Genomic DNA, 53,169 nt, shown 5'->3' with positions numbered 1-53,169 from the left:
TTTGCTTGGATCAATCTTTGCTGGATGATGATCATCATGGGAATTTTTCTCGCTAAAAGTTTTATTGAAGAAGACTTTCTTCGCAGTGATCCAGAGTATGCGGAATATCTTGCGAAGGTGCGCTGGCGTTGGCTGCCGGGTGTCTTTTAGTTTTTGCCCAGTCCCACTGTGTTAAAATGTGAGGATGGCAGGCGGTGGAAAGGCAGGGCTGATTCAAAGTGTGTCACAGGCGCCCTGGCCGGGGCTGCCAGCATGGGGTGAGGTCGGCGGGATCGCCTCCTCCCAGTGCCTGAAACCGCTTTTGCCCCAACCGATCTCGACCTGATCAGCTTTCTGCAGGCGATCCCCGATGCCCGTATGCGGCGCGGGGTTCGTATCCCGGCCTGGTACCTGCTCCTGGTGGCCGTGCTGGGAATCCTGAGCCGTTGCCAGAGCCTGCGGGATCTGGAGCGGTTCGCCATCCGCCACCACAGCGTGCTCACCGAGGCACTTGGTCTTGAGTTGCGGCGGCCGCCTTCCGATTCAGCCTTCCGCTACTTCTTCCGCCAGGTGGATGTGGCAGCTCTCTGCGCTGCCATCCGCGACTGGACGATTGCCCAGATCCCAGGCGGTGCAACCGATCTTGACCAATTGGTGTGTGACGGCAAGACACTGCGCGGCTCGATCGAGCCCACGCCCGGCGGTGGCTCAGCGTTCATTGCCCAAGTCACGCTCTACTCAGCTGCCTTGGGTGTGGCGATCAGCCAGGCCTGCTACGCCACCGGTGAGAACCACGAGCGGGCGGTGCTCCGCCAGCTGCTCGGGGAGCTGGAACTCGAGGGTGTGCTGATCCAGGCGGATGCCCTGCACACGCAGCGCCCGTTTTTCAACTCCTCCAGGAGCAGGGGGCCGACTTCCTCCTGACCGTCAAAGCCAACCAACAGACCCTGTACCGCCAGATCCGCAGCCAGTTCCAGGGAAAGCGCAAGATCCCTTTTGTGGCAACGGATCACGAGATCAGCCACGGCCGCGACATCACCTGGACGCTGCGGGCCAAACAGGCCCCGGAGCACATCAGCGAGACCTGGATCGGCACCAGCTGGATCGTCGAGTTGGTCGCCATCGGGACCCGCGACGCCAGACCCTTCCAGGCCACCCACCTGTTTCTCACCAGCCTGCGCACCACCCCAGAAGGCATGCTGCAACTTGTGCGAGACCGCTGGAGCATCGAGGTCTGGCACTGGATCCGCGATACCCAGCTCCAGGAGGACGCCCACCGCTACCGGGGCAACGGTGCTGGCACGATGGCGACGCTGCGGACGGCTGCTCTCAACCTGCTGCGCCTGGCGGGGTTTCAGTCGATCCGGGCAGGCATGCAGGCGGTGATGCACGACATCACGGCGCTGCTGGCGATGGCGATGAGACAACCGGAACCAAGCCCGGACTGAGACTTTGAATCAACCCTGGGTGGAAAGGCCAAATTCTGGATCATTTCCCTGCTTCAGGTAGCAGATAAAGGGCCTTTGGCTTCTGGAAGAGTTACTGCTTAGGGTTTAGCCATTCGCGCAGAAACGACCAGTTACAGATCCAGACCATGGCTAAGCGAAGCGATTCAAGCATGGCCCTATGGTGTTGCAGTTTGCGCCAGGTTGAAGCGGCGTCATCTCATTCTGCAATGGCGTGATTGCATGATTGTTCCAGGCGAAAGCTTGAAACCACATGCACTGGACCAGCACAATGAATCGTTCCGATTGAAGTCATAGGCATCACCTTCGCGACCTGCAGGTGAATGATGCCAGCTGCTTTTCCCGAAGGCAGAGAGTCACCCATGCGTTCCAGAGCAGGCCTGACCACAAGCATCAAGACAACATCGGAGCCCAGGCTTGCTGACAGCAGCGTTAGCACGCCAATGAAGGCGATCGCCTCCTGGATCATCCTGAACAGCCTCACTGATTGACTGGCGGTTGATAGGCTCAGGGTGATCGAGGGTGGCGCAGGCGTATGGGCGTTGCATGGCCAGCGATGTCAGCTCTTTTTGGCGATCAGCACCGTGTGTTCCTCGGGCCATTGATCACGCTCCAGCAGAATGCATCTGCATCCGGCAGCTTTCATCACTTCAAGGTAGTCGTGATCGTTCAGGGAGCTGTGATAGAAGCTTACGTCCTGCATTTTGCCCATCACCACTCCATCCGTTCCGCCAACCGTGATCAGGATCACCCCTTGGCGGGCCAGTGCATGACAAAGTTTCTCAACCACGATCCTCTGCTGCCCATGGGGCACGTGGATGAGGCTGTCCCAGGCCGTGATGATATCGAAGCATCCAGGTGGCTCCCATTCGCATGCATCAGCCCACAGGAATGCAACATTGGAATGATTGTTCTTGGCGATGCGCAACATCTCCTGTGACACATCAATGCCAGTAACGTCAAACCCTCCGTTCACCAGCGCAGCTACGATTCGTCCGCCAGTTCCGCACCCCACGTCCAGAGCTCTTTGCCTCTCGGTGCAAAGGCCAATGGCCCGTTCCACATACGCAAGCCCTCTGCTCGAGCTTTGTAGCTCGGCATGCCACCAGGAGGCGATCATGTTGTAGGCGGCGCCGATTTCAGTTGGCTTCATCCGCTGCTACCGAACCATCGGGGGCACATACAGCTGCCAGGAGGCAGGGGCAGCTTCGGGGAAGGGAGTGTCTGAGACGCCTCCAGCCAGCGCAGGCCAGAGCCAAGCGTCATGAACGAGGTAGGCATGGTTAAGTTCGCTTGGCTGCAATGCCAGAGGATATGGCAATGGCCACAGTATACTCCGTAGAGTTCGAGAAAAGATCAGTACTTCGGACTCGTTTGTTGACCTTGAACTGCCACTGTCTCCCCCAAGTGCCTTCGGCCAGCAAAACCGCGTGAATAACACATATCTGATCCGGATCCTCCAGCAGGCTTAGTTTGATCAGATCTGCAACATCGTTGCCCAGAGCCCGATGGCGGTGAGCTTCGACGCCACCGAGACTCCGCCAAGAGCGATGTCCTGGGCACCTAGCAAATCCTGGAGGCGGGGAGCGGATGCTGGGGATGGTGGCCCCCGCCTGTCCGGTTCCAGCATCCTTCACGACGTGAACTGGTGGTGACATGGTGATCTGGATGAAGGCGCAGGCGGCGGCTGCGCAAGCTCTGCTTCGGCAGGCCGGCATCCTCGTGCGCTCGATGGCCGCCAAGCCCCTGATCGACGGCTCCCTGCGGGTCAGCATCGGCACCAAGGAACAGCTGGAACGGTTCTGGTAGGCCTATGGCGTGATCGAAACGTCCGAATCGCGCTGGAGGCCCTGAGGCAGCAGCACGCAACCCGCCAGGGCGAGACCGCCACAGCCGGCCAGAACCACGAACACCGGACCGGCGGGGAGCGTCCCACCTGGCCCGAAGTGGAGCAGGGAAAGGCTGCCGGCCAGGCCGGAGCCGCCCAGCACCAGCCCAGCTCCGAGCCCACTCCAGGCATGGGGCAGGGTGGAAAGGCCCAGGGCCGTCAGGGCGGTGAACAGCAGGCTGTGGAGGAATCCCAGCAGCGGCAACAGCGGCGGGATGCCCGCGGAGGGGAGCAGCAGGGTCAGGGCCAGGCTGACGCTCAGGCTGGGGATCACGCGAAGCAGCGCACCGCGATGACCCCAGCGGGTGACAAGCTTGCCGGCAAAGGGAGCCGCCAGGGCGGAGCTCAGCAACACCACCGGCGTCTGAGCAGAGAGGTTGGGGGCCGCCGCCGCGAGCGTCTGCACCCGAGGCAGCAGCTCCAGCAACACCTGACCCAATGCACCAATCGCCAGAGCCAGGGCCAGCAGCAGGGCGCAACGTCCCAGCGGCGGGGACGGGGCGGGCTCCTGTGCTGACAAGGGAGTGTCGGGGTGAGGGGTTGGTGCCGATCGCAGCACGGCCAGCCCCAAGGCCAGGATCGTGGCTCCCAGCAGCAGGGTGAAGGTGGGTCCAAGCTGCAGCGCCTCCTGGGCTAGACCACCGGCAAAGGCGCCGATGACCCCCTGGGTGAGCACCAGCAGGGCCGCGACCGTCGGGAGCCGCTTCAACGAAACGGCCTCGTTGAGCAGGGCCAGGCCAGGGCTTGAGGTCGCCTGCACCGCCGTCATCCAGACCAGCATCAGCCCCGGCAGCAGCAGGTTTCCCATCGCCATCCCCCCTTGCACGGTGCCGGCGATGGTGAGGAACACCGAAGCGGCCACCAGCACCGAGACGGTGATCGGCATCAGGCGTCCCCGTGCCTTGAAGGCCCACCGGTCGGAGAAGGCACCGCTGATCGGTTCGATCAACAGGCCCAGGAAGCCCGGCACCAGGGCGAAGGGGACCAGGAGGCTGGCGAACCCGTGGCCGCTCAGCAACACGGGCTGGTAGGCGCGGTAGATGATCCAGCCCATCTGCAGGGAGCCCTGCAGGGCCACCACCCCCCAGGCCAGCCGCCAGTGAATCGCCGGGGATGGCGGCTCGATCGGAACCGATGGCGAGAAAGACATCGGCAACAGGAGGCGACCAGCCAAGGGTGCCCGCCCAGCTTCATGGCTGCTGGGCCTCCGTGTCTACCTGTCGTCGTTTCGAGCGGCACGGGAGCAGGTGTTTCGCTGAATGCGCCGCCGAGCACGATCCACCAAACCCAATCCACCGAGCAGAAGGATTCATTCCTGATTCGATCTGGCCAGAGCATCCCAATAGGCTTCTCTGAACCAGGCAATCCGTTGCTCCTCAAGCCCTAGGATGGGCTCCTTCATCATTGAACCAGCAGCATCCTGCATCGCCTCGCAGATCAGGTAATCTTCATTGGTGATTCGCCTCAAGAAAACGCCTACGAAGAAGGGCAACCAAAGTTCAATGAATCGCTGAAATAGGAGGTTGAGCCATGAAGTTCCAGGCCTCTTAAATGGCGCTTGATAGTACCAAGTCTTTGCTATGGTGCGATTCAAAGCCGCTGGGCTGAGCTGGGTAATCGAGACGTACCAGGTGTGGAGTACCTGATAATGAAAGACGAGGAAACTTGGGAATATATTGAGAGCTCGATACGCGCCAGGTTGGTAGCTGTTGGCCTGGCAGTCTTGTGCCATGGCTGAAAAGTCACCTGATTGACCATCGAAGAAAAATCCGCTGTGTGGACCGAATCTCGGGCAATAGGCTTTCTCGGGGTCGAGGCATCCATCCCTTCCTAGGCTGGTGGGATGAACCGCAAAAGCATGATAATCGTCAACGGTTATATCATAAAGGAGTTTCCAATTTGCGTTGACGTCACTCGTGATGAAGCCAGGCCGAATCCCTTCTCGGCACATCGCCCGCAGAATTGGCCAGGCATCACCAAGAAACTCCTCAAGACTCTGGTCCTGGTGGGTGTCCGAAGGAGCCGCCGTGGTGCACCTGGATGAAGAACCTTCACCCGAAGTAGCGTCTTCTGTCTTCGTGGCTTGACGAGGAAAGCGTCCAAAGATGAGCAGACCGCAGCAGGCGATCTCAACGTTCCTCAGCCGTGCTCCCAGCTCCTTGGGGGACGTTCCGAACAGTTTCTTGCACTGGGGGATGCCCACCGCTTCCCCTTCCTGGTTGTAGACCCAATGATGGAAGGCGCAGCGGACCAGGCCGGATCCTTTCGCTGCCGTGCGAATCGGATGAAAGCGATGGCGACAGACATTCTCAAATCCCTTGATCGTGTTCCCGAAGCGTTGAACAAACACCGATCCGCCGCCCAGGCTGCACCGGATCCAGTCGTTGTCGTTGGGGATGTCGGTCGTCAGGCCCAGCAGCGTCCAGACCTGGCCCAGCGCGGCTTGCTCACTGGCAAAGGCCTCAGGGTCTCGGATCGAGCGGGCCCAATCGGAGCATTGTTGCTGACCCATGGGGGAGGCACTGCTTGCCATTGAACCTGAAGGCCACCACGATCAGGAGTATGACCGAATTCGTGGCGAATCCTGATGGCCTCAGATCCGCTCGAAGACGATCAGGCCCGAACAATAGAAGGCCGCCTTGTTGATGCTGCGGCGTTGAGGGCGAAAGCCTCCCCGTTCGGCCGCCGCCACGATGCCCTCTTTCCGCAAGGTGTAGGCGCGGGTGGCTTTGCTGGGACCCGGGAAGACAACGCCGATGCGCTTCAACTCGGCGAGCAAGGGGGGGTGCATTGCGGGAAGCTCACGATCAGCTTTCGTTTGGCATCGGAGCAGATGTTTAGGAGAATAGGCCCAAGATCCTGATTCAGCAAATCAAACAGCCGGGCAGGAATTGTCTCTACCGATTCGACTGGACCAGTGCCTCCCAATAGGCGTCCCTGAACCAGGCGATCCGATTCTCCTCACGCCCGAGTATGGGGGACTCATTGATTGAACCCGCTGGAACCTGCATGGCCTCGCAGATCACATGATCTTCATGGGTGATCCTCCTTAAGAAAACTCCAACAAAGAATGGCAGCCAGAGATTGATGAATTGCTCAACCAGAAGTCTGAACCATGAAGCTTGAGGCCTCTTGAATGGTGCTTGGAAAAACCAGCTACGAACCGTGGTCGAATGATGATCTATGGGGACGCACTGCGTTATCGTTACATACCACGCGTGAAGAGCTAGATTGTGGTTCACTAGGAAGTTTGGAAAAAAATTAAGGACTCGGTATTCTTTGGGCTGATAGCTTCCAGCCTGGCAATCTGCTGCCATGGACGACAGGTCACCTTGCTGCCCGTCGTAGAAGAATGCGCTGTGCGGATCGAATCTGGGATAATAGGCTTCATCGGGATCGAGCCAGCCTTCCTTCCCAAAGCTGGTGGGGTGGACGGCAAACGCGTGATACTCCTCAAGCGTGATCTCAACAAGGAGTTTCCAATTTGCCTTAACTTCGGTGGAGCTGAAGCCAGGCCGAATCCCTTCTCGGCACATCGCCCGCAGAATTGGCCAGGCATCACCAAGAAACTCCTCAAGACTCTGGTCCTGGTGGGTGGTTGAAGGATCCGCTGTGGTGCACTCGGATGAAGGCTCTTCACCCGCGGTGGAATCTGTTCTCTTCGAGGCCTGATGAGGAAAGCGTCCAAAGATGAGCACACCGCAGCAGGCGATCTCAACGTTCCTCAGCCGTGCCCCCAGCTCCTTGGGGGACGTTCCGAACAGTTTCTTGCACTGGGGGATGCCCACCGCTTCCCCTTCCTGGTTGTAGACCCAATGATGGAAGGCGCAGCGGACCAGGCCGGATCCTTTCGCTGCCGTGCGAATCGGATGAAAGCGATGGCGACAGACATTCTCAAATCCCTTGATCGTGCTCCCGAAGCGTTGAACAAACACCGATCCGCCGCCCAGGCTGCACCGGATCCAGTCGTTGTCGTTGGGGATGTCGGTCGTCAGGCCCAGCAGCGTCCAGACCTGGCCCAGCGCGGCTTGCTCACTGGCAAAGGCCTCAGGGTCTCGGATCGAGCGGGCCCAATCGACACGTTGTCGTTGATCCATCAAGGGAGCACTGCTCTCCATCGAACCTGCCAGCCATCATGGCCAGAGTATTCCTGGATTCGAGAAAAACCAGACCGCCTCAGATGCGCTCGAATTCGATCAGGCGGGAAAAGTAGAACGGCGCCTTGTTGAGGCTGCGGCGTTGAGGGCGAAAGCCACCCCGTTCGGCCGCCGCCACAATGCCCTCTTCACGCAAGGTGTAGGCGCGGGTGGCCTTGCTGGGGCCTGGGAAAAAATCACCGATGCGCTTCAACGCGGCGAGCAGGGGGGTGTAGGGCGCAAAGCTCACGATCAACTTCCGTTTGGCCAGGGAAGCCAGGTGGCCCACCATCTGCTCGGCAGGCTCCTGGGGATAGTGGATGAACACATCCAGGCAAATGACCGTGTCGAAGCTGCCGTCCAGGCTCTCCAGATCCGAGGCGGTGAACTGAAGCCGGTTCGCATCGATTCCTTCTGCCTCGGCACGCCGACGGGCCTCCGTCACCATCGCTTCCGAGAGATCGCTGGCCTGGATGGAGCCGGCGCCCAGCGTCGCCAGGGGCAGGCTGAGGCTTCCCACACCGCAGCCGGCGTCGCAGAAGCTGCGGGCCGCCAGGTTCCCCTCTCCCTGCAACCAATCCAGCACCTGATCCACCGTCTTCTGGTGGCCGAGGCGAATGTTCCGCTGCACCTTGTTGACGTCGTCGCTCTCGCTGTAGATGCGGTTCCAGCGCTCGAAGCCCGTGCTGTTGAAGTAGGCCTGAACCTCCGCTTTCTCGTCCGCAATGGCGCCTGCTTCGGCTGGGGTGGTGGACATGGTGCGGGCTGATCGTGGAGCGAATCCTAAGGAAGGGTCGGGCGATGGCCCTGGTTGAAGAGGGTGCCAGGGTGGCTAGATTCGTTTGAGCCAAAGGGCATTCATCCGCACGACTTCGAACCGATGGCACCCGTTTCCCGCGCTGCTGTTCTGGGCTTGATCCTGCTTTCCGGGCTTGCAGCTTTTCCTGCCTTTGCCAAAGTTCTTGCGGATGTGAAGCCATCACCCGGTGGATTTTACTGGCAGAAAGTTGAGAAGGCGGACAAGAGTATTCAGTACATGTGCCGCTCCAACAAGGAGGCAGGCGTCCAGAAGTCTGCGAAGTGTGAGGGCGCCAAGGCGGTCAAGCCGAAGTAGCCGACTGCGGTTCTTCACCTCACTCCAGGGATCCACGGGCTGCTCCGATGCCCAGCTCAGCCGGCCCGCTGCCACTGCAGATCGCGATCGCCTGGCGTGCTCCAGCGCAGGGCTTCGCCCAGCGGAACCCCCACCAGCATCTCCTCCACCGGCCGATCGTCGCCCAGCACCCGGCGGGGCAACACCGTGGCCGCCGCGATCGCCTGGGCTGGCGCGACGCCCCAGCGGGCCAACCGCACCACCCCCTCCAACAGCGGCAGGGTGGTCCCGGCCAGGGTGCCATCCTCCAGGCGGCAGCTGCCGTCTTCCACCAGCAACAGCCGCTCGTCCCAGCGGTGGCTCCCCTCCACGAGCCCATAGGGGCCGAGGGCGTCGCTGACCAGCACCACCTGCTGCGGCGCCAGCCGCTGCAGCAGCACCGCCATGGTCGGGGCCACATGCACCCCGTCGGCGATCAGCCCGAGGGCCACGTCGCCCCGCAGGGCCGCCGCCGCCACGGGTCCGGGAGCCCGGCGGTGCATGTCCGGCATGGCATTGAAGGCGTGGGTCACCATGCCGACCCCCGCGGCAAAGGCGGCGGCGGCTTCGGTCTCATTGGCGCCGCTGTGGCCCAGGCTCACCACAATTCCAAGGCGGAGCAGGGCATCGATCACCGCGTCGGCCCCCACCAGTTCCGGTGCCAGGGTCACCAGGTCGATGGCGTCCTCGAAGCCTCCGATGCGCTCGGCCAGGGCGGCGCCGCTGGGGGGGCAGAGATGCTGCTCCGGATGGGCCCCGCGGCGGGTGTTGGCCAGGAACGGCCCCTCCAGGTGGGCCCCCAGCAGCTGGCAACGGCCGGGGCGGTGCTGGGCGCGGGCCTCGCCGAGCACCGCCAGGGCCTGGCGCAGCGGCCCCACCGCGCAGGTCACCAGGGTGGGGCAGATCGCCTCCACCCCATCGCGCCAGAGCAGCTCCAGCAGTTCCAGCAGGCGCGGTAAATCATCTGGTGCGAGTTCCGGGAAGGCCAGGCCCAGCCCGCCGTTGATCTGCAGGTCCAGGCCGGCCGGGCTCAGCCAGTCGCCCTGCCAGTTTTCGCCGCCGGCGGTGCTGCCGGTCGCCAGCGGCAGCACCCTGGCGATCTGCCCCTGGTCGTCGATCCCGATCCGCCAGTGCTGGCCCCGTTTGTGGGCGCAGGGGCCGACCTGGGGAAGCCGAACATTGCTGAGCCAGCGCATGACGGTGGGCACCGGGGCGCCGCGAGCGGGAGAATGCCATCCTCGCCGCCGGTGCCCCGTGGTCGCTCTCGATGGTTGATCTGCCCTTGCCCGCCGCCGACTCCCCGGCCCCACCGGGTCCCGCCCGGGTGGCGGTGGTGATGGGCAGCGATTCGGATCTGCCCACCCTGGAGCCGGCGGTGGCGGTGCTGGAGGGCTTCGGCCTGGCCGTGGAGGTGCGGGTGCTCTCGGCCCACCGCACACCGCTGGAGATGGTTGCCTTCGCCAGCCAGGCGGCCGGCCGCGGCCTGAAGGTGATCATCGCGGGGGCTGGCGGGGCGGCCCACCTGCCTGGCATGGTGGCGGCGCTCACGCCGCTGCCGGTGATCGGCGTGCCGGTGCAGAGCCGCGCCCTCTCGGGCCTGGATTCGCTGCTCTCGATCGTGCAGATGCCTGCGGGGATCCCCGTGGCCACCGTGGCGATCGGCAACGGCGCCAATGCCGGCCTGCTGGCGGCGCAGATCCTCGCCACCGCGGATTCCTCCCTTGCTGAGCGGCTGGTTCAGTACCGATCCGAACTGCACGATCAGGTACGCAGCAAGGACGGGCGGCTGCAGGAGCTGGGCGCCACCGCCTACCGCCAGCAGATGGACCGGCAGCACGGCTGATGGCCCCACCCGCGCCCCTTCCCGCACCGTCGACGATGCCAATGCCAATGCGGCTGGGCCTGGCCCTGCCGCTGCTGGTGCTCAACCTGTTCGTGCTGCGTCAGCTGCTCGTCCCCCTGGCGCCCTTCCCGGCCCTGTTTCTTACAGCCGCCCTGATCGCCTTCCTGCTCGACATCCCGACCCGCTGGCTGACCGGCCATGGCGTGCCGCGACGGCTGGCCTTCCTGCTGGTGATGGGCGCCGGCCTGGGGCTGCTGGTGCTGGTGGCCCTGTGGCTGCTGCCGCGGCTGGTGCAGCAGCTGAGCGACCTGCTCCATGCCCTGCCCGGCTGGCTGGTGCAGGGGGAACTGCTGTTGAACCAGGCCCAGGACTGGGCCACGGCCCATGGTTTGCCCGCCGACTTCGGTGATCTGAGCAGTGAGCTGCTCAGCCGCTCCACGAAACTGGCCAGCCAGCTCAGCCAGCAGCTGCTCAGCCTGCTCGGGACCACACTCACCCTCACGATCAACAGCGTGATCGTGGCGGTGCTGGCGATATTCCTGCTGATCGGCGGCGAATCGATCAGCCGGGGCCTGGGTCGCTGGTTGCCGTCGAGCTGGAGGGAGCTGGTCCTGAGCACGGGGTACCGAACCTTCCGGGGCTATTTCGCCGGCCAAGTGGTGCTGGCCCTCATCCTCAGCGGTGCCCAGATCCTGGTGTTCACGGTGCTCGGCATTCCCTACGGCGTGCTCTTCGCCGTGGCGATTGGCTTCACCACCCTGATTCCCTATGCCAGCGCCCTGACCATCATCCTGGTGAGCGCCCTGCTGGCCCTGGAGAATCCCCGCACCGGCCTGGAGGTGCTGGCGGTGGCGATCACGGTGGGCCAGGTGGTGGATCAGGTGATCCAGCCGCGGCTGATGGGCCAGATCGTCGGGCTGCAGCCGGCCTGGCTGCTGGTCAGCCTGCCGATCGGCGCCCGGGTCGGCAGCCTGCTGGGCCTGGGCGATCTGCTCGGCCTGCTGCTGGCGGTGCCCGTGGCGAGCTGCCTCAAGACCTTTCTCGATGAACTGGCCAGGCGGCTGGGACTGCCGGAGCCGGAGGGGGAGACTCTCACCGCCCCGGCTGAGGCGGCTCAGGCTGAGTTGTAGCCGCAGCAGCCTCCTGCCGCAGCAGCGATGGCATCAGGGCGAACAGGAGCAGCAGGGCGAGGTAGACCGGGCCGGAAACGGGATCGCGATCGCTGATCACCTGGACCACCGTGCGGCCCTGCAGCCCCACCGCAACCAGGAACTCGAAGCCCACCATCAGGGCCAGGGCCGTGGCCCCCACCGGCAGGCGCACCGCCAGGCCCTGCGGCAACTGGAAGCGGCGCACCACAAGGCGGGCCGCCCCCACGATCACCAACGCCATCAGGGGCATCTCCAGAAGCTCGGCGCTGCGCACCCCCAGCCGGGGCACCACCAGCAACACCCGAACCGTGCCCAGCAGGAAACCGGCGCCGAAGACGAGGCCTGCGTAGGCGAGCGCGGCGGTGAGGTCAGGCCGAAGGGGCATGGGTGAGTTGTTGGCCATGGGAGATCCGCGGCAACTCAAAGTGATCGGTGGTGCGGCAATGCACCGCCGGCGACCTTGCCGCCGAGATGTTCATGGCCGCAAGCAGATCTTCCGTCATCACAGGCACCACGAATTCGCCCGTGTCCAGGATGTTGCGGGCCGTGCCCATGGGCTCGCCGTTGTGGTGGTGGCCGATGCCCACTTCCAGCTGGGGCGGATCGCTGCCGAACACATTGCCGAACAAATTGAAGTCGTCGATAGGGGGGGTGTCTTCCTTCCTGGCAGCGGCCATCGGCCCTCGACGTCCGCAGGGATGCGATTGCCTGGCCTGGGGTCCACCACAATGGGCGCCTCGTGGCTTTCCCCCCATGACCTCCCGCACCACCATCGCCCTGGGCCTGCTGGCGATGGTGCCGGTGTCGGTTGCAGCAGAACGACTGCACTGGGGCGACGGGGCGGTGTTCCTCACGACCGTGGCTTCGATCATCCCGCTGGCGATCTGGCTGAGCACGGCCACCGAGGAACTCTCGATCTCCCTGGGCCCCTCAATCGGCGCCCTGCTCAATGCCCTGTTCGGCAATGCCACCGAGCTGATCATCGCCATCAGCGCGCTGCGCGCCGGGCTGGTCGACATCGTGAAGGCGAGCATTACCGGCACGATCATGGCCAACCTGCTTCTTGCCCTGGGCCTATCGATGCTGGTGGGCGGCATCGGCCGCAGCGAACAGCGGTTCCAGCCGGTGGTGGCGCGGGTGAACGGCTCCGCCATGACCCTGGCGGTGCTGGCGATCCTGCTGCCCAGCCTGGCGGCGATGGGCTCCGCGGTTCCGGCAGCTGCCGCCGGGATCCCGGTCGCGATCGGCGACGGAGGCAGGGAGGCCTTCTCCCTGTTCGTGGCCGTCGTGCTGCTGCTGGTATATGGCCTCACCCTGCTGTTCTCGCTCCACACCCACCGCACCCTTTACGAAGTGGCCGAGGTGGACCTCGGCACCGAAACCGCAGATGGAGGCCACGCTCTTGCGAAGCCACCGCTGCTCCCTTGGCTGGCGGTGTTGGTGGGGGCCACGGCAGGCATCGCTTACGAATCCGAGCTGTTCGTGGGGGTGGTGGAGTCGGTCACCGAGAGCGTGGGCCTCTCGGCCCTGTTCACTGGCGTGGTGCTGCTGCCCCTGCTTGGTGGGGTGGCCGAATACCTCACCGCCATCACGATGGCCCGCAAGGACAAGATGGATCTCGCGGTGTCGGTGGCGCTCGGCTCCACCCTGCTGGTGGCTCTGCTTGTGGTGCCCGTCCTGGTGCTGCTGGGCCCGCGGCTCGGCCATCCCCTCGACCTCAGCTTCAACCTCTTCGAGCTGGTGGCGGTGATCACCGCAGTGGTGGTGAGCAACCTGGCGAGCCTCGATGGACGCTCCGACTGGCTGGAAGGGGTGCTCCTGCTTGCCGCCTACGTGATCCTGGCGGCAGGCTTCTATTTCCAGGCCGGCCCCCTCGGATGACCTTCCCCTCCGATCCCCGTTCACAGGCGCCGCTCCCGCCGGCCGCGTCGCTGCCTCCCGCGGGCCAGGCCTCGGCGCCGCCCTTCCGGGCGAGCAACAGGCTGAGCCGCCTCAACCAGTCGGCCTCGCTGCAGCTCCTGCTCGGCAGCGTGCTGATGCTGGCGGGCCTGGTGGGAGGCTGGCCCTGGCTCACCCTGGCGGCCGGGCTGTTCACCTTCGTTGCCGCCCTGAAGCAGCTGCTGCCGCCGCTGTGGCGCCAGCTCAGCGGCAGCCTCGATGACGGCCCCACCGCGCGGGTGCTTGCGGCGGTGGGGCTGCTGGTCGTGGCGATCGCCATTCCCCTGGCGCTCGGCTGGCTGGATCCCTTCCTTGAGATCTACCGCAGCCGCAACTGGGAGGCGATTGGCGCCATCGGCGAGGGGGTGATCGGCGCCATCGGCCAGATCCTGGTGGCGTTCGTGGCCCTGGCGATCGCCTGGCGGCAGGTGATGGTGGACCAGCGGCTCACCACCCAGCAGAACCGAATCACCCAGGCCCAGACGATCGACAGCTTCATCCATGGCATCTCCGAGATGATCATCGACGAGGAAGGGCTGCTGGAGGACTGGCCCCTCGAACGGATGCTGGCCGAAGGCCGGCTGGCCGCCGTTCTCAGCAGCATCGACCGCGAAGGCCAGGCCCGCATCCTGCGGTTTCTCGCCCATGCCCGGCTGCTCAGCCCCCTGCGCCGTGACCACCGCCTCGGCCGGGCCATCCTCGATGGGGAGGGCAACTATGAGGAGGACCGGCTGAACGGCGTTCCCGTGATCCGGTTGAACCGGATGCTGAAGGGCATGGATCTCTCCGACACCGATCTGCGCGGCGTCGACTTCAATGGCGCCGATCTGCGCGGCACATCCTTTGTGGGGGCCGACCTGAGGGAAGCCAACTTCGCCGGCGCCGACCTGGGCGGCGCCAACCTGGAAGGGGCACGACTGGAAGGCGCCCGCTTCTTCTACGGCCACCCCCAGAGCGCCACCCCCCACGGTTCGATCGGTCCCGTGGAGCACGAAAGCGGCAACGGCACCGGCGCCATCGTGGAAAACGCCAATTTCGCCGGGGCCCGCCAGCTCGATCCCGAGGCCCACCACTACATCGCCTCCTGGAGCGGCCCCCGCTCCCGCCACACCCTCCCCGGCGGTTCCCATGGGATCCCCAGCCAGCTGGAGCGCCTTCCCCCCGCGTGAGCCGATGCTTCTGGATGCACCTGGATTTCGGCCCGGCTCCAGAGGAACTTGGTTGAATCGTTTTCTATCCTGTGAAGGTTGAATTGCCGTCAACATCAAGCAATCCCGGGTGGAGGAGCTGCTGGGGCAGTTGCGGCAGCTCGCCGGACGAGGCTCCACGGAGATTGTGCGCAAGGCGATTGAGCAGCAGTTGCGGCGGCAGCGTCGGCTGTGGCGTTTGCAGCGGCTCCAGCATCAAACTCATTGCTCTGCAACTGCAGGCCTGCGCCCAGGCGCGGGCGATTCACGCCGGAGTCCCTCGACGACACCGCTGGCATGCCGGCAAGATTCCTGACACCGCCGTGATGCTCTGCAGCGTTCAGAGCGAGCCAGGCTGGCAGCAGCTCCTGCGCCAGTCGGAAGACGCTGAGGTGGTGCTGACATCGTCCGGCACGCTCCTGGAACAGCTGGTGGTGGCCCGCTGCAGGGCTGTGCAGGGAGCTGTGGAGGCGTTTGTCGAGTTGCTGGATCCCGACGTGGTGCCAGCGGATGTGGAGTTGGCCCGTCGAGGGCAGCGACTTCAGCCCCCAGCCTGCTTCGGTCGGAAGCCTTCCGCTGTAAGGGTTTCCAGGCAGGTGGCCACCTGATCCCCCTGCAGCTCGATGACGCCGCCTTTGAGGGTGCCGCCAGTGCCGGCCACCGCCTTGAGCCGTTTGAGCAAGGCCTTGGCCTCGGCGTCGCTGCCCTCCAGGCCGGTGATCGCGGTCACCAGCTTGCCCCCTTTGCCCGCCTTGGTGCGCTGCACCCGCACCCGCTGCTGGCCGCGGGGGGTGGCCGCTGGGGCCGGGCCCGTGGGCCGCTCCAGGCTCTCAGCCCCGCTGAACTCCCGCCAACCTCCCTTGCCCATCCCGTTCGATGCCGCGTCGCCCTCCATCACAGCGCAAGCCGGGTGGATGCAGCAGCCCCCCTTCCTAGGCTGGGTGAACTGCGCCCAGCCATCGGTGACCAGCACCCTCCCCCCGCGCTCGCCCGATCCCGCCACCCTGGCGCTCTCGGCCCGCCCGAATGCCCTGGGTCGCTTCGGGCGCTTTGGCGGCCAGTACGTGCCGGAGACCCTGATGCCCGCCCTGGCCGAGCTGGAAGCGGCCGCCGCTGAGGCCTGGGCCGATCCTGTTTTCACCGAGCGTCTCGATCACCTGCTGCGCACCTACGTGGGTCGGCCCACGCCGCTCTATGAAGCCGAGCGCCTCAGCGAGCACTACCGCCGCCCCGAGGGTGGCCCGCGCCTCTGGCTGAAGCGGGAAGACCTCAACCACACCGGCGCCCACAAGATCAACAACGCCCTAGGCCAGGCGCTGCTGGCCCTGCGCATGGGCAAGCGGCGGATCATCGCCGAAACCGGCGCCGGTCAGCACGGGGTTGCCACCGCCACGGTCTGCGCCCGGTTCGGCCTGGAGTGCGTGGTCTACATGGGCGCGGAAGACATGCGCCGCCAGGCCCTGAACGTGTTCCGCATGCGGCTGCTCGGTGCCACGGTGCAGCCGGTCACCGCCGGCACCGCCACCCTCAAGGATGCCACCAGCGAAGCCATCCGCGACTGGGTGACCAACGTGGAGAGCACCCATTACATCCTCGGTTCGGTGGCGGGCCCCCACCCCTACCCGATGCTGGTGCGCGATTTCCATGCCGTGATCGGCCAGGAGGCCAAACGCCAGTGCGCCGAGGCCTTCGGCCGCTTGCCGGATGTGCTGCTCGCCTGCGTGGGCGGCGGCTCCAACGCCATGGGCCTGTTCCATCCCTTCGTGGAAGACATCTCCGTGCGCCTGATCGGTGTAGAGGCCGCCGGTGATGGGGTGGCCACGGGCCGCCACGCCGCCACGATCACCGAGGGCCGCATCGGCGTGCTGCACGGGGCGATGAGCCTGCTGCTCCAGGATGCCGAGGGCCAGGTGCAGGAGGCCCACTCGATCAGCGCCGGCCTGGATTACCCGGGCGTGGGCCCTGAGCACAGCTACCTCAAGGAGCTGGGCCGGGCCGAGTACGCCGCCGTCACCGACGAAGAGGCGCTCGAGGCCCTGCAGCGGGTGAGCCGGCTGGAGGGCATCATCCCGGCCCTGGAAACCGCCCATGCCTTTGCCTGGCTGGAGCAGCTCTGCCCCACCCTGGCCCCGGGCACCGAGGTGGTGATCAATCTCTCGGGCCGCGGTGACAAGGACGTGAACACCGTGGCCGAGCGGCTTGGCGGCGCGATGGCGGGCTGAGGCTCTTTGTGGGCAGGGGATCTTCAGCTGCTGCAGCCTGGCCGCGAGGCGAACAGGTTCAGGCCCAGTTCCTCCGACAGGAAGCGAGCGGTGAGCTGGCCCCGCACGCTGTTGCCGGCTCCATCCAGCGGCGGCGAAAACGTGGCCAGACCGCCCTTCCCAGGTGCCACCGTGATCATGCCGCCGGCCACACCGCTCTTGCCCGGCAGGCCGACGGCATAAAGCCAGTCGCCGGAGTTCTCGTAGAGCCCGGCGGTCACCATCACCGCCAACACATGCTGGCAGTGGATCGCTTCGATCACCTGGTCGCCGTTGAGCGGGTTGCAGCCGCCGTTGGCCATCGTGGCGGCCATCACGGCCAGGTCCCTGCTGGTGACGGCCAGGGAGCACTGGCGGGTGTAGAGGTCGGTGGCGGCCTCCGGATCGCAGTAGATCCGCTCATGGCTGCCCAGCAGGCTGGCGATGCCGGCATTGCGCTGATTCGTGGCGGCCTCGGATGCATACACACCGGTATCGAGCGTCAGTTCCCGGCCGGCGAAGCGGGAGAAGCCTTCCAGGATGAAGGCCCATTGGGCCTCGGCCGTGTCTCCCGGCGCCAGGCTGGTGGCGGCGATCGCCCCGGCGTTCACCATCGGATTGCTGAGCCCTTCCGCCGAGCGCTCCGCCGCCAGGACCGAGTTGAACGGCAGGCCCGTGCTGTTGACACCGAGTTTCTGGCGGGCCTCCTGCTCGCCGATCGCCTGGCAGACCAGGGCGAACATGAAGGGTTTGGAAATGCTCTGGATGCTGAAGGGCTCGGTGGCATCGCCCACCTCGAAGACATCACCGCTGGTGCCCGCTACGGCGATGCCGAAGGTTTCGGGCCTGGCGCCGGCGAGGGCGGGGATGTAATCAGCGACGCGCCCCTCGATGATCGGGCCGAAGCGCCGGAGGGCATCCCGCAGCAGCTCCTGCACCACCGCCGTTTCCGGCAGATGGCCGGTCGAGATCCAGTTGTTGGGGCGGTTCATGGCCTAGGGGGTTTCCCAGGCGAAACGGGGAAGCTGCTGCAGGGCCTGGCGCTGGCTTTCGATCCAGACCTTGTTGATCTGAGCGATCTCGGGATGGCCCCGCTCCAGCTTGACGTGATGGGAAATCGCCAGGCTGTCTCGGGGATAGAGCGCCACCTCGAAGGGGGGGCCAACGGTGAGGTTGGAGCGGCGGGTGATCACCTGGGACACCAGGCAGAGCCGGGCGGCGTCTTCGAGCGAAAGCTTGTGGTGGCCGACCCCATCGAGGGGGGGCTTGCCGTACTTGCTTTCACCGATCTGGAGAAAGGGCGTTTCCGGGGTGGCCATGATCGCGTTCCCCTGGGGATAGATCAGGCAGAGGCCATGGGCTTGGCCCCCGATCTGGCCGCCGAGGATGAAGGTGGCTTCCCCGCTGGCGCCCACCTGCCGCAGGGCCGAATGGTTCTCGTTCTGCACCGCCACGCTGAGTCTGCCGATATAGGCCGCGGCTTCGAACAGGTAGCGGGCGGTCAGAAGGTCGGCGGGGGATTGGACCCCGGTTCCGCTTGCTGAGCCTTCGCCGAGATGAGCGCTGGAATGGGCCGGGTGGGGTCCTTCCCGCCGGGCCTGGTTGAGATCGCGGTTGATCCAGTTCAGAATCGCCTGGCTGGTGGCCAGGTTCCCGGCCGCAAGCAGGATGAATAGGCGATCGGCGCTGGGCTGGAAGACATGCAGCTTGCGGTAGCTGGAGATGTAATCCACGCCGGCGTTGGTGCGGGAGTCGGAGGCCAGCACCAGTCCGTCCTCCAGGAGGAAACCCACGCAGTAGGTCAAGGGTCGAGGCCTCAGCTGAGCAGCCGCTGAAGGCTAGTGGCCACCGATCGCACCGCCGCGCGGGCGGTGGCGTAGGCCATCCGCATCGGCCCCACCAGGGCGACCTGGCCGAGACTGCCGTCACCGGTTCGGTAGGAGGCCTGAACCACCGAGCAGGCCCGCAGGGCGGGGTGGGGGTGCTCGGCGCCGATCCACACCCCATCGCCGTGGAACGCCTCTGCCATCGCCGCCGCCGGGGCCCCTGTCCAGGCGGAGCCCAGCCCCTTGCCCCGCAGTAGGCGTTGCGGCTCCTCCTCCACCAGCTTGATCAGGGGGCGAAGGTTGGCCGTCTGGCTGAACTCGGGCTGGGCCAGAAGCCCGCTGAGCCCAAGCGCCACGGCCCCCTCAAGATCGGTGTTGCGCGCCAGGCGGTGGCTGCGCAGGGCCTGGAGCACCACGCGACCGCTGGATTGGAGCTGGGGTGGCAGCTCCTCCCAATGGATGCTGCCATCAGGGGCACACTTGAGTTGTTGAACCACCCAGCGCTCCAGGGCGGGCAGTTGCCCCTCGGCCCCGGGAGGCAGACGCACGTTGAGGCTGCTGGCTGTTCCCGCCGTCTCGACCAGAAAGATCAGCAGCCGGCCATGGCTGGGAACCAGGCGAACCGCCTGCAGCGTCGACTCCGGGCGCTGGGGCCGGGTGATCAGGCTGAGCAGCCCGGTCAGGTCAGCGAGGCGACGGGCGAGGTGGAGCAACAGGTCATCCAGGGCGGCCCACTGAAGGCCAATGGCTAGCAGCTCCCTTTCCAGCTGCAGGGCGCCGGCGCCGGGTGCCGGCAGCAGGTCATCGACAAACAATCGGTAGCCCTGCTGGCTCGGCACGCGACCTGCGGATGGGTGGGGTTGAACCAGCAACCCCTGCTGCTCCAGAACCCCCATCGCCGTGCGCACCGTGGCTGGACTGGCGGGAAAGCCGAAACGTTTCACCAGGGTCTGACTTCCAACGGGCTCAACCGTGTCGACGTAGTGCTGGACTGTCGCCCTCAACACCTGTTGGTCCCGCTGGGTCAGATTTGGCAAAGCGAGGGCAGATTATGATTCCATTTGGAAGTAACCTAAAGCATTGGGCAAGTCCTGGAGGAGTCCAGCGAGGTTTCTCTTGGACCCACTCAGCCCACTGATCGAAAAGTCTGATCGGAACAGGTTGAAACCCCCCTGCGTCAGGAAAGAAGTCCCCGGCGGGGCCGAACTCCATTTCCCTGGGGGGCTATGCCCTGATTGTGCTACTGGCTGTCAAGTTGGCGTCCGGTTTTTCCTTGGCCTCGCTCACGGTTCCAGTGCAACGACTTGGCTTGGCCTCGACGCTCACGGAGGCGGCTCCGTTCCTGCTTGTCTCCCTTGCAATGATCTTTGCCTGCGGCAATGCCTCCCGGCGTCGGTTGGAGGTGGAGGCGCTGGTGGTCTTGCAGCGCCTGCTGCTGCCGCTGGTGATCGGCTACGCCAGGTTGGCTCCGCTGGTCATCACCGATGCTTTCCGGGCCTATCGAGGCGCCGATCACCAGGGGGCTGCTCAGCTGCAACAATCCCGTCAATTCCGTAAGCAGGTTGTTGATGCCGTGGAGCCCACCACATCGGCCGCCGAACTTGTCCAGGTGCTGCGGAGATTCCCCCAGATTCGCTTCACTTCAGCATCAATCCATGACTGCCACTCGATTCGATCAAGAAGTCACTGTTTGATTGCCGCGACAATGCCGTTGACACCCTGGAGAACAGACAGGGAGACAAGCTGAGTGGTGCCCGGGTTGGGCTGTTGCAACGCACGATCGTAACGGCACTTCTCGCCTTGATCACTGCCACCTTTCTTCAACTGCTTCGTCAGCAGACTCTTCTTCAGATGCAGCATCAGAAGATGACACCGAAGCCCTATTATTCCGCGAATCTCCTTGAGCCTTTATCGCCCCTTTGTTGCTCCTCGCCGCCCAGAGTCCGTCCCTGGATCGGACCCGGCAACGCGATGGCTCCAAACGTTCTTTCGCCCCGACCCCACCAAGCAGCCCAGGCGTCCTCCCATCCCCCCGAAGCCCCCCAGCTTCCGGGCTCGGGCCCACCCTCGTTCTTGCAGAAGTTCTGGAGCTGCTCTCCGCCCCAGCCCCGACATAAGCGCCCACCAAAACCACCGAAACCACCCAAGCGCCCCCGGGGGTGAACACCCAAACACCCTGCCTGGGCCCCTCAGTAGCGAGGCACCGCAGGATCCACCTCCACGCTCCAGGCCTCGATGCCGCCGTGCAGGTTCCAGACCCGTTCAAAGCCCTGGGTTTCGATCAGCCAGCAGGCGAACTGCCAGCTGCGGATGCCGGCATGGCAGAGCACCACGACGTCCCGCTCCCGATCCAGCAGGACTCCGATCCGCTCCACCCACTCGGAGGAACGGCTCAGGGGCAGATGCAGCACCGGCACCGCCAGGCGGGCCAGCTCCAGCTCCGCCGCTTCGCGCACATCCACCAGTTGCAACGGTTCTCCCAGGGTGAGGCGCCGGTGCAGATCGGTGGCCCGAAGGGTGCCGGGGGGCTGAGGGGACTGGACGTTCATCGCGGCCGGGATCGTTGAAGCGAGGCGGGATGCATAAAGATGAGGCGATTCCTGGGTTCGACGCATGAAGGTGCGCCCCTTCCTGCTGCTGCTGCTCGCCGTGGCCCTGCTTCTGCTCACCCTGGGCCTGGGGGGCTGGTGGCTGGTCGTGCGGCAGAGCCCTCTCAACCTGCAGCATCGCAGCCTGGTGATGCCCGAGGCGGCCCGGTTCATTCCCCGCAACGCGCCCCTCAGCCTGCACCTGCTCGTCCAACCCGATCGACTGGCGGCCTATGCCCGCGCCGTCTCACCCCCGGGTCAGCGGCGCCAGGCGGCGGCCGCCGCCGAACGCCTGCGCGATGGGGCCTTCGCCGCCGCGGGGCTGGATTACGCCAGTGAACTGGCCGATTGGCTTGGGGAGGAGGCCAGCCTGGCCGTGGTCGCTCCCGAGGGCCCGGCCGGGCCCTCGGGCTGGTTGCTGGCCCTGGGCAGCCGGGATCCCGATGGGGCCCGCCGCTTCCTGCAGCGCTTCTGGCAGACCCGCAGCCTGGCTGGCGCCGACCTGCAGATCAGCAGCTACCGCGGCATGGGGTTGATCAGTGGCCGCAGCGCCCTGGCGGACCAGATCTCCAGGCCCCTGGCCACGGCCTTGATCGAAGATCGGCTGGTGCTGATCGCTTCAGGGCGGGGCGTTCTGGAGCAGGCCCTCGACGTCTCCCAGATAGATGAGCTCAATCAGGCCTCGAACCCCCGTCTGACGGATGATCTGGGGAGGCTCGGCGATGGCGTGGCCTTGCTCACGGCCCGCCCCGAGGCCTTCGTGGAGTGGCTGGGGATCCCCGCCGAGATCGCGGCGGATCCAACCGTTGTCGGTTTGGTGGCTGGCCTCTCCCCCAGCGGGCGGGTCCTCCAACTGGAGGCTGACCTTGACCTCCGGGAGGCCCTGCCGACCCTCCAGCTCGACCCCGAGCCGCCCTTGCTGGCGGAGCTGCGCAGTCCGGCCTCCTCCCTGGTGCTGATCCAGAACCCGGCGGAGCTGCTTGCGGATGCCCAGATCGGGGCTCCAGAGGCCTGGCAGCGCCTGCTGGGTCCGGGGGTGGGTCAGACCCTGGCTGGCCTGGGCGGCCCCCTCCCCAACCTGGTGGCTGCCAACGATGACGGTGCCCTGCTCTGGGTCCAGCAACCTCGAGGCTGGCTGTTGGGAACGGCCAGCCAGGCCCCCAGCGCCAGCCAGCTCCAGCCCTTTCTGGGCAGCGATGGCCTGATCGCCGCTCCCCTCAGCCGCCCCGGCGTGCCGCTCCAGGTCTGGACGAGGCTCGAGGCCCGCGTCACCAAGGGCGACCCTGACCGGCTCACGGCGAGCGTGGCGGGGGCCCGCGCTGAGCAGAACGGCGTGGCCTGGTGGGGCGAGGGTCTGGCCGTTCTCGACGATCAGCTGGCGGGCCATCAGCCCCCGCAGCACCTGCTCAACCAGCTGGCGGGCCTGGGGGCTCCGAGCGCCCCCCTGCAGGCGGCCCTGGCTCCACCCCCGGCTCGGTTGCTGGTGGCCCGCTGGCAGCCCTGGCGGCTGCTCACGGGTCTGGCGGGAAGCCAGCTCCCGTCGAGCGTTCAGGGGCTTTCCCTCAGCCTGGAGCCTGAACCGGGGCAGGGCCATGGGGCCGCCCTGCGGCTCCATGGAAGGCTCGAGCTGGGCTGAGCCGATGGCCACCGTTGAGCTCCTGCTCCTACGCCACGGGATCGCCCAGGACAGGCTCCTGGCAGCAGCCGAAGGTTGGCTGGAGCGGGACCGCACTTTGACCCCACAGGGGCGGGATCGCACGGCCGCCGTGGTCGAGCGGCTCGTCAGCCTGGGCCTCAGCTGCGACTGGATCCTCACCAGCCCCCTGCCGCGGGCTCGCCAGACCGCTGAACTGGCCATCGCTGCCGGTCTGGCGCCGCAGCTGAGCCTGGCCCACGAGCTGGCCCCAGGGGCTGACCCCCTGGACCTGCTGGCGCGCTGGCTGGGGCCCGATCCCCCTGGGCCGCTCTGGCGGCGGCTCTGCCTAGTGGGCCACGAGCCCGACCTCAGCCAGCTGGCCGCCCGCCTCTGCGGTGCCCCAGCCGGGGCCCTGCGGCTCAAGAAGGCTGGAGCGGCGGTCCTGGAGCTGGAGCTGCCCGCGGCTGGCCAGGAGCCAGCCACCGCTTTGGCGGGGGCCTGCCTGACCCACCTGCTCACTCCGAGCTCCCTGTCGGCGCCGCTACGGCGGCCCTAGGGGGCTGGACCTAAATTCCGTTCAAATCTGGGGCGCAGCCCATGGTGGTGGATGCAACGCAGGCAGCGGCCGTGGGGGCAGGCCCTGCGCCTCCCGTCTACCGGCCTGGCCTGGAGGGGGTGCCGGCCACCCAGTCGGCCATCTGTGACATCGATGGCCAAAAGGGACGGCTCACCTACCGCGGCTATGGGGTCGATGAACTGGCGGCGAACAGCAGCTTTCTCGAAACCGCCTACCTGCTGATCTGGGGGGATCTGCCCAGCGCCGAGCAACTGCGGGCGTTCGAGAACGATGTGCAGATGCATCGGCGGGTGAGCTTCCGCATCCGCGACATGATGAAATGCTTCCCGGCCGATGGCCACCCGATGGACGCGCTCCAGTCGAGCGCCGCTTCGCTTGGGTTGTTCTACTCCCGCCGGGCCCTTGATGATCCCGAGTACATCGTTGATGCGGTGATGAGGCTGATCGCCAAGATCCCGACGATGGTGGCGGCGTTCCAGTTGATCCGCAAGGGCCAGGATCCGATCCAGCCCCGCGATGATCTGCCCTACTCGGCCAATTTCCTGTACATGCTCACCGAGCGGGTCCCCGATCCGCTTGCGGCCAGGATCTTCGACGCCTGCCTGATCCTCCACGCTGAGCACAGCCTCAACGCCAGCACCTTCAGCGCCCGCGTCACCGCCAGCACCCTGACCGATCCCTATGCCGTGGTGGCCTCGGCGGTGGGCACCCTGGCGGGGCCCCTCCACGGCGGTGCCAACGAAGACGTGTTGGCCATGCTCGAGCAGATCGGCAGCGAGGACCAGGTGGAGCCCTATTTGGATCGGGCGATCGCTGAAAAGCAGAAGATCATGGGGTTCGGCCACCGGGAGTACCGGGTGAAGGATCCCCGCGCCGTGATTCTCCAGGACCTGGCCGAGCAACTCTTCAATCGCTTCGGCCACGATTCGATGTACGACCTGGCCCGCCGTCTCGAGGAGGCGGCTGCCGTGCGGCTGGGGCCGAAGGGCATCTACCCCAACGTGGATTTCTATTCCGGCCTCGTCTACCGCAAGCTCGGCATCCCCAGGGATCTGTTCACGCCGATCTTCGCGATCGCCCGGGTGGCTGGTTGGCTGGCCCATTGGAAGGAGCAGCTCGGCGCCAACAGGATCTACAGGCCCACCCAGATCTACACCGGCAGCCCCGGCCGGAGCTGGGTGCCGCTGGATGCCCGAAACGTCGCGTCTGGCGGTTAACTTGCTTGCACCGGATCCGATTCGGGAGCTGACACTGTGGTGATGATGACGGCGCCAGAGTCCATGACAGCCCTGAGAGCCCCTTTGGCGGCTGTCACCTCGGGGCTCGACCTCCAGACCAGTTTCACGACGACCTTGCAGGGCATCGGCCTGACCCCGGCCACCGCCCACCTGCTCTGGTTGCCCCTGCCCATGCTGCTGGTGCTGGTCGCCGCCGTGGTCGGGGTCCTGGTCAACGTGTGGCTGGAGCGCAAGATCTCCGCCGCCGTGCAGCAGCGGATCGGCCCGGAGTATGCCGGTGCCCTCGGGGTGCTGCAGCCCCTCGCCGATGGCCTCAAGCTGCTGTTCAAGGAAGACATCATCCCGGCCCGCGCCGATGGCCTGCTGTTCACCCTCGGCCCGGTGCTGGTGCTGATTCCGGTGATCCTCTCCTGGCTGGTGGTTCCCTTCGGCCAACATCTGCTGATCAGCGACGTGGGGATCGGGGTGTTTCTCTGGATCGCCCTGAGCAGCATCCAGCCGATCGGCCTTTTGATGAGCGGCTACGCCAGCAACAACAAGTACTCCCTGCTCGGCGGCCTGCGGGCGGCGGCCCAGTCGATCAGCTACGAAATCCCCCTGGCCCTGGCGGTTCTTGCGGTGGTGATGATGAGCAATTCGCTCAGCACCATCGACATCGTCAACCAGCAGAGCGGCGCCGGCATCCTCAGCTGGAACATCTGGCGCCAGCCGGTGGGCTTCCTGATCTTCTGGATCTGCGCCCTGGCCGAGTGCGAAAGGCTCCCCTTCGACCTCCCGGAGGCGGAGGAAGAGTTGGTGGCCGGCTACCAGACCGAGTACGCCGGCATGAAGTTCGCCCTCTTCTACCTGGGCAGCTACATCAACCTGGTGCTCTCGGCCCTCCTGGTGGCCGTGCTCTACCTGGGAGGTTGGGGCTTCCCGATCCCGGTGGAATGGCTCGCGGGCGCGCTCGGCCAGTCGGTGGATGCCCCCGTGGTGCAGGTGATCACCGGCTCCCTCGGCATCGTCATGACCGTGCTGAAGGCCTACCTGCTCGTCTTCATCGCGATCCTGCTGCGCTGGACCCTGCCCCGGGTCCGCATTGATCAACTCCTGGATCTCGGTTGGAAGTTCCTGCTGCCGATCGCCCTGGTCAATCTGCTGGTCACCGCCGGACTCAAGCTGGCTTTCCCAGCTTTTTTCGGCGGCTGACGCCCAATCCGGCCATGATGGCTCGACGCTGACTCTGTTCTTTCCCCTCCTGTCCCCCACCAAGCACGCTCATGTTCGGGTTTCTCCAGAAGGTCGGTGAGTACACCAAGGATGCGGTCAGCGCCGCCTCCTACATCACCCAAGGCCTCTCGGTCACCTTCGACCACCTGAGTCGCCGGCCGATCACGGTGCAGTACCCCTACGAGAAGCTGATCCCTTCCGAGCGCTATCGGGGCCGGATCCACTTCGAGTTTGACAAGTGCATCGCCTGTGAAGTGTGCGTGCGCGTCTGCCCGATCAATCTGCCGGTGGTGGACTGGGCGATGAACAAGCAGACCAAGAAGAAGGAGTTGCGCAACTACTCGATCGATTTCGGAGTGTGCATTTTCTGCGGCAACTGCGTGGAGTACTGCCCCACCAACTGCCTTTCCATGACCGAGGAATACGAGCTCGCTGCCTTCGATCGGCACAGTCTCAACTTCGACAATGTGGCCCTCGGCCGACTGCCCACCAGCGTGACCAGCGATCCGGCGGTGGTGCCCCTCAGGGAGCTGGCCTATCTGCCCCAGGGCGAACTCGATCCCCACGGCGTTGACCCCTCACGCCCCCGGGCCGGAAAACGTCCCGACCAGGTGCTCGCTGAGCTGAAGGCCGCTTCGAACGGGGAGTCCTCCTCATGACGATCGCCTCCTGGACCCAGTGGATCTGTTTCGTCGCCCTCTCCGCTGGGGTGGTGATTGGCTCACTCGGGGTTGTTTTGCTTCCCAACATCGTCTATTCAGCCTTCCTGCTCGGCGGTGTCTTCCTGTCGGTGGCCGGTCTCTACCTGATGCTGAACGCCAGCTTCGTGGCGGCCGCCCAGGTGCTGGTCTATGTCGGGGCGGTGAATGTGCTGATCCTGTTCGCGATCATGCTGGTCAACAAGAAGGAAACCTTGGCGGAGATCCCCGGCTTGCCGCTGCGCCGGTTGCTCTCCGGTGGCGTCTGTGCCGGACTGTTTCTACTTTTGCTGAGGGTTGATGTCACCACCCCCTGGGCCGTGCCTGGCCCAAGCCCCGTAGGGAATGACGCAACGATCCGGATCGGGATCCACCTTTTCTCCGACTACCTTCTTCCTTTCGAACTCGCCTCCGTGCTGCTGCTGATGGCCATGATCGGGGCGATCGTGTTGGCTCGCCGGGATGTCTTCACCGTGGATGTGATCACCGGAGAGGATGTGGATCAGGCCTTGATCGAGAAGATGAGAACACCGCTGCTGGTCGAAACAACCCCAACCCAGAACCCCGCCCTCGAGGCAACACGCTGATGTCTTCCCTTCCGGTCGATGTTCCCCTGCAGGCCTACCTCGTGCTTGCCGCCATCCTGTTCTGCACAGGGGTCTGGGGACTGATCAACAGCCGCAATGCGGTGCGCGTCCTGATGAGCATCGAGCTGATGCTCAATGCCGTGAACATCAACTTGATGGCCTTCTCCAGCTACATCGATGGCCAATTGATTCGTGGCCAAGTGTTCGCCATCTTTGTGATCACCGTGGCCGCAGCCGAAGCCGCTGTTGGCCTGGCCATCCTGCTGTCCCTCTATCGGAACCGCGAAACCGTGGACATGGAGCGCTTCAACCTTCTGCGTTGGTGAGCTCCTCCAGCCTCGATGCAGCTTGAGCGGGTCTGGCTGATTGTCCGTGCCAACAGCCAGGCCGCCCAGCGCCAGGTTCGCCGCTGCAGGGAAGACCTCGAAGGTCAGGGGGTCCAGGTCACCGTTGCCAGCAGTGGCCTCAGAGTGAACCCCTTTCCGGGCTTGCTGGCCACCGAGCCCAAGCTGCCTGACCTCACTGTGGTGCTGGGTGGAGATGGCACTGTGCTGGGTGCCGCGCGGCACCTGGGCCCCCTGGACGTGCCGATTCTCAGCTTCAACGTCGGCGGCCATCTCGGCTTTCTCACCCAGGAGCGCAAGCTGCTTGTGCTCTCTGATGTGTCTGACGACAACCTCTGGCAGCGCCTGAGGGATGACCGCTTCGCCCTGGAGCGCCGCATGATGCTTGAGGCCGGCATCGACCGTGGCGACGGCATGGCCGAGACGGGCGAAACCGTCCATCGTGCCCTCAATGATTTCTACTTTCGTCCCTGCCTCGAGGAGGTGTCGCCCACCTGCCTGCTGGAGCTGGAGATCGATGCCGAGGTGGTGGATCAGTTCCGCGGCGATGGCCTGATCATCGCCACACCGACCGGCTCCACGGGCTACTCGATGGCGGCGGGAGGACCGATCCTTCATCCCGGCATCGAAGCGATCGTTGTCAATCCGATCTGTCCGATGAGCCTCTCAAGCCGGCCCGTGGTCATTCCACCCCGCTCGGTGCTGGCGGTGTGGCCCCTGGGTGAAACCAGCCGTCGGGTCAAGCTCTGGAAGGACGGAGCCCATGCCACTGTGCTGGAGCCCGGCGACCGCTGCGTGGTGCGTCGCTCCAACCATGGCGCCTTGATGGTGGTGTTGGAGCAGAGCCCCTCCTATTACCGCACCCTCAGCCACAAGCTGCATTGGGCCGGCGACCTCACCGCCGCTGAACCGTCTGACAACTGATCTTGAGGCTGGTTCGATCGCCAAGACTCGTTCGGTCGGCCCGGCGAGGATGGAGGGAGTGGTTTCGGAGTGTTGATGGGCCTGGAGATCGAGCGACGCTTTCTGGTGAACGGAGGGGAGTGGATTGCCCACAGCCGCTGGCAGCGGAGGTTGCGGCAGGGTTATCTGGCCGCTTCGGCGGCGGGATTCACCGTGCGGGTGCGAATCAGCGCAACAAGCCAGGCCTGGATCACCCTCAAAGCCGCCGCCGCTGGGATTGCTCGGCACGAGTTCGAATACCCGATTCCGCTCGGCGATGCCGAAGCGTTGCTCGCCCTGGCTCCCCACCAGCTCAGCAAGGTCCGCCATGGCCTGGATCTTCCTGGCGGTGACTGGGTTGTCGATGTGTTCGAGGCGGGGAACGAACCGCTGGTGCTGGCGGAGGTGGAGCTCGTCCGGGCTGATCAACCCCTGGAGGTGCCCAGTTGGTGCGGAGCCGAGATCACGGGCCGGGGCGAGTTGAGCAACGCGGCGCTGGCGGTTCATCCCTACGGCGCCTGGACGGCGGCGGAGCGGCAGGTGCTGTCTTAATGTTTAGTGCTTGTTTCGCTGTTGTTGGCGGCTCCCGTTCATGATCGGCCTCTATGACCACCAGGGTGTGCTCCGCTTCACCGGCCGGGATACGGCCGATTGTTTGGACTATGCCGAGCTTTTTGAGCTCAGGCCTGATGGCTACAGCCTGGAGCGGCTCAGCGGAGAGGATCTGATGGAGAGTTCAGCCAGCTAAACGTCAAGGACCTGCTGGGTGTCGTGCCGCTTCCTTGAAGATTGGACTTGTTGTAGCTTGCGCATGAATGGCGAGCTCAATCTCAGGCCATCGATGCATGCATCCAATCAGCTGGTTGGCAGATGGCAGCAGTTGAAGCCATCGCGGCAGATCTTGCCGTGATCCATGGCCCAGTTCAGCAGAGCCACCCTGTTCTTGGCGCCTGTCTTGCTGAAGATGTTGCTGACGTGATTATCGACCGTGCGTTTGCTGATCATCAATTGAGTTGCGATGTCCTGGTTGGTCAGTCCGGTGGCGACTAGCTCAATGATCTCCAGCTCGCGCCCGGATAGATTTGAATGTTGCTGGTCAAGACCATCTTGTACAGACATCAAGGAAACCCACCCAACCTCTGACTTTTCACTCTAGGCAGTGGAGGCCCTTTCCCCGTCCATTTTGAGGGGTGCGGCAATCCTTAGCCACTGCCCCATGATGGGGTGCCGCCGATCCACTTCATCTTGCTGCTGCAACAGGCCCTCGCCCATCGACGGTTCGCCCTGACCGCAGAAGTCACACCACCGCGAGGGGGAGATCCGAGCCGCACCCTGGCGGCGGCATCCACCTTGAAGGGACTGGTCCACGCCGTCAACGTCACCGATGGCAGCCGGGCCGTGATGCGGATGAGCAGCCTGGCGCTCTGCCGTCTCCTTCTCGACATCGGCCTGGAGCCCGTGCTGCAACTCTCCTGCCGCGACCGCAACCGGATCGCCCTGCAGGCGGAGCTGCTCGGTGCCCACGCCCTGGGAATCCCCAACCTGCTCTGCCTCACGGGCGACCCCGTGCGGGCCGGTGACCAGCCCGACGCCAGGCCCGTGAACGAACTGGAGTCGGTCCGGCTGCTGCAGATGGTCAGCCACTTCAATGCCGGGAACGACCCGGTTCAAGGGGCCCTCCCCGATGGCCCCACAGCCCTGTTCATCGGAGCGGCCGCCGATCCCCAGTCCCCCAGTTGGAGTGGGCTGCAGGCGCGGGTTCGCCGCAAGCATGCCGCCGGTGCCCGGTTCATCCAGACCCAGATGGTGATGAACACGGCCGCCCTGCGGCGCTTTTGCGAGGAGATCGCCGCACCACTGGATTTGCCGGTTCTGGCCGGTGTGTTTCTGCTCAAGTCGGCGCGTAATGCGGCCTTCGTGAACAAGGTGGTGCCGGGGGCGCTGATTCCCCAGGCCCTGATCGATCGCCTCGCGGCGGCGGCCGACCCGGCGGCGGAAGGGATCAGGATCGCGGCTGAGCAAGTCGAAACCTATGCAGGGATTGCCCAAGGTGTCCACCTGATGGCGGTCAAGGCGGAGGAGCGGATCCCGTTGATTCTTGAGCAGGCGGGGATTCCCCCCGTGCAGCTCGCCTCCTAGGGCTCAGGATCCGCCCTTGCTCAGGCTGAAATCGGAGCCCAGCAGCTGGGCCAGTGCTTTCTGATGGGGTGAGGGCTGGGCCACATCCTGGCGGCGCACATCGGTGATCAACCAGTCGAGGGCGGCTTCCTGTAGATCGAAATGGTCGCCGTTGCGATCCACGCAGTAGCGGCCGAACACCAGCTTCTCGACGAGGCGCACACCGGCGCCGATGCGGGAGTATTCGAAGATGATCGAGTTATCAATCGTTGCCCCCTCGCAGATGTGGCAGCTGGGACCAATCATGGCCGGCCCGATGATCGTGACGCCGGGTTCGATTCGGCTCATGCCTCCCACATAGACCGGACCACGGATGTCGATCTGATCCCAGTCCGCCGCCACATTGAGGCCGACGTAGACGCCGGGGCGGACCTGGCGGCCAGGAATCTGCACCTGGCGGACATCACCCAGAAGCACACTGCGGATCGCCTGCCAGTAATCGGGAACCTTTCCGATGTCCACCCATTCAAAATCCATCGGCAGGGCATAGAAGGGTGCACCAGCTGCAGCCAATCTCGGGAAGAGATCGGCGCCGATGTCGAAGGGAACGCCATCGGGAATGTGATCGAGAACTTCCGGTTCGAAGATGTAGATACCGGTGTTGATCATGTCGCTGGCGGCATCCTCCACAGCGGGTTTCTCCTGGAAGGTCACCACCCTGGAGTCTTCATCGGTGACGACGACGCCATAGCTGCTGACCTGGTCCTTCGGAACCCGTTTGGTGACCAGGCTGGCCACCGCACCTTTCTCCTTGTGGCGCCGGACGGCCTCGGTGAGATCGAGATCGATCAGGGCATCCCCGCAGAGCACCACAAAGGTGTCGTCAAAGAAGCGCTGAAAGGATTGAATTTTCTTGATTCCTCCGGCAGAACCCAGCGCTTCGCCGATCAGTTCACCATCTTCAACCCGTCCTTCGAAGCTGTAGGCAATCTCGACACCAAAGCGTTGCCCATCACGAAAATAGTTCTCGATTTCCTCGGCTAGGTGCGACACATTCACCATCACCTCATTGAAGCCATGCTGCCGAAGCAGCTCGAGCAGAAACTCCATGACCGGTTTCTGCAGGATGGGGATCATCGGCTTGGGGATTGTGTGCGTGATCGGCCGCACACGAGTCCCTTTCCCTGCCGCGAGGATCATCGCCTTCATGGGCGCCAGCCTGCTGTGATTCGGTTCAAGGCACTATCTTAAGAAAGAATGTCAGGCCGCCAGGCGTTGGCGAGCCGGCGAGGAAGCTGGCCCCTGGGCCGGTTGGCTTTTCAGCATCTGTACGGGGTTGGTGTCCCGAAGCACGCCTTCCAGGTGGAGGCCGTGGAGGCGTTTGAGGTGGAGCGGGCCGAACAACCCGCCGTCCTGCCGTAGATCGAGTCGGCCCTGGGAGCAGAGGAACAGCAGGGCCCAGAAGACCCCCACCCGATCGCAATCGAGATCTCCGGGTGCCGATTTTTCCCAGGCTTCCACCAGGTCCTCGAAGTTCGCCCACTCCAGCGCCGGGGGCCACTGCTGCAGAAACAGGCTGAGGGCCGCCGTGGTTTCGGGCAGTTTTTCCCGATGGGCCAGGGCGGCCACCTGCTCGATGGCGGCGCGCTCGCTGTAGGGCCGGTTACGGCGCGATGGGCGGCTGCGGCTTCCATCCTGCTCCAGCCGCTCGGCGATGTCCTCCAACTGGCGGATCAATTCGCCCAGGCTGACCGGCCGTTGCAGGGGCGGTGGAGCCACCGGGCGACGCCAGAGGTGTCGCTCCGGCCTCCTGGGCAGGACGTAGGCCGAGCCGCCCCAGTCGCCTTCGTCGTCGGCATCGCAGCCGAAGGGGTCCTCGATCAAAGGCGGTGGGGGGAAGGTCTGGCGTTCCAGCACCTCCGCTTTCAGCCCGACCAGCACCGAGGCGGCCAGGAAGGCTTCGCTGGAGGCGGCCAGGTCCTGTTCGTAGCTGCCGCCACGGCCGGCCTGCAGCGAAGCGATCAGCCGGGGAACTTCGATGCGTTGGCGGAGTTGGTCAAGGAAGCCGTCGACCACGGCGATCACATCCACGTCCCAGGGATCGAGTTCCCCCCGTTCGGCCGCGTCCTGGAGCAGGCGAATGGCCAGCCTGGCGCCCGCTTCTGCCACTCTCCCCGCCTCACTGGCCGCAACGTACCCGCTTTACGGCTCGCCAGCCAGTTGGGGGCGGCCGCCGTCAGTCGGGAGTGGGCGATGGCGGCGAGGGCGCCGAACTCTCGCCTGCCGCCGGCAGCAGGCCGAGCTGGGCATCCACTGTGGCCCGATAACGCTGGATGTCCGCTTCAAGTTCACTGATCCGCACTTGCTGGGCCTCCCGATCCCCCTGGCTGCGCACGACCTCCACCTTCTTCACCACTCCGGTCCAGACGGCGAAGACCCAGGCCGCCGTGGCGCCGATGCCGCCCACGACCAGCAACATCGCCGCCAGGGGGAGGGTGGTGCTGACACCGGGCAGGAAGTGGACGGTGGTGGCGGCCGTGTTCTCCAGGGTGAACATGACCGTGGCCAGTCCGAAGCTGAAGATCAACAGAAAATTCAGCTGTCGCATGACTCGATTCAGCTGGGTTTGGATCGTGGCAGGGAGCGTAGTCAGGGCGGCCCGGCTTGGGGGACAAGCAAGAGCAACCGCAGGGTTTTGTAACGGGAAGCAGCCAGAAGCAGCAGCCTGATCAGCCGACGGACGGAGCCTGCAGAAGGGCCGACGGCATCCAGCTGACGGGCTGGGTCTGGGAGCCGCGGATCAGGCCGCTGGGCGCCGGTCCGAGCACCCGGGCCATGGCCGCGTCCTCCCGCAGCACCAGGGCCTCGATCGAGGCCCGGTAGCTGTCGGTCACCAGGCGGGGGTAAAGGCCGATGCCGATGATCGGCACCAGCAGGCAGGAGATCACGTAGATCTCGCGGGGTTCGGCATCCACCAGTTCGTTGTGGGAGGCGAGCTCGGGGTTCTCCTTGCCGAAGAAGATCTCCCGCAACATCGAAAGCAGATAGATCGGCGTGAGGATCACCCCCACAGCCGCCAGGGCCGCCATCACAATCCGGAAGCTGAGCGAATAGGCCTCGCTGTTGACGAAGCCCACGAACACCATCAACTCCGAGACGAAGCCGCTCATGCCGGGCAAGGCCAACGAAGCCAGCGAGCAGATCGTCCAGAGGGCGAACATCTTGCGCATTTTCTGGCCCACGCCGCCCATCTCATCGAGCTGCAGGGTGTGGGTGCGGTCGTAGGTGGCGCCCACCAAGAAGAAGAGGCTGGCACCGATCAGACCATGGCTCACCATCTGGAGCATGGCGCCGCTGGTGCCGAGGGCGCTGAAGCTGCCGATGCCAATCAGCACGAAGCCCATGTGGCTGATCGAGCTGTAGGCGATCTTGCGCTTGAGGTTGCGCTGGGCGAACGAGGTGAGCGCGGCGTAGATGATGTTCACCACCCCCAGCACCACCAGCAACGGCGCGAACTGGGCGTGGGCCTCGGGCAGCAGCTGCACGTTGAAGCGCAGCAGGGCGTAGCCACCCATCTTGAGCAAAATGCCGGCCAGCAACATGTGCACCGGCGCCGTGGCCTCCCCGTGGGCGTCCGGCAGCCAGGTGTGCAACGGCACGATCGGCAACTTCACCCCGAAGGCGATCAACAGTCCGGCGTAGGCGATCAGCTGGAAGCGAGCGGGGAACTCCTTGGCCGCCAGGACAGTGAATTCGAAGTTCGGCGTTCCGCCCCCGAAGAAGCCCATGGCCAGGGCGGCCAACAGGATGAACACCGAGCCGCCGGCGGTGTAGAGGATGAACTTGGTGGCGGCGTACTGACGCTTCTTCGCTCCCCAGATGGCCAGCAGCAGGTAAACGGGCAGCAGTTCCAGCTCCCAGGCCAGGAAGAACAGCAACATGTCCTGCACGGCGAACACGGCAATCTGGCCGCCGTCCATGGCCAGGATCAGGAAGAAGAAGAGCCGCGGTTTGAAGGTGACCGGCCAGGCGGCCAGCACCGCCAGGGCCGTGATGAAGCTGGTGAGCAGGATCAGCGGCATCGAGAGGCCATCGGCCCCCACCGACCAGGCCAGGCCCAGGTCCGGCAACCACTCCACCCGCTCGATCAGCTGCAGACCGGCCACGGAAGGGTCGTAACCATTCAGATAGGCCCCCACGGTGACCAGAAAGGTGACCAGGGCCACCCCGAGGGCGTACCAGCGAATCGTCTTGCCGTTGCCCGGATCAGGGATGAACGGAATCAGCAGCGCTGCAACGATCGGAAAGAGGATCGAGACGCTCAGCCAGGGGAAGGCCCAGGCGTGGTCGGTGCCCAGGACCTCAAGGGGACCCTGAACAACGGCGAAATCGAGCGGCACAGGGCAGGCAAGCAGTTCTGGCCGGAGTGTAGAAATGGCCACCGAGCCAGAGCTCCCCAGATAAGGGATGACACACACAGTGGAGGTTTGGGTGATGGAGGTTTGGGTTCAGAAGCTGCTGAACAGCACCACCAGGGCGATCACGCCACCGAACACGATCAGGGCATAGAACTGGGCCCGGCCCGTCTCGAAGTACTTGAGGCCCTCACCACTGCCGAGGGTGAGCAGGCCGGTGAGGTTGACCACCCCATCGACCACCTTGGCGTCGACCTCGAGCACCTGGCGGGCCAGCTTGCGGCTGCCCTGCACGAAGATCCGCTCGTTGATCGCATCGAGATACCACTTGTTGGCCAGGAAGGCGTTGATGCTGGGGAAGCGGGATGCCACGGCCGTGGCCAGATCGAGCTTGTGGAGCGCGTAGGCCAGCACCGCCACCGTGATGCCGCTGATGGAGATGGCTACCGAAGCGCCGGCCAGGGGCAGGAAGCCCGCCCAGCTGAACTGCTCGGCCATCTCGGCGGCTTCGTGGGGATCGAGCAGGCCGGCGAAACGGCTGTGCCAGGGGGTTCCCAGCAGTCCGATCAGCACCGATGGCACCGCCAGGATCGCCAGGGGGGCTGCCATCTGCCAGCCGGATTCGTGGGGCTGGCTGGCGTGCTCCCCATGGCCCTCAGGCTCGGCAGCTCCTTTGCCGGCGGCGGCAAGCAGGCGGGCCTGCAGGGCAACATCGCTGCCGCGGAAGGGACCTTCGAAGGTGAGGAAGTAGAGCCGGAACATGTAGAAGGCCGTCATGCCGGCGGTGAGGAAGCCGACGGCCCAGAGCAGGGGAAAGGCGTTGAAGGCCTGGCCGAGGATCTCGTCCTTGCTCCAGAAGCCCGCCAGGGGAGGGATGCCGCTGATCGCCACGCAGCCGATCAGAAAGGTGATCGCCGTGACCGGCATGAAGCGTCTGAGTCCCCCCATCAGCCGCATGTCCTGGGCGAGCACGGGCTCGTGGCCCACCACCTCCTCCATGGCGTGGATCACCGAGCCGGAGCAGAGGAACAGCATCGCCTTGAAGAAGGCGTGGGTGACCAGGTGGAACATGCCTGCGACCGGGGCGCCGCAACCCATGGCCAGCACCATGTAACCCAGCTGGGAAACGGTGCTGTAGGCCAGGCCCTTCTTCAGATCCATCTGGGTGAGGGCGATGCTCGCCCCCAGGAAGCAGGTGACCGTACCGATCACCGCAATGAAGGCCTGAACTTCATCGAACTGGATGTAGATCGGCTGGAGGCGGGCCACCAGGAACACCCCTGCAGCCACCATCGTGGCTGCGTGGATGAGGGCGGAGATGGGGGTGGGGCCCTCCATGGCATCGGGAAGCCACACATGCAAAGGGAACTGCGCCGACTTGGCCATCGGTCCCATGAACACGAGCAGGCAGAGGATCACCGCCGCCGGGTGAGACACGCTGCCGTTGTTGAGGGCTTCACCCAGACGGAGGCCGATCTCCTCGAAGCCGAAGCTGCCGGTGGCCCAGAACAGACCCAGGATGCCGAGCAGCAGGCCGAAGTCCCCGACCCGGTTGACCACGAACGCTTTCTGGGCGGCATTGGCGGCACCGTCGCGGTCGTACCAGAAGCCCACCAGCAGGTAGGAGCACATCCCCACCAGCTCCCAGAACACGTAGATCTCGAGCAGGTTGGGGCTGATCACCAGGCCCAGCATGGAACTGCTGAACAGGGCCAGGTAGGTGAAGAAGCGCACGTAGCTCTTGTCGTGCGCCATGTAGCCGTCGGAATAGACCATCACCAGCAGGGCGATGGTGGTGACGAGGGCGAGCATCACGGCGCCCAGAGCATCCACCCGGAAGCCCATCTGCAGGTTGAAGCTGCCGGCGCTGGCCCAGTTGAACAGCACCTCGGTGGGGGGCGGGGCGGCGAGCTGCTCGATCAGCGCGGCGTAGCTGAGCACCGCGGCAGCCCCCACACAGCTGATCAGGAAGATGGCAACAGGCTTTCGCAGCCTGTTCACGGTGCGGTTGAAGCTGATCAGGCCCAGACCGACCAGGGCCGCCCCCAGCATGGGAAGCACCGGAATCAACCAGGCAAGGTCCGAGGCCGAGGTCATCCGGTTTCTGGGAATTCTGAGGGAGTGTAGGCAGCCCTTCTGGCCGGATCGGGCTGTGTGTGGGACTTCGATCAGCCAGCCCCGCCCCTTAACCGAGCAGCCGCCCCAGCGGGCCGTTCAGGAAGGATGCGGTGGCGAGCCCCAGGAAGCGATGGCTCCACCAGAGCGTGCCGATGGCGATGGCGATGCCCAGCTGGGAGGGCCGAAGGAACTCGCCAATCACCAGGGTCTGGCGACCATCGAGCACGGCCTGGAAGGGAATCACCGAGGTGTTGGCCTTCAGCTGCTCGAAGGCGGGGCCGAACCGCCTGGCCAGGCGCCGGTCCCCGTGCCAGATGGCGAACATGTGGTGGGCGATCAGGCCGAAGCAGGTGACCAGCATGAAACTGCTGCCGATCCAGAGCAGATGGGTGGCGCACCAGATCACCTGCCCGACCGCCTGGGGATGGCGGCTGATCCGGATGATTCCAGTCGCGTAGAGCCGCTGCTCGGGCTTGAGCAGGGCAGGAATCTCCAGCAGGTTGTAGGTGGCCGGATAGAGGAAGAAGAAGCTGATCGCCGTGCCCACCCAGATCACCGGGATCAAGCCCGGGAGTCCCTGCAGGTTCCAGAGCCGGACGCCTTCGTAGCGATGGGCGATGAAGTAGCCGACCACCACGACGGCCGATGGAATGCTGAGAGCCGCGAACAGCAGCCGCCAGGCCCGGGCCCCAATCCGTGCCTCCCCCCAGCCACGCAGGGCCGCGCCACCGCTGTGCAGCACGGCGAAACCGAACAGCAGGGCCAGCATCACCAGGCTGGAGTGGTGGGGGGCGAGCGGCAATCAATCCATGCGGGAAGGTCAGATTCTGGCCCTCGGATGGGTGACTCCGGAGGCCCCAGGGGGCCCCGGTGGTTTCCCTTTAGAGTTCGAGTTCCCAGCCGGAGCAAGCCCCACGGGTCATTCCATGGCTGATCTGCCCTTCACCCTCGATCAGCTGCGCATCCTGCGGGCCATCGCCAGCGAGGGCAGCTTCAAGAAGGCTGCCGACAGCCTTTACGTGACCCAGCCGGCGGTGAGCCTGCAGATCCAGAACCTGGAAAAGCAGCTCGATGTCTCCCTGTTCGATCGGGGTGGCCGCAAGGCCCAGCTGACCGAGGCGGGCCACCTGCTGCTCAGCTATTGCGACAGAATTCTCAGCCAGTGCCAGGAGGCCTGCCGCGCCCTCGACGACCTCCACAACCTCAAGGGTGGTTCGCTGATCGTGGGCGCCAGCCAGACCACCGGCACCTATCTGATGCCCCGCATGATCGGCCTGTTCCGCCAGAAGTACCCCGATGTGGCGGTGCAGCTCCAGGTGCACAGCACCCGTCGCACCGGCTGGAGTGTGGCCAATGGTCAGGTCGACCTGGCGATCATCGGCGGCGAGCTCCCCTCGGAGCTCAACGACCTCCTCCAGGTTGTGCCCTACGCCAGTGATGAACTCGCCCTGGTGCTGCCGATCAAGCACCCGCTGGTGCGGCTGCCGGAGCTCCATAAGGATGATCTCTATCGGCTCGGTTTTGTCTGCCTCGACGCCCAGTCCACCACCCGCAAGATGGTGGACCACCTGCTCGCCCGCTCGGGCCTGGAGGTGCAGCGCCTCAAGATCGAAATGGAGCTCAATTCCTTCGAGGCGATCAAGAATGCCGTGCAGTCGGGCCTTGGGGCGGCGTTTCTGCCGGTGGTCTCGATCGAGCGGGAACTGGCCGCCGGCAGCCTGCACCGCGCCACCATCGCAGACCTTCAGGTGCGGCGTCAGTTGAAACTGATCACCCATCCGGCCCGCTATTGCTCCCGCGCCGCCGAGGCCTTCCGCCGGGAGGTGCTGCCGGTCTTCGCGAGCCCGGACAGCCCCCTGCGTCAACCCGCTGCCCTGGCTGCCTGAGCGCCCTTAGAACTGGTCCCCTTCCGGTGTGATCCCCACGGAGTCATCGGCGGCTCCGGCGATGCCTTTGGTCTGGAACCTGTTGCCGCTGATGTCGGTCTGATAAACGCAGCGCACCACCGGTTTGTCGCGGATCGAGCCGACGTAGGCGAAGGTGTTCATCCGTTGTTTGCACTGGCGCATCTGCTCAGCGGTGACCGCCCCCTCCTTCTGGAGCACGCTCCAGTTCTCCCGGCGGATCACGCAGCCGGGCTGCAGCGTGGGCTGGGTTACGAAGCTGCTGCTGGGATTCATCGTGGTGTAAAGCTCCACGTCGTTGACGAAGGCGCTCGCCCCCCATTGCTTGCAGAACTCCGGGTCGGGAACGGCCAGGTCGAGTTGCTGGCTGCTGGCGATGTTTCCCTGGTTGCCGGCGGTGTTGCTGGAGAGGGCGGTGCCGATGCCGATGCCCACCACCAGAACCCCGGCCAGCACCGCCACCGTGGCGACGTTGAACTTGAACGGCGGATCCCCCTGGCCGCCTGCGCCGCCCGGGGCCCCACCCCCGCCGCGGAGCGGGGCAGCTGGCCTGCGGCCCCGGGGCTGGTCGTCATAGGCGGAAGACTCGTAGCGGTAGGCCTCGCGATCCTGGTAGGGCTCGCTGGAGCGACTCCGGCCCCCGAAAGTGCCGCGGTCTGGGCGGGATCGGCTCATCAGGCGTCAGGGCTGCGGGGCAGACCCATCGAATAGTTCAGCACCCGGGCGTCGGGGTTGTAGCGCAGCTCTCCAGCCTGCAGCAGTTGACGGATCGTGCCCTCCAGGTCGGAGCCGATCCTGCGCAGGTTGTACTCGGTGAGCTCCTGGCCGGCAAAGCCTGCAACCAGGTCGCGGAACCGCTGCCGCACCGTCTCCAGCACGGCCGGCTCCCAGAGGAACTCGTTGTCCGGATCGAGGTCGAGGGTCAGCTGGGCTGGATCGGCGACGAGCTGGTCATCTTCCACGCGGGCGGTGAACAACCGCACATGCCTGGTGGTGGACTTGAGCAGGAGGGCGTCGGCCATGGGGTTGGGGAAGGCGGGCGTGGCGGAGCGGAGCGCACTCCCTGACTTTAGGAAGCTGGCGATCAGCGCTGGCTGACCCGAGCCTTTTAAGGTTGTCTCTTGTTTTTGGTTTCCCATGCGCGTCGCCATCGCCGGAGCAGGCCTCGCCGGTCTCTCCTGCGCCAAGTACCTCTGCGACGCAGGCCACACCCCGGTGATCTACGAAGCGAGGGACGTTCTCGGCGGCAAGGTGGCGGCCTGGCAGGACGACGAGGGCGACTGGTACGAGACCGGCCTGCACATCTTCTTCGGGGCTTACCCGAACATGCTGCAGCTCTTCAAGGAGCTTGGCATCGAGGATCGTCTGCAGTGGAAGGACCACGCGATGATCTTCAACCAGAAGGAGGATCCCGGCACCTACAGCCGCTTCGACTTTCCGGATCTGCCCGCGCCCCTCAATGGCGTGGCGGCGATCCTCGGCAACAACGACATGCTCACCTGGCCTGAGAAGATCCAGTTCGGGCTGGGCCTGGTGCCGGCGATGCTCCGCGGCCAGGACTATGTCGAGAACTGTGATCAGTACTCCTGGACGGAATGGCTTCGCCTCCACAACATTCCGGAGCGGGTCAATGACGAGGTGTTCATCGCCATGAGCAAGGCCCTGAATTTCATCAATCCCGATGAGATCTCCAGCACGGTGCTGCTCACCGCCTTGAACCGTTTCCTGCAGGAGAAGAACGGCTCGAAGATGGCCTTCCTCGACGGGAACCCCCCCCAGCGGCTCTGTGAACCGATCGTCGCCTCGATCCGTGAGCGAGGCGGCGAGGTGCACCTCAACAGGCCGTTGCGGCAGATCCGCCTGGCGGAGGATGGTTCCGTCGACGCCTTTCGGATCGGTGGTGTTCGCGGCAACGAGCCCCTGGAGGTGGAGGCCGATGCCTTCGTGAGCGCCCTGCCGGTCGATCCGCTCAAGCTGCTCCTGCCTGAGGCCTGGAAGCAGCTTCCCTATTTCCAGAAGCTGGAGGGGCTCAAGGGGGTGCCGGTCATCAACATTCATCTCTGGTTTGACCGAAAACTCACCGAGATCGACCACCTTTTGTTCAGCCGTTCCGATCTGCTCAGCGTGTATGCCGACATGAGCAACACCTGCCGGGAGTACGCCGATCCCCACCGCTCCATGCTGGAGCTGGTTTTTGCGCCGGCGGACGAGTGGATCGGCCGCAGCGACGGCGACATCGTCGCGGCGACCCTGGCGGAGCTCAAACGCCTTTTCCCCGCCCACTTCACGGGAGACAACCAGGCCCAGCTGCGCAAATCTCGGGTGGTCAAGACCCCCCAGTCGGTCTACAAGTCGGTTCCGGGCTGTCAGAAGCTCCGGCCGTCGCAGGATGCGCCGATCGCCAATTTCTTCCTGGCTGGAGACTTCACCATGCAGCGCTACCTCGCCTCGATGGAGGGTGCCGTGCTGAGCGGCAAGCTCTGTGCTGATGTGGTGAGCCGCCACGCCTCACCGGTGGCCGTGTGACCGTGCTGGTCGCCTCTGAGATGGCTGCTCTCCGCTCACCACTGAGCCTTCCCCAGGCCTACGAGGCCTGTCGGCGGGAAACGGCCCAGTGGGCGAAAACCTTTTATCTCGGCACCCTGCTGATGCCCCGGGCCAAGCGGCGGGCGATCTGGGCCATCTACGTCTGGTGCCGCCGCACCGATGAGTTGATGGACAGTCCCCAGGCCCAGGCGCTGCCGGAGGACCGCCTGGCCGAGCGGCTGGATCTCTGGGAAGACCGCACCCGGGCCCTGTTCAGCGGCCGGGTGGAGGATGGCCTCGACCTGGTGATGGCGGACACGCTGGAACGCTTCCCCCAGCCACTCCAGCCCTACCTCGACATGATCGAGGGCCAGCGCATGGACCTGCGGCGCCAGCGCTATGCCAGTTTCGAGGATCTGGAGCTCTACTGCTATCGCGTCGCCGGAACCGTTGGCCTGATGACCCAGGAAGTGATGGGCCTGGATCCCGCCTACACCTCGGCCCCCTGGAGTGAACGACCCGACACCTCCCATGCGGCAGTAGCGCTTGGAATTGCTAACCAGCTCACCAACATCCTGCGAGATGTCGGGGAGGACCGCAGCCGTGGCCGCATCTATCTTCCCCAGGAGGATCTCCGGAGATTTGGTTATTCGGAGGCTGAGTTGATGGCCGGAACGGTCAACGACAACTGGCGGGCCTTGATGGCCTTCCAACTCCAGCGGGCCCGGCAGTGGTTCGGCCGCTCCGAAGCTGGCGTGCGCTGGCTGGCGGCCGATGCTCGCTGGCCCGTCTGGGCCTCACTGCGCCTGTATCGCGGCATTCTTGATGTGATCGAACGGCACGACTATGATGTATTCAGCCGCCGCGCATTTGTGCCCACTGGATACAAGTTCCTCGACCTGCCCTGCTCCTATCTGATTGCCCAATTGCGCTGATTGCTCTCTGCCTGCTTCAGCCAGGCGAGCAGAATCGGATTGACCTGATCCGGCCCTTCATCCTGGGGGCAATGGCCCAACCCAGGCAGGATCTGCAGCTCCTGAACACAGGGAAAGTTCCGCCGCCAGGTTTCGGCTTCCGCCGGGCTTTCCCAGGGATCCAGCTCCCCCCAGATCATCCGCACCGGCACCGTGAGGTCTTCGAGCAGGTCCGGCGCCAGCACATCCTCGAAGAGATTGATGAAGCCGCGGAAGCTCTCCGCTGCGCCCGGATCGGTGCTGGGGCGGTAGAGCATCTCCACGAGTTCGTCGTCGACATTGGCGCCGCTCGGGTAGGCCTGGCCCAGCACCTGCCGGATGAAGCCGGGACGGGCCAGGGCCCTGAACAGGGGGGCGACGAGGCCGCGCTGCCGCACCAGCCGCTTGACCAGGGGACGGAGAAGCCGCTCGAGGGCAGGCAGCTCAGCCCGACGTTTTTCGTCGAGGGTGCGCTGGGCGCAATCGATCAGAATGATCTGGGACGGGGTGATGCCCCGCTCCAGCAGCAACTGGCTGGCCCTCAGCACGACGAGCCCCCCGATCGAATTCCCGACCAACTGGAGCGGTCCATCGCGATCGGCCGGTGCCAGGCTTTCGACGAAATCCGCCACCTGCCTGGCCCAGAGATCGAAGCAGTAGCGAACCGAATCGGGAGGCCCTGGCTCGCCGATCAACCGGGAGCGGGGTTTGGAGCTGGCCCCGAAGCCGAGCAGGTCGAGGGCATAGACCCTGAAATGCTCCGCCAGGGTGGGCTGGTTGTGGCGCCAATGGCCTGAGCAGGCTCCGAAGCCGTGGATCAGGATCACCGTGGAAATCCCGGCGGGATGGCCCGGGGGGTGGGCCTCCAGAAAGCCGATCGATTGACCCTGCCAAGACCAGTGTCGTGGCAGGGGAGCGAGGGGCAGTGAAGCTGGGATCAACCCACCACCTGTGCCCATTGCCTCTTCAACCCCGGCTGATGCCAATCAGACCGCGGCCGTCTGGTTCGCCAGCAGGGCCTTGAGTTTGGCCAGTTCACCGGCCCAGCGGGGGTCGGGGGCACCTTCGGTGACCGTGTCGCTGTGCACCACCTTGTTGGTGGCCTTGCGCGCCACCGCGGTGGCCCCTGCTGGACGACGATCGCCGCCGACGGGAGCACTGCCGCGCGCATCCTTGCGCTCGGAGCGCTCGATGCGCAGGGTGTTGCCTCCAAACGCGTGGCCGTTGAGCTGCTCGATCACCGTGTCGGCGAGCTTCTCATCGTCGACATTGGCGAAGCCGAAGCCGCGGCAGGCGCCCGTTTCACGGTCTTGCACCGTTTTGAAGCGCACGCCTTCACCGACCGCCGTGAACAGAGCATCAAGCTCCTTGGCATCAAAAGTCTGCGGCAGGTTGCCGACGTAAAGACGAACACTCATGGGGAGGGAGAAGAAATTGGAAAACTGGCTCGAGGGCGCTGATCAATCGATCGACAGGCTCGATCACGAAGCTGGATCACGAAGCCACTGGCCCATGGATCCATGGATGAAAAAGTCTGATGATTAACCGGCACCTGCCGGGCACGGAGCAGGCAGTTGGACATGCCTATGCACCTAAAAGTAAATCACGGCCTGGTGCCATCCAGCCAGATTCTTGCCGCCTTCAACGCATCGTCAGGTTTGTTGATCCGGCCGAAGGCCAGCTCCACCGTCAGGTGGGTGAGCAGGAGTCCCAGACGCCGTGATGGCACCAGCCCGAAGGTCTGCTGCAGCGTCCAGCCATCCACGGGGGCGTGGGGGTGAAAGAGGGGGTCGCTGTCCTCACGCCAGCGCCGCAGCCAATCGATCGCCAGGGGGGCGGGGAAGAACAGCAGCAGGGCGGGCAGGTCGCCGGCCAGTTGCTGGTGCAGGCTCAGCCGTTCCGCTTCCGCCATCGCCGCAAGCCGCTCCTCCACCCCTGCTCCCGCCGCGATCAGTTGCCTCCACCAATGGTGCAGCCGCCCACAGCGCTGTTGGAGATGGCGGCTGCCATGCAGTCGGCGCACCCCTTCGCCATCGAACAGGACCGCCAGGCGGGCCAGCCCGAGGGCACCGGCGGCTTCATCCTGGCCCAGGCCGATGCTCCCGGCCCGCTCCCCGGTGAGCCTCTGCAAGCTCCACAGCGTTGCCGCGTGGATCGCTTCCGCTGTGCCCTCGGCGGCGGCCCTGAGGTCGGGCCGCCAGGGATCCAGCAGTTGTTTCTCCAAGGCAACGGCAAGGCCACGATTGCCCGCGGGGCAGCCGGCCAGTTTCTCCAGTTCCACCAGCACCCGCTCCGAAGCCACGGCGCCGATCAGCCGGTGATGGGCCTGGATCCAGCGGCCGGTTACCTCGCCCAGCTCGAAATCCAGCTCGGCGGCCAGGCGAATCCCTCGCAGCAGCCGCAGCGGATCGTCGCGGAGATTGGCCTCGCGCACCGCCACCACCTGCCCCAGGGCGAGATCCCGCAGCCCGCCTGTGGGGTCCAGCAGGGGCATCTGCGGCGAGAGCGGCAGGGCCAGGGCATTGAGGCGGAAGTCGCGCCGCCAGAGGTCCTCCTCCAGGCTGTCCCCCACCTGGCGGGCCAGATCAAGGCACCAGCCCCTCAGCACCACCCGGGCGATCGAGCGCTGCCCGTCAAGCACCACCGCCGTGCCGCCGTAGCGGCGGCCCAGCTCCTCGCACAGGGCGATCGCATCGCCGGGAACCACCAGATCCAGATCGGGCCGGGCCCCCAGGCGGCCCAGCAGCCCATCCCGCACGGCACCACCGACCAGCGCCGTTCCGGACGGCAGGTCGCTGGTGGGCAGGGGCCAGTGTTCGATCCGCAGGGTGCGGCGCAGAGTGGTGGCCGCCATGGCCAGGCCGCTGGCGCCCTGGTCGCTCCACCCCAGAATGGTGCGGTCCGTGGGCCGCTGGGGGATGTGCATCTGCGTGGACTGCCACTGGGTCGACCGCTGCCAGGCCTATCACGCGGTGGAGCGCCAGCACGGTGTCACCCATCTCACCGCCCACCCCGACTTCCAGCCCCGGGAGCCCCGCATCCACGTGCAGGTGATCGACCTGGCCGAAGCCCAGGTTGGGGTGGAATGGGATGTGCGGGCCTGCAGCAGCTTCAGGGTCGATCGGGGCCGTTGGCTGCGGTTGCGCCCCGGGGAGTCGCCACCCCGATGAGCGACGTGCTTCCGTGGCTTCTGGCCCTGCACAGCAGCAGCGACACCCTCGCCGTGGGCCTCCAGCCCCTCGGCGGTGGCGCGGCGACGCTGGCCACCCACCCCCTGGGCCGAAGCCTGGGCAATGATCTGTTGGCCTGTGTGGAGCAGCTACTTCCGGCCAGCCGCTGGAGGGAGCTGGGTCGCCTGGCGGTGGCCACCGGGCCCGGGGGGTTCACCGGTACCCGGCTCACGGTGGTGCTGGCCCGCACCCTCGCCCAGCAACTCGATCGCCCCCTCGATGGGTTCAGCAGCTTTCTGTTGATCGCCCGACGACTCTGGCTGGCCGGGGAGGCTGGAGCCAGGGGCGAACCGTTCTGGATCACGCAGACGTTGCCGCGCCGTGGCCTCGTGGCGGGCCGCTACCAGGCGGATCCAGTCGCGTTGGGCGGTCTGGCGGAAGACGAGGTGCCACGCCTCTTTTCTGCCCCGGCCACCCTGGCGGGGCAGGCTTGCTTCGAGGCACGGGTGGATGCCTCCGCCGATCTGACCCAGCTGCTGCTTTTGAGCCAGGCGGCGGCGGTGGCAGGCTGGCCTGCCCCCTGGCAGCCTGTCCTGCCGATCTATCCCACCAGCCCGGTGGCGACGGCCTGATGCGGAGGCTTGTGCCATGGGTTCTGCTCGGTCTGGGTCTGGCCGGGTTGATCCGCGCCTCGGCGTTTGGGTCCTTCCCCGCCCCGTTCCTGCCCAGATCGTCAGCCTCGGCCCCCCAACTGATCCTCGTCCTGGGCGGGGATGTGGCCCGGGAACGGCGGGCCGGCCAGCTGGCCCAGCGCTACGGGCTGCCCCTGATGGTCAGTGGTGGCAGCAACCCGGAATACGCCCGGTGGCTGTTTCGCCAGGAGGGCCTGCCCCCCCAGCAGTACCAGCTCGATTACCGCGCCAGCGACACCGTCACCAACTTCACCACGGTGGTGGACGACCTGCAACGCTCCGGTGTCCGCAACGTTCTTCTGGTGACCAGCAGCGACCACATGGACCGGGCCCTGCTGGTGGGCCGGATCATCGCCGGCAGCCGCCATATTCAGCTCACGCCGGTGACGGTGCCCTGTGGGCCGCGTTGTGTTCCTGAGCGGCGAAGCAAGGCCTGGCGCGATGGCTTCAGGGCCGTGATCTGGGTGATCAGCGGTCGTGATCCTGGTCAGTGGGCGGCAGCGCGGACCTGAGCTTGGCGGGAGGCAGCAGACCCTGATCCAGCAGTCCGTTGATCTGCTCCTGGCAGGCGAGGGTGGTGGCTTCCAGATCGGCACGGCGGCGGGAGGCCGGCGGGGGGACAGGCTGGCCAATGCGGATGTGGATCGGCACCAGCCGCGGCCAGAGCCGGCCGGTGCCGAGCGCCCGGTGGCTGTTGACGATGGCGACCGGCAGCAGGGGGATGCCGGCCTTGGCGGCCAGAAAGGCTGCTCCGTGCTGGGGATCGTTCACCCGGCCGTTGCCCTGGCGGGTGCCATCGAGGAACACGCCGGTGGCCCAGCCCTCCGCCAGGCGGGCCATGGCGACCCGAATCGCCTCGCGGTCGCTGGCTCCTCGCGACACGGGGTAGGCCCCACAGGCCCGGATGATCGGCCCCAGCAGGGGCACCCGAAACAGCTCGGCCTTGGCCATGAAGGCCACCGGCCGGCCCAGGGCATGGCCCACCAGGGGCGGATCCAGGTGGGAGCCATGGTTGGCCACCACCACGAGCGCACCCTCCATGGGCACCTGGCCGTTGCTGGCGGTGCGGCCCCGGAACAGCAGCCGGTAGAGCGGAAAGACCAGCAGGTAGCTGACCAGTCGGTAGATGAAGCTGGGCTGCGGCGTCAGCAGGGCCGGTGGGGGGAACCTCGGCTCAGGCCCTGGGGCGAGCGGACTCAAAATCCAAGATCCTTGGCATTGGCGATCCGGGCCGTCACCAGTCCTTCGAGATCCCGTTTGACCAGTCCACTGAGCACATGGCCGGGCCCGATCTCCACCACGGTGTGGATCTGGTGGGTGGCGAATTGGGCCATGGTCTCGCGCCAGCGCACGCCGCTCACCATCTGGCGGGCGAGTAGGTCCTTGAGCACCCGGGCGTCGGTTTGGGGGCTGGGATCGGTGTTGCTGAGCACGGGGATGGTGGCGTCCGCGAAGGGAATCGATTCGAGCAGGGCCTCGAAGGAGGTGGCGGCATCGTGCATCAACGGCGAATGGAAGGGCCCCGAAACGGCAAGCGGGATGGCCCGCTTGCAGGGCAGGGCACCGACCACCTGGGCCACCGCCGCCGGTGTGCCGGAGAGCACCACCTGGGAGCGACTGTTGTCGTTGGCGATCACCACCGCCTCGGTGCTGGCCACCAGCCGCTCCAGCGCGCACCGCTCGAAGCCGATCACGGCGGTCATGGCCCCACCACCCGCTGCCGCCATCAGCTCACTGCGCCGTTGGATCAGCTCCAGCCCGGTGCTGACGTCGAACACATTGGCCGCGTAAAGGGCCACCAGTTCCCCGAGGCTGTGGCCCGCCACCAGCTGGGCAGTGCGCCCCTGGGCCTTGAGGCCATCGACCAGGAGGCTCTCGACGACGAACAGCGCCGGCTGGGTGTTGCGGGTGTCGTTCAGATCACGGGGATCGCCGGCCGTAGCGAGGTTGGATCCGGCGCAGATCGCCAGCAGATCTCGGCCCAGCCTCTCGGAGGCTTCGCCGAACCGCCGCCTGGCATCGGGCAGCTCCAGAAGGCCCTCGGCCATGCCGAGCTTCTGTGACCCCTGGCCGGGGAACACCCAGGCAATCCCCATCGCAACCCTTCGGTGAACCGGCTGGAGATTAGGTGGTGGTGGCCGAGGGCCCCTGCCAGCGGAGCAGGGCGGCCCCCCAGCTCAGGCCGGCCCCGAAGCCACTGGTGGCGATCAGGTGGCCCGAGCGGATGCGCCCATCCCGGACCGCCTCGTCGAGCATCAAAGGAATCGTGGCGGCCGAGGTGTTGCCGTAGCAGGCCAGGTTGCTCAACACCCGTTCGTCAGGAACGGCGAGCCTGGAGGCCACCGCATCGAGGATGCGCTGGTTGGCCTGGTGCAACAACAGCCAGTCGAGCTGGGCCGCGGGCGTGGCCGTGGCCTCCAGCAGCGCCTCGAGCAGGAGCGGCACTTCCCGAGCGGCGAACTTGTAGACCTCCTGGCCATTCATGTGAATCGGCAGAAAGCCGCCCCTTTGGGCGGTGTGGCCCTCCACCAGGGGTTGCCGCTCCAGGCCCTGCTCCAGGGAGAGGCAGGCGGCGCGGCTGCCATCGGAGCGCATCAGGAAGCCCAGCAGGCCGTCGCGTTCGCTGGCGCAGGCTTCGAGCGCCACGGCTGCGGCCCCATCCCCGAACAGCACGCAGGTGCTGCGGTCGTCCCAGTCGACCCAGCGGCTCAGCTGGTCGGCGCCGATCACCAGGGCCCGCCGCATGCTGCCCCCGCGGAGGTACTGGGCGGCGGTGATCAGGGCGAACAGGAAGCCGCTGCAGGCGGCGGTGAGATCGAAGGCCACCGCCTGGCTCGCCCCCAGGGCCCCCTGGATGCGGGGGGCGGTGCCGAACAGATCGTCGGGGCTGGAGGTGGCCAGCAGGATTAGATCGAGGTCGTCCGGCTGCCAGCCGGCGTGGTCCAGGGCCTTGCGGGCGGCGGCGGTCGCCAGGCTGGTCAGGGTCTCGTCGGGGCCGGCAACCCGGCGGGACGCGATGCCGGTGCGGCTGCGGATCCAGGCGTCGCTGGTGTCCACCCGCTGGCTCAGCTGCTCATTGGTGAGGCTGAGGCCGGGCAGTTCGCTGCCGCAGCCCACCAGGGCCATCCCCGCGCCCAACTGACCGAGCGACACCTGCGTGACCACCGTTGGGATCAGTCAACCACAGGCCTGGGCCGCACCCACCTCGGTGCTGAGCTGGTGCAGATCGTCCATCACACCGCGGCTGGCGGCCCGCTGGGCCAGGCGCAGGGCGCTCACGACCGAGAGGGCCTTGCTGCTGCCGTGGCCGATCACGCAGATCCCATCAACGCCCAGCAGCAGCGCTCCGCCGTGCTCGGCATGGTCGAGCCGTTTCTTGATCCGCACCAGATTGCTGCGCAGGAAGGCGGAGCCCACCTTGCCGCGACGACCGCGGGGCAGCTCGGCCCGCAGCACATCGAGCAGCACGCTACCGACCGATTCCAGGAACTTGAGCAGCACGTTGCCGGTGTAGCCGTCGCAGACCACCACATCAAACTGGCCGGAGAGCACATCGCGGCCCTCGCAGTTGCCGGCGAAGCGCAGGCGCGGCTCCGCCTCGAGCAGCGGATAGGCCTTGAGGGTGAGGTCGTTGCCCTTGCAGGCCTCCTCGCCGATGTTCAGCAGGCCGATCCGGGGCCTGGACACCCCCAGCACATCCCTGCTGTAGATACTGCCCAGCAGGGCGAACTGATGCAGGTAGCTGGGTTTGCAGTCCATGTTCGCTCCGACATCCAGCACCAGCACCTGCTCGGCCGGGTCCTTGGTGGGGAACAGGGCGCCGATGGCCGGCCGCTCGATGCCCTTCAACCGGCCCAGCCGGAAGATGGCCGCAGCCATCACGGCACCGGAGTTGCCGGCGGAATACACCGCCACGGCCTGGCCCTCCCTGACCTGGTCCATCGCCAGGTTGATGCTGGCGTCGCGCTTGCGGCGCACCACCGTGGCCTCCTCGTGCATGCCCACCGACGGGCCACTGCTGATCAGCTGCAGCAGGCCGGCGGCGATGGCTTCGTTGAGCTCGTCTTCCAGACTCAGGGCGGCCACGGCCCGCTTCACGGCCTCGGCCTCAGCGACGAAGCGGATCCGCAGGGGCAAGACCCTGACGGCATCCAGACAGCCGGCCAGAATCGGCCCGGGGGCGAAGTCCCCCCCCATGCCATCGACCGCCACCCAGCGACGGTCGGCATCCCGGATCGGCGCCACCACGGGGATTCCCCCCTGCTGCAGGCGCCGCAGGGGCTGGATCATCAGGGGCTGCAGCACCGAACCGGCCGTGGAGGCCATGCTGCCGGCCATAGAACCGGCCGCGGAGGCCGCCGTGCTGGCCGAAGAGGTGGCCGTGCCCACCAGGCTGGTGACGGCAGCGTTGCGGCGATACCAGATCACCAATCGGCGGATCGCCCGGCTCGGTTTTGCCCGCCGTTGGCGGGGATCGAATTCAGAGTCCTTCGCTGCCAACGGCTTCCACGATGCGCTGGAACAGATACCCCGTTCCCCGGGCCGTGAGGATCAGCTCGGGGTTGGCGGGATCATCTTCCAGTTTGGAGCGCAGCCGGGAGATGTGGACATCCACCACCCGGGTGTCCACGTGACGCTCGGGGGTATAGCCCCAGACCTCCTTGAGGATCTCGCCGCGGCTGAACGGCTCCCCGGAGCGGCTGACCAGCAGCTCCAGCAGGCTGAACTCCATGCCGGTGAGGCGGATGCGTTCCTCGCCCCGGTACACCTGGCGTTTGTTGGTGTCGATGCGCAGGTCGCCCACCTGGATCACGCCGGAGTTGGGAATGCCCAGCACCTGTTCCTTGTCGACCCGGCGGAGCACACAGCGGATGCGGGCCTCGAGTTCCTTGGGGCTGAACGGCTTGACGACGTAGTCGTCGGCACCGAGTTCGAGGCCGGTGATGCGGTCGGCCACATCGCCGAGGGCGGTGAGCATCACGATCGGCACATCCGATTCCTTGCGGAGCTCCTGGCAGACGCCGTAGCCGTCGAGCTTCGGCATCATCACGTCGAGCACAACGAGATCCGGACTCGACTGGCGAAAGGCTTCGAGGGCCTCGACGCCGTCGGAGGCGGTGACCACCTGGTAGCCGATCATCGTGAGGCGTGTTTCCAGAATCCGGCGGATGCTGGCCTCGTCATCGACGACCAGGATCGTTTCCTTGGCGGGGGGGGAAGCCGTCATCGCGGCGCGACTGGATTACAACAGATCCGACCACTGAAAAGGCCTGAGTGCCGCAGGGTTCACCGAACGCCACCATTCTTCATACACCGCCTTGGGACGCGCCACCTTTTCCTTCGTCTGTCAGAGCTGCGGTGCCCAGGCGCGACAGTTCTTCGGCCGGTGCCCCGGCTGTGGTGGCTGGAACACCTTGGTCGAGCAGGCCAGCCCTCCCCCCGATGGCCGCCGCCGCCGGGCCCCGGGCGCTGCGGCCATCGGGGAACTGGATGCTCGCCCGCGCCGTTCCCAGCCGATTCAGGCGGTGGGGGAGCGGCCGCTGGCGCGGCTGGCCAGTGGCTTCGACGAACTGGACCGGGTGCTGGGCGGAGGGCTGGTGCCGGGCTCCCTGGTGCTGGTGGGGGGCGATCCGGGGATCGGCAAGTCGACCCTGCTGCTCCAGGCCGCCCAGGTGATGGCCCGCTCCTGCTCGGTGCTCTATGTGAGCGCCGAGGAGTCGGCCCAGCAGGTGAAATTGCGCTGGCGTCGGCTCGGCCCCGACGCCAGTCCCGGCCCAGAGCCCGGCAGCCTGCAGTTGCTGGCCGAAACCGATCTGGAGCTCGTGCTCCAGGAGCTGGAATCCCTCCGCCCCGCCGTCGCGATCATCGACAGCATCCAGGCGCTCCACGACGCCGAACTCACCAGCGCACCCGGGTCGGTGGCCCAGGTGCGGGAATGCGCCGCCGCCCTGCAGCGCCTGGCCAAGCGCCAGGACACGGCCCTGCTGCTGGTGGGCCATGTCACCAAGGAGGGGATGCTGGCGGGTCCGAAGGTGCTCGAACACCTGGTGGATGCGGTGCTCACCTTCGAGGGGGACCGCTTCGCCAGCCACCGGCTGCTGCGGGCGGCGAAAAACCGCTTCGGTGCCACCCACGAACTGGGGGTGTTCGAGATGCGCGACCGGGGCCTGGTCGAGGTCACCAACCCCAGTGAGCTTTTCCTCGGCAGCGAAGGCCCCTGCGCCGGCACGGCCACGATCGTGGCCTGCGAGGGCACCCGCCCCCTGCTGGTGGAGTTGCAGTCCTTGGTGAGTGGCACCAGCTACGCCAGCCCGCGGCGCACGGCGACCGGCATCGGCATCAACCGCCTGCACCAGATCCTGGCGGTGCTGGAGAAGCACCTGGGCCTGCCGCTCTCCCGCTTCGATTGTTATCTCGCCGTGGCCGGTGGCCTCGATGTGGAGGAGCCGGCGGCGGACCTGGGGGTGGCGGCGGCGGTGGTGGCCAGCTACCGCGACCTCACCCTGCCGGCCGGCACGGTGCTGGTGGGGGAACTGGGCCTGGGGGGGCAGCTGCGGCCGGTGGGCCAGTTGGAGCTGCGCCTGCAGGAGGCGGCCAGGCTGGGCTTCCATCGCGCCGTGGTGCCCCGCGCGAGCGGCCTGGGGTCCCTCGCGACGGAGCTCGAC

61 protein-coding genes and 2 pseudogenes (2 of these 63 running past the window's edge) are annotated in these 53,169 nt (G+C 65.8%); 31 read left to right on the top strand and 32 right to left on the bottom strand.

Features of this window, described 5'->3' with window-relative positions:
* The 3 genes from KBY66_RS08200 to KBY66_RS08190 all read left to right on the top strand — a co-directional run.
* Nucleotides 1–150, top strand: partial view of a methyltransferase family protein gene (locus KBY66_RS08200; protein ID WP_255088805.1) — the 3' portion only. It extends 108 nt beyond the left edge of the window; 150 of the gene's 258 nt are visible here — the last part of the coding sequence; the start codon falls outside the window, past its left edge; it ends in the stop codon at nt 148–150.
* A gap of 135 nt (nt 151–285) precedes the next feature.
* Nucleotides 286–903, top strand: coding sequence for an ISAs1 family transposase (locus KBY66_RS08195; protein WP_255088804.1), 618 nt, complete (start codon nt 286–288; stop codon nt 901–903).
* Entirely contained in the window at nt 900–1,427 is a 528-nt protein-coding gene (locus KBY66_RS08190) for an ISAs1 family transposase (RefSeq protein ID WP_255088823.1), read from the top strand. The genes KBY66_RS08195 and KBY66_RS08190 overlap by 4 nt, the downstream gene beginning before the upstream one ends.
* 217 nt (nt 1,428–1,644) lie before the next feature.
* Here KBY66_RS08190 and KBY66_RS08185 read toward each other — a convergent pair whose 3' ends face one another.
* Both KBY66_RS08185 and KBY66_RS08180 read right to left on the bottom strand, forming a co-directional pair.
* Nucleotides 1,645–1,914: a hypothetical protein gene (locus KBY66_RS08185; protein ID WP_255088803.1), complete on the bottom strand. Its 270-nt coding sequence runs from the start codon at nt 1,912–1,914 to the stop codon at nt 1,645–1,647.
* A 90-nt stretch (nt 1,915–2,004) separates the two neighbouring features.
* Entirely contained in the window at nt 2,005–2,598 is a 594-nt protein-coding gene (locus tag KBY66_RS08180; protein ID WP_255088802.1) for a class I SAM-dependent methyltransferase, read from the bottom strand.
* Between the two features lie 539 nt (nt 2,599–3,137).
* Here KBY66_RS08180 and KBY66_RS08175 point away from each other — a divergent pair.
* Nucleotides 3,138–3,254 (top strand): annotated as a pseudogene (locus KBY66_RS08175) (histidinol-phosphate aminotransferase); the annotation flags it as partial.
* Between the two features lie 2 nt (nt 3,255–3,256).
* Here KBY66_RS08175 and KBY66_RS08170 read toward each other — a convergent pair.
* The 5 genes from KBY66_RS08170 to bchM form a co-directional block, all read right to left on the bottom strand.
* A complete protein-coding gene (locus tag KBY66_RS08170; RefSeq protein ID WP_255088801.1) occupies nt 3,257–4,507 on the bottom strand; it encodes a hypothetical protein in 1,251 nt (416 codons plus the stop codon).
* Nucleotides 4,508–4,642: 135 nt separating this feature from the next.
* Nucleotides 4,643–5,845 carry an aromatic ring-hydroxylating oxygenase subunit alpha gene (locus KBY66_RS08165; RefSeq protein WP_255088800.1) on the bottom strand — a complete coding sequence of 401 codons (1,203 nt, stop codon included), beginning with the start codon at nt 5,843–5,845 and terminating at the stop codon, nt 4,643–4,645.
* Nucleotides 5,846–5,926: 81 nt separating this feature from the next.
* Entirely contained in the window at nt 5,927–6,124 is a 198-nt protein-coding gene (locus KBY66_RS08160) for a hypothetical protein (RefSeq protein ID WP_255088799.1), read from the bottom strand.
* A gap of 106 nt (nt 6,125–6,230) precedes the next feature.
* Complete coding sequence (locus tag KBY66_RS08155) at nt 6,231–7,430, bottom strand: aromatic ring-hydroxylating oxygenase subunit alpha (RefSeq protein ID WP_255088798.1); 1,200 nt, start codon at nt 7,428–7,430, stop codon at nt 6,231–6,233.
* A gap of 79 nt (nt 7,431–7,509) precedes the next feature.
* Entirely contained in the window at nt 7,510–8,226 is a 717-nt protein-coding gene (gene bchM / locus KBY66_RS08150; RefSeq protein WP_255088797.1) for a magnesium protoporphyrin IX methyltransferase, read from the bottom strand.
* Nucleotides 8,227–8,349: 123 nt separating this feature from the next.
* Here bchM and KBY66_RS08145 point away from each other — a divergent pair, with 123 nt between their 5' ends.
* Nucleotides 8,350–8,583: a hypothetical protein gene (locus KBY66_RS08145; RefSeq protein WP_255088796.1), complete on the top strand. Its 234-nt coding sequence runs from the start codon at nt 8,350–8,352 to the stop codon at nt 8,581–8,583.
* Nucleotides 8,584–8,639: 56 nt separating this feature from the next.
* Here the strand turns inward: KBY66_RS08145 and KBY66_RS08140 are convergent, their stop codons facing one another.
* Nucleotides 8,640–9,797, bottom strand: coding sequence for an N-acetylglucosamine-6-phosphate deacetylase (locus KBY66_RS08140; RefSeq protein ID WP_255088822.1), 1,158 nt, complete (start codon nt 9,795–9,797; stop codon nt 8,640–8,642).
* A 71-nt stretch (nt 9,798–9,868) separates the two neighbouring features.
* Here KBY66_RS08140 and purE point away from each other — a divergent pair, with 71 nt between their 5' ends.
* Together purE and KBY66_RS08130 are read left to right on the top strand one after the other, a co-directional pair.
* Complete coding sequence (purE, locus tag KBY66_RS08135; RefSeq protein WP_255088795.1) at nt 9,869–10,444, top strand: 5-(carboxyamino)imidazole ribonucleotide mutase; 576 nt, start codon at nt 9,869–9,871, stop codon at nt 10,442–10,444.
* Nucleotides 10,444–11,574, top strand: a complete 1,131-nt coding sequence (locus KBY66_RS08130) for an AI-2E family transporter (RefSeq protein WP_255088794.1) — start codon at nt 10,444–10,446, stop codon at nt 11,572–11,574. The genes purE and KBY66_RS08130 overlap by 1 nt, the downstream gene beginning before the upstream one ends.
* On the opposite strand, the gene KBY66_RS08125 is transcribed toward KBY66_RS08130, so the two are convergent.
* Together KBY66_RS08125 and KBY66_RS08120 are read right to left on the bottom strand one after the other, a co-directional pair.
* On the bottom strand, nt 11,537–11,980 hold the full coding sequence (locus KBY66_RS08125) for a hypothetical protein (RefSeq protein ID WP_255088793.1): 444 nt from the start codon (nt 11,978–11,980) through the stop codon (nt 11,537–11,539). The genes KBY66_RS08130 and KBY66_RS08125 overlap by 38 nt on opposite strands.
* Nucleotides 11,964–12,272, bottom strand: a complete 309-nt coding sequence (locus KBY66_RS08120; RefSeq protein WP_255088792.1) for a hypothetical protein — start codon at nt 12,270–12,272, stop codon at nt 11,964–11,966. Before KBY66_RS08120 ends, KBY66_RS08125 begins: the two co-directional genes overlap by 17 nt.
* A 76-nt stretch (nt 12,273–12,348) precedes the next feature.
* Between KBY66_RS08120 and cax the strand changes: the two genes are divergently transcribed.
* From cax to KBY66_RS08105, 4 genes and pseudogenes are all read left to right on the top strand, one after another.
* The gene (gene cax, locus KBY66_RS08115) at nt 12,349–13,476 is read left to right on the top strand and encodes a calcium/proton exchanger (RefSeq protein WP_255088791.1); all 1,128 of its coding nucleotides are present in this window, start codon (nt 12,349–12,351) and stop codon (nt 13,474–13,476) included.
* Nucleotides 13,473–14,702 carry a pentapeptide repeat-containing protein gene (locus KBY66_RS08110; RefSeq protein ID WP_255088790.1) on the top strand — a complete coding sequence of 410 codons (1,230 nt, stop codon included), beginning with the start codon at nt 13,473–13,475 and terminating at the stop codon, nt 14,700–14,702. The genes cax and KBY66_RS08110 overlap by 4 nt, the downstream gene beginning before the upstream one ends.
* Before the next feature lie 109 nt (nt 14,703–14,811).
* A pseudogene (locus KBY66_RS15865) lies at nt 14,812–14,880 on the top strand (hypothetical protein); the annotation flags it as partial.
* A gap of 1 nt (nt 14,881) precedes the next feature.
* The gene (locus KBY66_RS08105) at nt 14,882–15,328 is read left to right on the top strand and encodes a type II toxin-antitoxin system VapC family toxin (protein WP_255088789.1); all 447 of its coding nucleotides are present in this window, start codon (nt 14,882–14,884) and stop codon (nt 15,326–15,328) included.
* On the opposite strand, the gene KBY66_RS08100 is transcribed toward KBY66_RS08105, so the two are convergent.
* The gene (locus tag KBY66_RS08100) at nt 15,262–15,588 is read right to left on the bottom strand and encodes a translation initiation factor (protein ID WP_255088788.1); all 327 of its coding nucleotides are present in this window, start codon (nt 15,586–15,588) and stop codon (nt 15,262–15,264) included. The genes KBY66_RS08105 and KBY66_RS08100 overlap by 67 nt on opposite strands.
* Before the next feature lie 94 nt (nt 15,589–15,682).
* Between KBY66_RS08100 and trpB the strand changes: the two genes are divergently transcribed.
* On the top strand, nt 15,683–16,942 hold the full coding sequence (gene trpB, locus KBY66_RS08095; RefSeq protein WP_255088787.1) for a tryptophan synthase subunit beta: 1,260 nt from the start codon (nt 15,683–15,685) through the stop codon (nt 16,940–16,942).
* A 23-nt stretch (nt 16,943–16,965) separates the two neighbouring features.
* Here trpB and glsA read toward each other — a convergent pair whose 3' ends face one another.
* From glsA to KBY66_RS08080, 3 genes are read right to left on the bottom strand one after another with little or no spacing between them, the layout of a single operon-like run.
* A complete protein-coding gene (glsA, locus tag KBY66_RS08090; protein ID WP_255088786.1) occupies nt 16,966–17,952 on the bottom strand; it encodes a glutaminase A in 987 nt (328 codons plus the stop codon).
* A 3-nt stretch (nt 17,953–17,955) separates the two neighbouring features.
* Nucleotides 17,956–18,765, bottom strand: coding sequence for a 20S proteasome subunit A/B (locus tag KBY66_RS08085; RefSeq protein WP_255088785.1), 810 nt, complete (start codon nt 18,763–18,765; stop codon nt 17,956–17,958).
* An 11-nt stretch (nt 18,766–18,776) separates the two neighbouring features.
* The gene (locus KBY66_RS08080; protein WP_255088784.1) at nt 18,777–19,823 is read right to left on the bottom strand and encodes an HrcA family transcriptional regulator; all 1,047 of its coding nucleotides are present in this window, start codon (nt 19,821–19,823) and stop codon (nt 18,777–18,779) included.
* Nucleotides 19,824–20,095: 272 nt separating this feature from the next.
* Here KBY66_RS08080 and KBY66_RS08075 point away from each other — a divergent pair, with 272 nt between their 5' ends.
* The gene (locus KBY66_RS08075) at nt 20,096–20,533 is read left to right on the top strand and encodes a hypothetical protein (protein ID WP_255088783.1); all 438 of its coding nucleotides are present in this window, start codon (nt 20,096–20,098) and stop codon (nt 20,531–20,533) included.
* 442 nt (nt 20,534–20,975) lie between these two features.
* Here the strand turns inward: KBY66_RS08075 and KBY66_RS08070 are convergent, their stop codons facing one another.
* Nucleotides 20,976–21,335, bottom strand: a complete 360-nt coding sequence (locus KBY66_RS08070; RefSeq protein WP_255088782.1) for a rhodanese-like domain-containing protein — start codon at nt 21,333–21,335, stop codon at nt 20,976–20,978.
* Between the two features lie 64 nt (nt 21,336–21,399).
* On the opposite strand from KBY66_RS08070, the gene KBY66_RS08065 reads away from it, so the two are divergent.
* The 10 genes from KBY66_RS08065 to KBY66_RS08020 all read left to right on the top strand — a co-directional run bounded on the left by KBY66_RS08065 (nt 21,400) and on the right by KBY66_RS08020 (nt 29,356).
* Nucleotides 21,400–23,010 carry a DUF3352 domain-containing protein gene (locus tag KBY66_RS08065; protein ID WP_255088781.1) on the top strand — a complete coding sequence of 537 codons (1,611 nt, stop codon included), beginning with the start codon at nt 21,400–21,402 and terminating at the stop codon, nt 23,008–23,010.
* 4 nt (nt 23,011–23,014) lie between these two features.
* On the top strand, nt 23,015–23,566 hold the full coding sequence (locus KBY66_RS08060) for a SixA phosphatase family protein (RefSeq protein WP_255088780.1): 552 nt from the start codon (nt 23,015–23,017) through the stop codon (nt 23,564–23,566).
* 41 nt (nt 23,567–23,607) lie between these two features.
* A complete protein-coding gene (locus tag KBY66_RS08055) occupies nt 23,608–24,804 on the top strand; it encodes a citrate synthase (protein ID WP_255088779.1) in 1,197 nt (398 codons plus the stop codon).
* Nucleotides 24,805–24,867: 63 nt separating this feature from the next.
* Complete coding sequence (gene nuoH / locus KBY66_RS08050; RefSeq protein ID WP_255088778.1) at nt 24,868–26,016, top strand: NADH-quinone oxidoreductase subunit NuoH; 1,149 nt, start codon at nt 24,868–24,870, stop codon at nt 26,014–26,016.
* Nucleotides 26,017–26,087: 71 nt separating this feature from the next.
* A complete protein-coding gene (gene ndhI / locus KBY66_RS08045; protein WP_255088777.1) occupies nt 26,088–26,696 on the top strand; it encodes an NAD(P)H-quinone oxidoreductase subunit I in 609 nt (202 codons plus the stop codon).
* Nucleotides 26,693–27,322 (top strand): NADH-quinone oxidoreductase subunit J, encoded by a 630-nt coding sequence (locus KBY66_RS08040; protein WP_255088776.1) that lies wholly within the window; start codon nt 26,693–26,695, stop codon nt 27,320–27,322. Before ndhI ends, KBY66_RS08040 begins: the two co-directional genes overlap by 4 nt.
* A complete protein-coding gene (gene nuoK / locus KBY66_RS08035) occupies nt 27,322–27,648 on the top strand; it encodes an NADH-quinone oxidoreductase subunit NuoK (protein WP_255088775.1) in 327 nt (108 codons plus the stop codon). The genes KBY66_RS08040 and nuoK overlap by 1 nt, the downstream gene beginning before the upstream one ends.
* A gap of 15 nt (nt 27,649–27,663) precedes the next feature.
* Nucleotides 27,664–28,590: an NAD(+) kinase gene (locus tag KBY66_RS08030; protein WP_255088774.1), complete on the top strand. Its 927-nt coding sequence runs from the start codon at nt 27,664–27,666 to the stop codon at nt 28,588–28,590.
* 75 nt (nt 28,591–28,665) lie between these two features.
* Entirely contained in the window at nt 28,666–29,160 is a 495-nt protein-coding gene (locus KBY66_RS08025; protein WP_255088773.1) for a CYTH domain-containing protein, read from the top strand.
* Between the two features lie 40 nt (nt 29,161–29,200).
* A complete protein-coding gene (locus KBY66_RS08020; protein ID WP_255088772.1) occupies nt 29,201–29,356 on the top strand; it encodes a hypothetical protein in 156 nt (51 codons plus the stop codon).
* Nucleotides 29,357–29,463: 107 nt separating this feature from the next.
* On the opposite strand, the gene KBY66_RS08015 is transcribed toward KBY66_RS08020, so the two are convergent.
* Nucleotides 29,464–29,727 (bottom strand): helix-turn-helix domain-containing protein, encoded by a 264-nt coding sequence (locus KBY66_RS08015; protein ID WP_255088771.1) that lies wholly within the window; start codon nt 29,725–29,727, stop codon nt 29,464–29,466.
* 126 nt (nt 29,728–29,853) lie between these two features.
* Between KBY66_RS08015 and KBY66_RS08010 the strand changes: the two genes are divergently transcribed.
* Nucleotides 29,854–30,747: a methylenetetrahydrofolate reductase gene (locus KBY66_RS08010; RefSeq protein ID WP_261346894.1), complete on the top strand. Its 894-nt coding sequence runs from the start codon at nt 29,854–29,856 to the stop codon at nt 30,745–30,747.
* Between the two features lie 3 nt (nt 30,748–30,750).
* Here the strand turns inward: KBY66_RS08010 and KBY66_RS08005 are convergent, their stop codons facing one another.
* The 6 genes from KBY66_RS08005 to KBY66_RS07980 all read right to left on the bottom strand — a co-directional run bounded on the left by KBY66_RS08005 (nt 30,751) and on the right by KBY66_RS07980 (nt 38,028).
* Nucleotides 30,751–31,935 (bottom strand): NDP-sugar synthase, encoded by a 1,185-nt coding sequence (locus KBY66_RS08005; RefSeq protein WP_255088769.1) that lies wholly within the window; start codon nt 31,933–31,935, stop codon nt 30,751–30,753.
* A 51-nt stretch (nt 31,936–31,986) separates the two neighbouring features.
* Nucleotides 31,987–32,895, bottom strand: a complete 909-nt coding sequence (locus KBY66_RS08000) for a segregation/condensation protein A (protein WP_255088768.1) — start codon at nt 32,893–32,895, stop codon at nt 31,987–31,989.
* Nucleotides 32,896–32,962: 67 nt separating this feature from the next.
* Nucleotides 32,963–33,334 carry a LapA family protein gene (locus tag KBY66_RS07995; protein WP_255088767.1) on the bottom strand — a complete coding sequence of 124 codons (372 nt, stop codon included), beginning with the start codon at nt 33,332–33,334 and terminating at the stop codon, nt 32,963–32,965.
* Between the two features lie 121 nt (nt 33,335–33,455).
* Nucleotides 33,456–35,084, bottom strand: a complete 1,629-nt coding sequence (locus KBY66_RS07990; protein WP_255088821.1) for an NAD(P)H-quinone oxidoreductase subunit 4 — start codon at nt 35,082–35,084, stop codon at nt 33,456–33,458.
* A 150-nt stretch (nt 35,085–35,234) separates the two neighbouring features.
* Nucleotides 35,235–37,238, bottom strand: a complete 2,004-nt coding sequence (locus KBY66_RS07985; RefSeq protein WP_255088766.1) for an NAD(P)H-quinone oxidoreductase subunit 5 — start codon at nt 37,236–37,238, stop codon at nt 35,235–35,237.
* A gap of 88 nt (nt 37,239–37,326) precedes the next feature.
* The gene (locus KBY66_RS07980; RefSeq protein ID WP_255088820.1) at nt 37,327–38,028 is read right to left on the bottom strand and encodes an NnrU family protein; all 702 of its coding nucleotides are present in this window, start codon (nt 38,026–38,028) and stop codon (nt 37,327–37,329) included.
* 157 nt (nt 38,029–38,185) lie between these two features.
* Here KBY66_RS07980 and KBY66_RS07975 point away from each other — a divergent pair, with 157 nt between their 5' ends.
* Nucleotides 38,186–39,145, top strand: coding sequence for a LysR family transcriptional regulator (locus tag KBY66_RS07975; protein ID WP_255088765.1), 960 nt, complete (start codon nt 38,186–38,188; stop codon nt 39,143–39,145).
* Between the two features lie 6 nt (nt 39,146–39,151).
* Here KBY66_RS07975 and KBY66_RS07970 read toward each other — a convergent pair whose 3' ends face one another.
* Together KBY66_RS07970 and KBY66_RS07965 are read right to left on the bottom strand one after the other, a co-directional pair.
* On the bottom strand, nt 39,152–39,838 hold the full coding sequence (locus KBY66_RS07970) for a DUF3172 domain-containing protein (RefSeq protein ID WP_255088764.1): 687 nt from the start codon (nt 39,836–39,838) through the stop codon (nt 39,152–39,154).
* Nucleotides 39,838–40,185, bottom strand: a complete 348-nt coding sequence (locus KBY66_RS07965; protein ID WP_255088763.1) for an NAD(P)H-quinone oxidoreductase subunit M — start codon at nt 40,183–40,185, stop codon at nt 39,838–39,840. The genes KBY66_RS07970 and KBY66_RS07965 overlap by 1 nt, the downstream gene beginning before the upstream one ends.
* 115 nt (nt 40,186–40,300) lie before the next feature.
* Between KBY66_RS07965 and pds the strand changes: the two genes are divergently transcribed.
* The gene (pds, locus tag KBY66_RS07960; RefSeq protein ID WP_255088762.1) at nt 40,301–41,689 is read left to right on the top strand and encodes a 15-cis-phytoene desaturase; all 1,389 of its coding nucleotides are present in this window, start codon (nt 40,301–40,303) and stop codon (nt 41,687–41,689) included.
* Between the two features lie 20 nt (nt 41,690–41,709).
* Nucleotides 41,710–42,624 (top strand): phytoene synthase, encoded by a 915-nt coding sequence (locus tag KBY66_RS07955; protein ID WP_255088761.1) that lies wholly within the window; start codon nt 41,710–41,712, stop codon nt 42,622–42,624.
* Here KBY66_RS07955 and KBY66_RS07950 read toward each other — a convergent pair.
* The 3 genes from KBY66_RS07950 to KBY66_RS07940 form a co-directional block, all read right to left on the bottom strand.
* On the bottom strand, nt 42,600–43,583 hold the full coding sequence (locus KBY66_RS07950; protein ID WP_255088760.1) for an alpha/beta fold hydrolase: 984 nt from the start codon (nt 43,581–43,583) through the stop codon (nt 42,600–42,602). The genes KBY66_RS07955 and KBY66_RS07950 overlap by 25 nt on opposite strands.
* A gap of 45 nt (nt 43,584–43,628) precedes the next feature.
* Nucleotides 43,629–44,060: an RNA recognition motif domain-containing protein gene (locus KBY66_RS07945; protein ID WP_255088759.1), complete on the bottom strand. Its 432-nt coding sequence runs from the start codon at nt 44,058–44,060 to the stop codon at nt 43,629–43,631.
* A gap of 185 nt (nt 44,061–44,245) precedes the next feature.
* Complete coding sequence (locus KBY66_RS07940; RefSeq protein WP_255088758.1) at nt 44,246–45,496, bottom strand: CCA tRNA nucleotidyltransferase; 1,251 nt, start codon at nt 45,494–45,496, stop codon at nt 44,246–44,248.
* Nucleotides 45,497–45,560: 64 nt separating this feature from the next.
* On the opposite strand from KBY66_RS07940, the gene KBY66_RS07935 reads away from it, so the two are divergent.
* The 3 genes from KBY66_RS07935 to KBY66_RS07925 are packed head-to-tail and all read left to right on the top strand — an operon-like array spanning nt 45,561 to nt 47,016.
* The gene (locus KBY66_RS07935; RefSeq protein ID WP_255088819.1) at nt 45,561–45,812 is read left to right on the top strand and encodes a Ycf34 family protein; all 252 of its coding nucleotides are present in this window, start codon (nt 45,561–45,563) and stop codon (nt 45,810–45,812) included.
* Nucleotides 45,809–46,444, top strand: a complete 636-nt coding sequence (tsaB, locus tag KBY66_RS07930; protein ID WP_255088757.1) for a tRNA (adenosine(37)-N6)-threonylcarbamoyltransferase complex dimerization subunit type 1 TsaB — start codon at nt 45,809–45,811, stop codon at nt 46,442–46,444. Before KBY66_RS07935 ends, tsaB begins: the two co-directional genes overlap by 4 nt.
* Nucleotides 46,444–47,016, top strand: coding sequence for a YdcF family protein (locus KBY66_RS07925; protein ID WP_255088756.1), 573 nt, complete (start codon nt 46,444–46,446; stop codon nt 47,014–47,016). The genes tsaB and KBY66_RS07925 overlap by 1 nt, the downstream gene beginning before the upstream one ends.
* Here the strand turns inward: KBY66_RS07925 and KBY66_RS07920 are convergent.
* Genes KBY66_RS07920 through rpaB form a run of 5 tightly spaced genes read right to left on the bottom strand, consistent with a single transcriptional unit; the run spans nt 46,973 to nt 51,731 of the window.
* Entirely contained in the window at nt 46,973–47,704 is a 732-nt protein-coding gene (locus KBY66_RS07920) for a lysophospholipid acyltransferase family protein (protein ID WP_255088755.1), read from the bottom strand. The genes KBY66_RS07925 and KBY66_RS07920 overlap by 44 nt on opposite strands.
* A complete protein-coding gene (gene fabD / locus KBY66_RS07915; protein ID WP_255088754.1) occupies nt 47,701–48,600 on the bottom strand; it encodes an ACP S-malonyltransferase in 900 nt (299 codons plus the stop codon). The genes KBY66_RS07920 and fabD overlap by 4 nt, the downstream gene beginning before the upstream one ends.
* 28 nt (nt 48,601–48,628) lie before the next feature.
* Nucleotides 48,629–49,630 (bottom strand): beta-ketoacyl-ACP synthase III, encoded by a 1,002-nt coding sequence (locus tag KBY66_RS07910; protein WP_255088818.1) that lies wholly within the window; start codon nt 49,628–49,630, stop codon nt 48,629–48,631.
* 51 nt (nt 49,631–49,681) lie between these two features.
* On the bottom strand, nt 49,682–51,004 hold the full coding sequence (plsX, locus tag KBY66_RS07905; RefSeq protein ID WP_255088753.1) for a phosphate acyltransferase PlsX: 1,323 nt from the start codon (nt 51,002–51,004) through the stop codon (nt 49,682–49,684).
* Nucleotides 50,985–51,731, bottom strand: coding sequence for a response regulator transcription factor RpaB (gene rpaB, locus KBY66_RS07900; RefSeq protein WP_255088752.1), 747 nt, complete (start codon nt 51,729–51,731; stop codon nt 50,985–50,987). The genes plsX and rpaB overlap by 20 nt, the downstream gene beginning before the upstream one ends.
* A gap of 91 nt (nt 51,732–51,822) precedes the next feature.
* On the opposite strand from rpaB, the gene radA reads away from it, so the two are divergent.
* Nucleotides 51,823–53,169: the 5' portion of a DNA repair protein RadA gene (gene radA / locus KBY66_RS07895; RefSeq protein ID WP_255088751.1), read on the top strand. 75 nt of this gene lie beyond the right edge of the window; 1,347 of the gene's 1,422 nt are visible here — the first part of the coding sequence; its start codon is at nt 51,823–51,825; its stop codon lies beyond the right edge, outside the window.

Source organism: Synechococcus sp. Tobar12-5m-g (assembly GCF_024345415.1).
Taxonomy (GTDB): Bacteria; Cyanobacteriota; Cyanobacteriia; order PCC-6307; family Cyanobiaceae; genus Regnicoccus.
Note: the sequence above shows the minus strand (reverse complement) of the source record. Positions and strands in the feature narration are given on the sequence as shown.

Bases quoted from the DNA above. Each gene is read 5' to 3' on its own strand.
- KBY66_RS08070 (WP_255088782.1), bottom strand. From the start codon at position 21,335: ATGAACGTCCAGTCCCCTCAGCCCCCCGGCACCCTTCGGGCCACCGAT.
- KBY66_RS07985 (WP_255088766.1), bottom strand. From the start codon at position 37,238: ATGACCTCGGCCTCGGACCTTGCCTGGTTGATTCCGGTGCTTCCCATG.
- nuoH (WP_255088778.1), top strand. From the start codon at position 24,868: ATGACAGCCCTGAGAGCCCCTTTGGCGGCTGTCACCTCGGGGCTCGAC.
- KBY66_RS08185 (WP_255088803.1), bottom strand. From the start codon at position 1,914: ATGATCCAGGAGGCGATCGCCTTCATTGGCGTGCTAACGCTGCTGTCA.
- KBY66_RS08155 (WP_255088798.1), bottom strand. From the start codon at position 7,430: ATGGATCAACGACAACGTGTCGATTGGGCCCGCTCGATCCGAGACCCT.
- KBY66_RS07975 (WP_255088765.1), top strand. From the start codon at position 38,186: ATGGCTGATCTGCCCTTCACCCTCGATCAGCTGCGCATCCTGCGGGCC.
- KBY66_RS07940 (WP_255088758.1), bottom strand. From the start codon at position 45,496: ATGGCGGCCACCACTCTGCGCCGCACCCTGCGGATCGAACACTGGCCC.
- KBY66_RS07955 (WP_255088761.1), top strand. From the start codon at position 41,710: ATGGCTGCTCTCCGCTCACCACTGAGCCTTCCCCAGGCCTACGAGGCC.
- KBY66_RS08140 (WP_255088822.1), bottom strand. From the start codon at position 9,797: ATGCGCTGGCTCAGCAATGTTCGGCTTCCCCAGGTCGGCCCCTGCGCC.
- KBY66_RS08015 (WP_255088771.1), bottom strand. From the start codon at position 29,727: ATGTCTGTACAAGATGGTCTTGACCAGCAACATTCAAATCTATCCGGG.
- KBY66_RS08125 (WP_255088793.1), bottom strand. From the start codon at position 11,980: ATGCCCCTTCGGCCTGACCTCACCGCCGCGCTCGCCTACGCAGGCCTC.
- KBY66_RS08180 (WP_255088802.1), bottom strand. From the start codon at position 2,598: ATGAAGCCAACTGAAATCGGCGCCGCCTACAACATGATCGCCTCCTGG.
- pds (WP_255088762.1), top strand. From the start codon at position 40,301: ATGCGCGTCGCCATCGCCGGAGCAGGCCTCGCCGGTCTCTCCTGCGCC.
- KBY66_RS07910 (WP_255088818.1), bottom strand. From the start codon at position 49,630: ATGGCCCTGGTGGGCTGCGGCAGCGAACTGCCCGGCCTCAGCCTCACC.
- tsaB (WP_255088757.1), top strand. From the start codon at position 45,809: ATGAGCGACGTGCTTCCGTGGCTTCTGGCCCTGCACAGCAGCAGCGAC.
- KBY66_RS07970 (WP_255088764.1), bottom strand. From the start codon at position 39,838: ATGAGCCGATCCCGCCCAGACCGCGGCACTTTCGGGGGCCGGAGTCGC.
- bchM (WP_255088797.1), bottom strand. From the start codon at position 8,226: ATGTCCACCACCCCAGCCGAAGCAGGCGCCATTGCGGACGAGAAAGCG.
- KBY66_RS08110 (WP_255088790.1), top strand. From the start codon at position 13,473: ATGACCTTCCCCTCCGATCCCCGTTCACAGGCGCCGCTCCCGCCGGCC.
- KBY66_RS07945 (WP_255088759.1), bottom strand. From the start codon at position 44,060: ATGAGTGTTCGTCTTTACGTCGGCAACCTGCCGCAGACTTTTGATGCC.
- cax (WP_255088791.1), top strand. From the start codon at position 12,349: ATGACCTCCCGCACCACCATCGCCCTGGGCCTGCTGGCGATGGTGCCG.
- KBY66_RS08120 (WP_255088792.1), bottom strand. From the start codon at position 12,272: ATGGCCGCTGCCAGGAAGGAAGACACCCCCCCTATCGACGACTTCAAT.
- KBY66_RS08030 (WP_255088774.1), top strand. From the start codon at position 27,664: ATGCAGCTTGAGCGGGTCTGGCTGATTGTCCGTGCCAACAGCCAGGCC.
- KBY66_RS08165 (WP_255088800.1), bottom strand. From the start codon at position 5,845: ATGGGTCAGCAACAATGCTCCGATTGGGCCCGCTCGATCCGAGACCCT.
- KBY66_RS08020 (WP_255088772.1), top strand. From the start codon at position 29,201: ATGATCGGCCTCTATGACCACCAGGGTGTGCTCCGCTTCACCGGCCGG.
- rpaB (WP_255088752.1), bottom strand. From the start codon at position 51,731: ATGACGGCTTCCCCCCCCGCCAAGGAAACGATCCTGGTCGTCGATGAC.
- KBY66_RS08005 (WP_255088769.1), bottom strand. From the start codon at position 31,935: ATGAAGGCGATGATCCTCGCGGCAGGGAAAGGGACTCGTGTGCGGCCG.
- purE (WP_255088795.1), top strand. From the start codon at position 9,869: ATGGTTGATCTGCCCTTGCCCGCCGCCGACTCCCCGGCCCCACCGGGT.
- KBY66_RS07980 (WP_255088820.1), bottom strand. From the start codon at position 38,028: ATGCTGGCCCTGCTGTTCGGTTTCGCCGTGCTGCACAGCGGTGGCGCG.
- KBY66_RS07995 (WP_255088767.1), bottom strand. From the start codon at position 33,334: ATGCGACAGCTGAATTTTCTGTTGATCTTCAGCTTCGGACTGGCCACG.
- KBY66_RS08055 (WP_255088779.1), top strand. From the start codon at position 23,608: ATGGTGGTGGATGCAACGCAGGCAGCGGCCGTGGGGGCAGGCCCTGCG.
- nuoK (WP_255088775.1), top strand. From the start codon at position 27,322: ATGTCTTCCCTTCCGGTCGATGTTCCCCTGCAGGCCTACCTCGTGCTT.
- KBY66_RS08065 (WP_255088781.1), top strand. From the start codon at position 21,400: ATGAAGGTGCGCCCCTTCCTGCTGCTGCTGCTCGCCGTGGCCCTGCTT.
- fabD (WP_255088754.1), bottom strand. From the start codon at position 48,600: ATGGGGATTGCCTGGGTGTTCCCCGGCCAGGGGTCACAGAAGCTCGGC.
- KBY66_RS08160 (WP_255088799.1), bottom strand. From the start codon at position 6,124: ATGCACCCCCCCTTGCTCGCCGAGTTGAAGCGCATCGGCGTTGTCTTC.
- KBY66_RS07925 (WP_255088756.1), top strand. From the start codon at position 46,444: ATGCGGAGGCTTGTGCCATGGGTTCTGCTCGGTCTGGGTCTGGCCGGG.
- KBY66_RS08025 (WP_255088773.1), top strand. From the start codon at position 28,666: ATGGGCCTGGAGATCGAGCGACGCTTTCTGGTGAACGGAGGGGAGTGG.
- KBY66_RS07965 (WP_255088763.1), bottom strand. From the start codon at position 40,185: ATGGCCGACGCCCTCCTGCTCAAGTCCACCACCAGGCATGTGCGGTTG.
- KBY66_RS08130 (WP_255088794.1), top strand. From the start codon at position 10,444: ATGGCCCCACCCGCGCCCCTTCCCGCACCGTCGACGATGCCAATGCCA.
- KBY66_RS08100 (WP_255088788.1), bottom strand. From the start codon at position 15,588: ATGGGCAAGGGAGGTTGGCGGGAGTTCAGCGGGGCTGAGAGCCTGGAG.
- KBY66_RS08060 (WP_255088780.1), top strand. From the start codon at position 23,015: ATGGCCACCGTTGAGCTCCTGCTCCTACGCCACGGGATCGCCCAGGAC.
- KBY66_RS08040 (WP_255088776.1), top strand. From the start codon at position 26,693: ATGACGATCGCCTCCTGGACCCAGTGGATCTGTTTCGTCGCCCTCTCC.
- ndhI (WP_255088777.1), top strand. From the start codon at position 26,088: ATGTTCGGGTTTCTCCAGAAGGTCGGTGAGTACACCAAGGATGCGGTC.
- KBY66_RS07935 (WP_255088819.1), top strand. From the start codon at position 45,561: ATGTGCATCTGCGTGGACTGCCACTGGGTCGACCGCTGCCAGGCCTAT.
- KBY66_RS08145 (WP_255088796.1), top strand. From the start codon at position 8,350: ATGGCACCCGTTTCCCGCGCTGCTGTTCTGGGCTTGATCCTGCTTTCC.
- glsA (WP_255088786.1), bottom strand. From the start codon at position 17,952: ATGAACCGCCCCAACAACTGGATCTCGACCGGCCATCTGCCGGAAACG.